We start from the raw sequence: 57,671 nt of genomic DNA, 5'->3' as shown, positions 1-57,671 counted from the left end.
TGCCTGACGTCCCTGCGCGTGAAGGTCCGTGCGCGTGAAGGTCCGTGCGCGTGAAGGTCCGTGTGCGGCAGAGTCAGGTGTGCGCGGAGTCAGTGACGGGCAGGATGACGGCTCGGACATCCCGCCGACGATAGTGTGAGCGCCAGTGGCTCGGTGGCTCCGCGACCTGGGTGGCGTTGATCGGATGTTCCGGTCGGTGGTAGCCGTCGAAGCGCAGTTCCCCGCCGCGTAGCTCGCGGATCGTGAGGAAGTCGCCCTTGTAGCCGAAGGTGGAATAGCCGTACCCGCGTAGTAGATCCCGCTGATGCCGTCCTCGCGCATCGACTCTGGCCACCCGGGCCCGCGAGCTGGCGCTCGACATCGCCGCCGCTCCCTCGGACCGGACGCAGGCCCTCGCGCGACTCGTGTGGACCGCACGGGAGCTGGGGCACTCCGGACGCTGGCGCTGCTCGACGCGCCCTGGCCGAACCCGCCCGTCCAAAGGGCTGAACCGGCCCGACCAGAGACACCATCGAGACCACCGGCCACGTCGTGGCGGGGATCCGGGGCGACCGGGGCGGTGGCAGACGCCTGGGGCCGGCCGGCTACTGTAGGCCCCGGCCGGCACCATGACCACCATCGCGGAACGCGACCCATGAGACTGTCGCGTTCCGCGACCCACGACCCACGACCCACGACCACTGTCCGTGGAACGCGACCGGCTAGCTCTTCAGGAACGAGCCGCAGGAGAGCGGGACGGTGATGTCGTACTTGCTCCCGTTCAGCTGGACGAGCGAGAAGCACGGGTTCGACACCAGGTGGTTGAGCGGCCAACGGGTCTCGGCCAGCGCACCGTCCACGGAATAGCTGTAGTTGTTGTTCATCAGCTTCAGCAGAGAAGTGAGGGTCAGGTCTCGACCGGCCTTCTTCGCCGCGGCGAGGAACATGTCCGCGGACCAGTACCCGGCCATCGTCGGCAGGCTGAGCACGGTACCGGGGGTGTACTTCCGGATGTCGCTGACCATCTGCTTGATCCCCGGCACAGCGGTGTCGCTGCCCGGAGCCCACTGCAACGAGGTGTAGGAGCCCTCCAGGCCGGGCAGCTTCGCCGCCGCCAGCCGCGGGTCATAACCCACGGCGTTGAGGTTCTTCCCCTTGAAGCCCGCGGCCTTCAGTGCCTCGGTGAGCTTGAGGGTCGCGTTGAAGTCGGTTCCGTAGATCAGTACGTCCGGCGGTGCGCCGCCGTCCGCCGTCATGATCCCATTGACGATCGGGGCGGCGTCGCTCAGCCCGGCGTCGGGCACCGGCGTCTTGCTGTAGACCACCTTGATTCCGACGGCCTTGAGCTGCCGGCCGATGGCGTCGACCCCGGCGCGGGCGGTGTCGTCGTCATTGCCGACGAGCGCCACCGTCTTACCCGACCCATTCCCACCGAACAGCGCGTTGATCAACAAGCCGTAGTTGGTCGAGGATTTGACATCCTTGCCGGCGATCAGGCAGCCGGTGATACCGAACCCGAGCGAGGAGTTGCAGAAGCCCGAGTTGATGCCCCAGCCGAAGTACGGAACCGTCTCGTTGCAGAACGTGTCCAGATAGCTGGCGTTGGTGGTCAGCAGCGGCACGGAGGCGAAGATCTTCTTCTGCTCGACGAGCACCTTTGCCTGCGAGCTGGTGCGGGCCGGGTCGTTGCCGTCATCCAGGGTGCCGACGTAGTTGATCTTTCGGCCGTTCACCCCGCCCTCGGCGTTGGCCCGGGCGAAGCGGGCCTTGGCGCCCGCCTCCGCACCGGACATCGAGGCACCCGACGCGCTCGTCAGGTAGGCCAGGCCGCCCACCGTGATCTGCGTGTCCGTGATTCCGCGGGTGGGGTCGGACGCCGTCTGGGAACACTTCAGCTTGGCCGGATCCACCTTCTGCCCGCCATCGTCCCACCCGGTTGCCGGACCAGCTTTGATGCTGGCGACGTCCACGCTGGAAGCGGCGCTGCCGGTGGAGCCGGAACTGTCACTCGAGCAGGCAGCCATTCCGGCTACAACCATGCAGGAGGCGGCCAGCACCGTGACAGACCGAGTTAAGCGGGTAGTTCTTCTCACTGAGATCCCTAACTGTGACCGGGGTACCGCGGCACGCCGCGACGGGTTCACGCAAAGCCGCGCCAACAGGGGTGCATACCTGGACGCGACGATGGTCATGCTGTACTGCGAAACGATCCCCATAAGGAAAAACAGCGCCAGATCACGGCTGGTGACCCGGTGCGAGGGAGCGGCGAGGACCCGGCCGACACCCGATGTCCGTTGGCACGGGAACTTGGAACATGTCGTGCCAACGGCTCCACATTGCCGTCAGGACTCTCGCGTTGTCAGGATTTCGACATTCCAGACACCACGCCGTCCACTCCGGACGCGGTGAGGCTCTCCACCTCATCGGCGGCCTCGTCCGCTCCCGATGTCTCGACGGCCCCGGACGCTGTTTCAGTCCCGGACGCTGTTTCAGTCCCGGATGTTGATTCCGTCCCGGACGTTGATTCCGCGCCGGAGGCCGTTTCTGCTACGGCTGGTTCCTCCGGCCCAGAGGAGTCGCCCGGTTCCGCGGCGTCGGACGGCTCAGGCACAGCGGACGCTTCCCCGGCCTCGGCGGTCGCGGTCACTTCGGCAGCGGCACCGGCCTCAGCGGCGGCACTGGCCCCGGCGGTGGCGCCGGCCTCCCCGGCCGCGTCCTGAGGCGTGGGCGACTGTGGTTCGGTGGAGACGCCCAGGTAGGCGGACGCGAGACGATCGGAGTCGACCTCGCCGACCGGCCCGGCCCAGGTGATGTGGCCGACGGTGAGGAACGCGACCTGATCGGCCAGAGCCAGGGCGTCGCGGGTCTTCTCCTCGGCGACGAGCAGCGCGGTGCCCCGGCCCTGCAGCTCACGCAGCGCGGTGTAGATCTGGTCGATGATCAGCGGAGCGAGTCCCAGCGAGGGCTCGTCGGCGATGAGCAGCCGCGGTGGGCGCACCAGCGCGGGCGCGAGGGTAAGCATCTGCTGCTCACCGCCGGACATGGCGCCAGCGAGCTGCGTCCGGCGCTGCCCGAGCACGGGGAAGGCGTCGTAGGCGGCGGTGCGCTCATCGGCATCCCGAAGCCAGAGAGTGAGATTCTCCTCGACGGTGAGTTCCGGGAAGATGCCACGGCCCTCGGGGGCAAGGTAGATGCTGTCCCGCTGACGGCGTTGCGCGGCGATCCGGGTGACGTCGACGCCGGCCACCTCGATGCTTCCCGCGGTCGGGGTGAGCAGGCCGCCGATGACGGCGCACAGGCTGGACTTACCAGCACCGTTGCCGCCCAGCAGCGCCACCGCCTCCCCCGCGGCCACGGTGAGGTCAACGCCGTGCAGCACCTCGACCTCGCCGTATCCCGCGCGCACCCCGCGGACCCTGAGCACAGTCGTGTCCGGCTCGGCGGGTGTGTCCGACGCGGTGGCAGCCTCCACCACGACGGCGGTTGCGGGCGCCGCGGCCGAGCTGGCCGGCGCGACCGAGCTGGCCGGCGCGACCGAGCTGGCCGGCGCGACCGAGACGGCCGGGGCAGCCGACGCCGACGCGCTGTCCGAGGCCGCCGCTCGCTTGCGTCGAAGCATCTCGGCCGTACGGCCGATGCCGGCCAGCGCCCCGTCGGGCTCCCGGGCGAGGCCGATCGCGCCGAGGCCGAACAGCAGCTGCATGAAGTAGGTCGACGCCGGGACTGACTCGAACGCCTGCGGCGCCAGGACGGTCACCAGCCCGGCGATGACGGCTCCGGCGGGACGACGAACACTGAACGTGACCGTGGTGGCCAGCCAGATCATGCCGAGCAGCGCGTCGTAGTCGGTGTGGGTGACCCGGCCGCGGGTGGCCGCGAGCAGGACTCCGCCGAACCCGGCCATCGCCGCGGAGATGACGAATACCAGCAGCTTCATCCGACCCACGGCGATGCCACTGGTGCGGGCGCCGACCTCGGTGGAACGCACCGCGAGCATGGCCCGTCCAGTGCTCGACGTCCGCAGTGCGTGCACCAGCCACAGCACCAGAGCGACCAGCACGAGCAGGAACACCACCAGCCACCGCGGGTTCGTCGTGTCGACGATGCCGAGGTCGGGGGCGCGCACCGCCCAGCCGGACGAGCCGTTCGAGATGCTGTCGATCTGGAACAGCAGGTTCTGCCCGATATAGGCCAGGGCCAGGGTGGACAGGGCGAGCGGCAGCCCGCCGAGCCGGCGGGTCGGCAGGGCCACGATCAGACCGGTCAGCGCGGCCACGACCGTGCCGATGAGCAGCGCTGGCACGAACGGGACGCCATGCGAGAGCAGGTTTCCCGCGGTGAAGGCACCGGCGAGCACGAAGGCCGCCTGGGCGAGGCTGATCATCCCGCCGATCCCGGTGACCACCGTGAACGACATCAGCACGATCGCGGTCGCCAGACCCTGCGCGAGCAGTCCCGCCCAGAAGTTGGTCGCTCCGAACGCGGTATAGGCCAGAAGGCCGATGACCGCGGCCGCCCAGAGCCCGCGCCGAGTCCAGGGCGAGGCCGCGGTCGGGTCGTTCGCCGGCGGGCGCTCCTCCAGGGTCGCCCCGGCGGAGCGGCCACGCTCGGCGCCGAAGTAGATCAGCAGTCCGAACAGGATGATGAACGGCACCGCGGTCGGGAAGCCCGTGATGTCCAGGTCGACGTACCCGGCGATCAGGTTCTGCGCGACGCCCAGCAGCAGGCCGCCCGCCATCGCGATCGGAATCGAGGCGAACCGCGCCAGCACCACCGCCGGGATCGAGATGAACAGCATGGTGTTGAACGTGAAGTTGCCGAGCCCGAACATCGGCGACATCAGCACACCGACGAGGCCGGCGAGCCCGCAGGACAGGATCCAGGAGACCGCCGAGGCCCGGTCCGGGTCGACGCCGCGCAGCGCGGCGATCTTCGGCCGGCTCACCGAGGCGCGCATCTCCAGGCCGATCCGGGTGTGCCGCACCAGCCACCACAGCAGCACCGCGGCGAACACCGCCGCGCCCAGCATCGACAGCTGGTCGGTGTCGAGGACGAGCCCGTCACCCAGCTTGTAGATCTTCTTGGGGCTCGGTCCCAGACCCGGGATCCGGAACACGTCCTCGATCGCCGGCAACTTCCAGTGCGCCTTCTCCCGCAGCAGCGCGGTGATCCACAGGCATAACGCGGGCAGCGCGATCAGGAGGCCGAGCGTTCCCACCATCCGGGCGGCGATCGGCGCCTCCCGCAGCGGGTTGAACAGCACCCGGTGCAGCACCCAGCCGAGCAGCGGGGCGAACACGCCGACGCAGAGGATCGCCGCCGGCACCACTGGGATGTCCTGGCCGGTGTTCAGCTGGAAGAACAGGTAGGCGGTCGCGAACGCGACGCCGCCCTGCCCGAAGTTGAACACGCCCGACGTCTGGTAGGTCAGCGTCAGTCCGGACGCCAGGATGGCATACAGAGCACCGGAGACGAGCCCCGCGACCACCAGGTTGAAGAATTCGGTCACGTACTCCTCCTGAGAACGCCCGCGGTACGCGAAAGCGGGCCCACGCCCGGCTGTGTTGATCGGCCGAGGGCCGGTGATGTCTGGTCAGCCGAGGTAGGCATCGCGCACCCGGTCGTCGGCCTGGATCTGCTGCGGCGTTCCCTCGGCGAGTACCGAGCCGAGATTGAGCACCGTGATCCGGTCACAGATCCGCATCACGAACCCGGCGTCGTGCTCCACCAGCAGCACGGCGCAGCCCTCGCCACGCAGGGACGTGACGAGCTCACCGAAACGCGTCGACTCGGCGGCGTCCAGACCCGAGGTCGGCTCGTCCAGCAGCAGCAGCGTCGGACGGTCGACGATCGCCCGCGCGAGCTCCACGAGGCGCTGCTGCCCCAGTGGCAGCGAACCGGAGGTGACCGTGCCCAGCTTGGTCAGCCCGCACCACTCGAGGACCTCCGCGACCCGTTCCCGGCGGGCCTGCTCGTGGCGGCGCCGCGCCGGCCAGCCGCACAGATCGCCCACGACGCCGCCGCCGCCACCATGCCACTCCAGCGCCGCGAGCACGCTGTCCTCCACCGACAGCCAGCTGAAAACCTGGGCTCGCTGGAACGTCCGGCGCATTCCCAGGCGGGCGCGGGCGGTCGCGGACCGGCGGGTGACGTCCACGCCGTCGAACCGGACCGAGCCGCCGCTGGCCGAGGTGATCCCGGAGATGATGTCGAACAACGTGGTCTTGCCCGCACCGTTCGGCCCGATCAGGCCGCGAACCATGCCCGGCGCGACGGCCAGCTCCACGTCGGTGAGCGCATGCACGCCCCCGAACCGCTTGCTGACGCCCTCGAGAACCAGCAACGGCTCGGTCCCGGTCTCGGTCGCGGCGGGGGAAGCCGCAGTGATGGCCGCGGTGGTCGACATGCTGCCTCCTGTGAGACGTATGACGTGGTCCGGAATCGCGGCGGGCGGGCTGCGTCGTCCCCCCACCTCCCACTCGCACCATGTGATGAAGACCACAGCTGATGCACACAGAACACTAATGGAGGGATACGTCGGTTACTAGACCCAATATCGACGTCAATGTCAACGTCCGCCAAGACCAGCCGATTGCCACTCGATGTCAGTCAGATCATCACGCATGGTGCATAACACCCACCGGTCGCCCAGCAACCTACCCGGCATCCAGACCTCGACCGCCGGCGCCACCGGTACCCGCGACGGGCCAGGAGGAAGGCATGAGACGAGCGTCACCACCGGGACGGCATCAACCCACATCCATCACCAGCACAGCGCTCTCAGTGAGGAAGCTCGGCCCCACCATCACCGCAGGCTCGTAAGATCTACATGTTTAACGACGGAATCATGCCCAAGGGAAGGTCGCAAGGCCAGCCCGCGGCGTCTCGTCAGGTCCAGGCCGAGGCCGTCGGCCCGGACCCGGACCCCGTGCAGGCCGGACCGGACCCCGTGCAGGGCAGCGGAACCAGCTCCGGCGCTCCAGCCCGCCGCGCCGTTCCGCTCCGGCGCCGCCGGACCACCCGGCTCGACCCCCGATTCCGACACCCTGTTGCATGCGGGTTTACCTCTAGATATTTTGCGTATCCAGAGGCAGGTTTCAGTGCCTGCGGACACGCGGGACACGTCTGGCGGCTTCCTCCGCAACGGCCCGCGGCGGGAGCGGGAGGGCGACATGCGCCGAGTGATCCAGTGGGGCACGGGTTCGGTGGGCCGGCACGCGATCGCCGCCGTCCATGGGCATCCCGACTTACGGGTGGTCGGCGGATTCGTCTACAGCGAGGCGAAGGCGGGTCGGGACGTGGGCGAGATCTGCGGCATCGGGGACCTCGGCGTGCGGGCCACCCGGGACCGCGACGAGATCCTCGCGCTCGACGCCGACTGTGTCCTCTACATGGCCCAGGGCGAGATGAACCCGGCCGGGGCGCTGGACGACATCTGCCGTCTGCTCGCCTCCGGCAAGAACGTCATCTCGACCGCGGTGACCTCGTTCATCTACCCGCGCAGCGCCGGCAAGGAGGTCGTCGACCAGTTGGAGGCCGCCTGCGCCGCGGGCGGTACCTCGTTCCACGGCACCGGCATCGAACCCGGCTGGGCCGCCGAGGTGCTCCCGCTCACGATGTCCCCGCTGTTCCGGCGGATCGACTCGCTGCTCGTCCAGGAGATCCTGGACTACTCCACCTATGACAGTGCCGCGATGCTGTTCGACATCATGGGCTTCGGCCGCGCGCCGGACGCTCCCGTGCCCATGGCCGACCCGGCGATCGCCGGCAGCGTCTTCCACGCCCCGATCATGATGGTCGCCGACGGGCTCGGGGCCACCATCGACGAGCTGCGCCACGACCGCTCGGTAACCGTGGCCGGCGCGGGCTTCGACATCACGGCTGGCCGGGTCGAGGCCGGCACGGTGTCCGCACAGCGGTTCTCCTGCACGGCCGTCATCAACGGCCGCGCCGCGCTCACCGTCGAGCACATCACCCGGGTCGGGGACGGGCAGGCACCCGACTGGCCCACCGGCCGCGGCTGGCGGGTCACCGTCGAGGGCGAGCCCTCGATGACACTGGAGTCCCGGATCGCCGTCCACGACGAGGACGAGAACGACCAGGGCTGCCTGGGCACCGCCATGCACGCCGTGCACACCATCGCGCCCCTGTGCCAGGCCGAGCCGGGGATCCGCACCTTCCTCGACCTCCCCCTGCTCACCGGTCGGCACGTCTTCGCGGGCGGCGGCGCCCCCCGTTGAGGCCATCAGCCCACCGATGCCACCCGGGGCGGATCCAGCTGGCCACGACGTGACGGCTACGACGTGATGGCTACGACGTGATGGCGACGGCCCGACGGAGGAGGTCGTCCCGGGTGAGCTGGGCGAGCATGAAGTCGGCGACGTCGGCGTAGGTGATCCTGGACGCGGGCGTCAGGCGCAGGTCCGCGCCTGTGCGGTAGTGCCCGGTGCGCGGGCCGCCCACGAGGATGGCCGGGCGCACGACCGTCCACGCGGTGTCACTGGCTCGGATGAGCTCCTCCATGCCCTCCTTGTCGCGCAACAGCGAGCCGATCGCGATGCGGGCGAGCAGGAAGTAAAGGTCGCGGTGCCGGCTGTCGGCGACGCCGTATCCGCTGACGGCGATCAGGCGTCGGACATCGTGCGCGCCCATCGCCGGCAGGATGTTGCGCATCCCCAGCGTGCACACCGCGGTGCCCCACCGGCGCTGGCCCAGCGCGCTGAGCACGGCGTCGCTCCCGGCGACGGTCTTCGCCACGGCATCGGCGTCACGGACGTCGCCGGCCACCGCCTGGACCCGCTCGTCCACGGTGAGACGGCCGGGGTCCCGGGCAAGCGCGGTGACAGTGTGGCCCTGCCGCAGCGCCTGTTCGAGCAAAGGACGCCCGGTGTGACCGGTGCCACCGAAGATCGCCAGATGCATGCCGAGATTCCCTTCGAGACTCCAATAATTTGATGCTCAAAGTATTGGACAGATACCTGGAGTCGTCAAGCATGGGAGTCACCAAGCATGGGAGTCGTCAAGCATGGGAGGCTCCACATACCATCAGGCCGTGGACGCCGAGGACGGCACGGACGGCTCGCTCGTCCACGCGGTCATCAAGCAGGTGGTCACCCTCGCGGCGGCGACCAACGCCCTCACCGTCGACCTGCTGCGCGAGGTCGATCTCACCGAGCCGCTCGCGAACGTCCTGTGGCGCCTCGACCCCGAGGGCCCCGCACCGTCGATGCGCTCGTTGGCCGCGACGCTCGGCTGCGATCCCTCCACGCTCACGTTCCTCACCGACCGTCTGGAGCAGCGCGGCCTCGTCGAACGGCGACCGTCGCCGGCCGACCGCCGGCAGAAGGTGATCGGCCTGACCCCGCGCGGCACCCAGGTGCGCACACGACTCATCCAGACCCTGACGGCGAACTCCCCGCTCGCCCGGCTCTCCCCCGACGACCAACGGCACCTGCGTACGCTGCTCGCCCGGGCGGGCGCCGACCCCGACCAGTTCACCTGCCCGTCGCCCACCCCGCCCGCGATCGCCGGGTAACCCGCCCGCCGGCGGCCTCACGCCCCGCCCCACGCCGACGGCTTTACCGGCGGGCCGACGGCGGTTCGACGTGGCCGCGCCTCGGCATCGCACCCACCAGCCGGGCCCGCCGACCCATTGCTGCCGCCTCGCGGTCATTCCGAACAACACGAAAGCCGACATAGGCGAACGATTTCCACAGACACCGCGAATACCCAGATCCATTCACTGAACGGCATCAGGATCCCGGATTTTGATGGGATTGGCCGGTAATCGCTCGCCGGCACCGGCCGGCGCGGCCTATGGTGACCGCGACCGCACGAATGCGGGCATTGAAACGTGCGGGCATTGAAACGGCACCGTCCAGCCCGAAGCGGCCCATTGGTCCGGATATCCGCTTCGCCGCCAGGCCCCTCTCCGTGGGCATCCTCCGAGGGCACTGGCGTGTCCGTCGGGCGGAGGCTGACGGCCACGCCCGTCAGTGATGAGCGTGGCCGTCGAAGCGGGCCATGCGGAGCGGTCGCGCGGATCGGGCGCCGCGGAGTCGTGGTGGAAGGGGGCGGCTCCATGGCCGAGGACAACGGGGGACGGGCCGAGAACGAGGCTCCACTGGCCGATGACGAACCATCGGCGAGGGCGGGAGCGGCGGGGAAGACGGACCCGGGGCATCCAGGTCGTCGACCGAGTCGGCGGGCGGCTGTCGGCGCGGCGGCGGTGGGCGTCTTCGCGGCGCCGGGTGTCGCGCGGGCCGCGACCGGCGCGAGTGGCGCGGCAACCGGGCGGATTGACGTGCACCACCACGCGATGACGCCGCAGGTGCGGGCCTGGCTGGTCGCGCACGGGCAGTTGCCCCCCGTCGGGGGGCCGTTGTTCGCGACCTGGTCGCTGGAGGCGACGCTCGACACGATGGATCGCGCCGGAATCGCCCTGGCACTGCTGTCCGCGGCAATTCCCGCCGAGTTCACCGCCACACCGGCGCTCGCCGCCGAACTCGCCCGGCTCGCCAATGACGGGCACGCCGATCTGGTCCGTTCCCATCCGAACCGGTTCGGACTCCTGGCCTACATTCCGCATTCCACGGCGGACATCGCGGTCGCGGAGATCCGCCGCGTCTACGACACGCTGCACCCGGACGGCGTGCTTCTCATGGCGCACGACGGGCTGACCTATCTCGGCGATCCGACGCTCGCGCCGATGATGGCCGAGTTGAACGCACGCGACGCCGTGGTGCTCGTTCATCCCTACAACCTGCCGGCCTCCGTGCCGTCGGCCGTGCCCCCGTTCGTCGCCGACTTCCTCGCCGACACCACCCGCGCGGCGGTTCAGCTCATCGTCCGCGGCGAGCTGGACCGTTACCCGCGGATCCGGTGGATTCTGGCCCACGGCGGCGGCTATCTGCCCTATCAGGCCGCGCGGCTCAGCCTCGGCCGTGCACTCGGCTACGGGGTCGACGCGGGGGCGGTGCGGGCGGCGCTGCGCCGCTTCTACGTCGACACCGCCGGCCCCATGTCGCCCTACAGCACCCCGACCCTGCTGGCCACGGTCGGCACCGAACACATCCTGTACGGCTCGGACTACAACGCCGTGCCGGCGGACTCGGTGCTCGCCGGCCGCGACGCCCTGCTCGCCGATCCCGCCCTCGACGCGTCCGCCCGGCGCCGCGTCGCCCGGGACAACGCCCTCGCCCTGTTCCCCGCCCTCGCCCCGCGCCTGGCCGCCCGCTCCTGATCTCCGCTGCCGCGCTGCCGCGCTGGCCTGTCCGGGCGGCCCGCGGCGGGGGCATCCGCCGGTTCCGCGTCGGCGTCGCGAATACTGGACGGGCAGGGCATCGCAGCGAGGGTCGGCGAAGGTCAAGGAGGACCTGATGCAGCCAGTGGCGCCGTCCGGACGGCAGGTGACGCTCGAGTACGGGAGCGCCCGGGTCGTCGTCACCGAGGTGGGGGCGGGGCTGCGGGAGTACCGGGTGGGCGATCGGGACGTCCTGGACGGCTACCCGGTCGACGCGATGGCGAGCCGTGGTCGCGGGCAGCTGCTGGCGCCCTGGCCCAACCGGATCGCCGACGGGCGCTACGAGTTCGGCGGCTCGACCCACCAGCTCGCGCTCAACGAGGTGCCGCTGCGCAACGCCAGCCACGGTCTGGTCCGCTGGTCGGCCTGGCAGCTCGACCAGCCGGCGCCCGACGTGGCGCGGGCGTCGTTCGTCCTGCGGGCGCAGAGCGGCTACCCGTTCACGATCGCGTTCACCGCCGACTACCGGCTCGCGGCCGAGGGCCTGACGGTGAGCATCACCGCGACGAACGTGGGCGCCGAGCCCGCGCCCGTGGGCCTCGGCATGCACCCCTATGTCGCCGTCGCGGGCCTTGGCGGCGGCGCACAGCGGGCGGACGAGGTGACGCTCACCATCCCCGCGTCCACCCGGTTGGTCACTGACGAGCGCATGATCCCCACCAGCGCGGTCCCCGTCGACGACGGAGCGGACGACCCGGGCCGCGGATTCGACTTCCGCGCCGCGCGTCCGATCGGCGAGCTCGTGCTGGACACCTGCTACACCGATCTTGTCCGGGACGCCGACGGTCGGTCGCGGACGGTGCTGGCCGGGCCGGGCGGAGATTCGGTCACGGTGTGGATGGACGAGGCCTGGGACTACCTGCAGGTCTTCACCGGGGACACGCTGGGGGCCGCCGAGCGGCGCCGGAGCATCGCGGTGGAGCCGTTGACCTGCCCGGCGAACGCGTTCAACAGCGGGGCGGGGCTGCGCGTCCTCGCACCCGCGGAATCCCTGCGCGGCTCCTGGGGCATTTCTCCGGCCTTCGGCTGACCGCGCCGGCATCCTCGGCGCGGTCATGTCCTGTCCCGCGTGGGCGGGACAGGGATCACAGCAGGCAGGCGAATCCGGCGAGAAAAGTTTCGTCCTGCGTTCCCCCCGGGAACCTCGTCGTTACATGACATGAATCCGTGACCCGAAGGACTTCAGTGTCCTGCGTCACATATTTGCCACGGAACGCGAGAGCCTTCGGCCGGCCCGGCGATGGGCCGAATATCCTCCAGGCGATTCGCGGAACACCAGAAATTTTTTGCACACCCGCAGCGAACTCTCGGCGAACCGTCAAGCCAGACGCGCGGAACGACGCGGAGAACACCCGGCTTCACACATCGGGTCGCCGCCAGATCTGCATCCGCAGATCAGGGCCAATGTCTACGTGACAGACGCAGATGCGGGGTCTATGGTGCATCCCAGCCGCGTTCGCGGAGTTCGGATGCGCCGAAGCATCGCCCGCTGGCCCGCGGCCGCCAGTAGATAGGCACACCGTATGTGCCGACCTCGTTACTTTTTACTTTTTCGGGCATTCACCCATTCGGGGGACGAAGACGTGGTAACAAGCTCCATCCCATCCCGCGGGACCCGGCTGATGCGCACGCGCCTGCTGGCCCTGGGTGCGGCGGCAGGCATTGCGGCGCTGGCCGCCGGCTGCGGCTCCTCCGGGTCGTCCACGGCGGCACCAGCGGCACCGGCAACGCCCACGACGCAGGTTGTCACCGGAATGAGCGGTGAGAAGGCGACCGTCCCGCTGAAGGTCGACCGGATCGCGGAGCAGTTCCCCGCCCACACCGTCACCGACATCATGCTCGGCGCCGGCGACAGGCTGGTGGCCATCCCGCAGAACGTCAAGACCCTCCCGTTCCTGCGCACGGTCTTCCCCAGGATCAACGACCTGCCCGAGCTGTTCCGTAACGGCGGCAAGGTGAACATGGAGGAGCTGCTCAAGCTGAAGCCGGACCTCGTGTCCACCAGCAGCGGCGGCGACACCCTCACACCCTTCAGGCAGGCCGGCATTCCCGCGGTCAACACGGCCTACAACACCTTCGCGGAACTGGTCCCGTCCATCGAGCTGTCCGGCAAGATGTACGGCGGCACCGCCCCGGCCAAGGCCAAGGCCTACGCCGACTACGTCAACGCGAAGCTGAAGCTGGTGCGGTCGCGGCTGGCGAACCTGCCGGCCGACCAGGCGCCCAGCGTCGTGCACATCGCCAGCTATCCGCCGCTGGTCGTCGACGGTGGAACGTCGCTGATCGACGCCTGGATCAAGCTCGGTGGGGGCACCGACTCGGCGAGCGGCGTCAAGGGCACCCACGTCACCGTCACCCTCGAGCAGCTGCTGCGGTGGAATCCCGACGTCCTGGTGGTCGAGACCCCCGGCGGTGACCAGGGCCTCGCGGCGAACACCGCCCAGTCGGTCATCAGCGCGTTCGAGAAGGCCCCCGGATGGAAGAGCCTCAAGGCCGTGCAGACGAACCGGGTGTACCTCAACCCGCAGGGCCTCTACCCCTGGGACCGGTTCGGTCCCGAGGAGGCACTGCAGATCCAGTGGATCGCCAAGACGCTGCATCCCGACCTGTTCAAGGACCTCGACATCCGTGCCGAGACGCGCTCCTTCTACCAGAAGTTCTTCGACTACCAGGTGACCGACGCCGACCTCGACCAGATCCTTCAGGTCGGCACCAAGTAACCAACGTCGTGGCAACCAACGTCGTGGTAAGCAGCTTCGGACGGGAAGGGCCGCGCCTCCGGCGCAGTGACACAACCATGCTCATGCGATTCGGCCTGCCCGGCGGGCGCGGCGATCTCGGGGGTGACGGGTCCACCTCGACGGTGGAACTCGCCCGGGTCGCCGAGACCCTCGGATACGACAGTCTCTGGTTCACCGACGGACATCTCGGTACGGTCGGTTCCCGGTCGGTGACATCACGCCCGTCGCCTCTCCCGCTGGCCGCGGCGGTCGCGACCGCCACCGGGCGGATCGGTCTCGGCTTCACCGCCCTGCACCTGCCACTTCACGACCCGATCCGGCTCGCCGCCGACCTCGCCACCCTCGACCACCTCAGCGGTGGGCGGGTCATCGTCGGTGTCGGCTGGCCCGTCGCCAGCTACGCGGCGGCCTATCAGGGTGACGGCCCGGCACCAAGCGAACTGCCCGACGCCCTCGACACCCTGATCGGCTACTGGCGCGGCCGGACCCGCCCGGCGGGCGGCGCGCAGTACCGCGTCGGCCCCAGCCCGTTGCAGCAGCCGCACCCGCCGATCGAGGTCGCCCCCCGTTCGCAGGAGTCCATCGTCTGGGCGGCCAGTCATGGTCACCGACTGCTGCTGCCCGCGGTGACGACCACGGAGTCGGTCGCCGCCTGCGTCGCGCTCTACACCGCGAACGGCGGGCAGGCCGCCGATGTCCGGGTCGAGCGGTTCTGCCTGGTCGCCGAGAACGACGAAGCGGCTCGGGAACGCGCCACCCCGATCGTCGTGCGCCTGACCCGGCGCCTGGCCGCCCTCGGCGGGGACGAGCACGGCCACCAGATCGCCGGGGACAGCGACTTCGATCCGGCCCGCTTCCAGGACGACACCGCCGTCGTGGGCGGCCCGACCAGCGTCGCCCGTCGCATGGCGGCCCTGCGCGACGACCTCGGCGTGGTGCGGGTGAACCTGCGCCCGTCGTTCAGCGGTACCGCGTCCCTGGCCATGCAGCAGAGCACCGTGCGCATGTTCGCCGGCAAGGTCGTGCCGCTGCTCGCCCAGCCGTCCGTCCACCGGGTGATCCGGTGAGCCGCCCCGCACCGCCCTCGGACGCCGACCACGACGCGGCCCCGGTACCCGCCACCAGGCCCGGTGAGGGCGGATCCGGCGATGGTGGCCAGGCCACCATCGCCTCCGCTGCCACCCCGTCGACCGGCGCGCCGAAGGGACGAGGCGGCCGGGCCACCGCCAGGCTCCGCCTGACCCTTGGCGACCACCTGCGCGTCGTCACCCTCGGGGTGGTTCTCCTCGTGTTGGTGGTGATCTCGTTCGGGCTCGGACGGTTCGCCCTGAGCCCGTGGACCGTCCTGCGGGTGCTCGGCCACGAGCTGTTCGGCATCGGCGACGCGGTCGGCGGGCAGGACCGGGCGGTCGTCATGGACATCCGGATGCCGCGCATCCTCGCCGCGCTGCTCGTCGGCGCGGCGCTGGCGTCCTCCGGGGCCGCATACCAGACCATGTTCCGCAACCCGCTGGTCTCCCCGGAGATCCTGGGCGTGGCCGCCGGCGCCGGGTTCGGTGCCTCCGTGTCCATCCTCATCGGCCTCGACACGACTTTGCTGCAGATCGTCTCGTTCGGCTGTGGGCTCTCCGCCGCGGCGCTCTCGATGGCCATCGCCCGGTTCGTGGGGCGCGGCTCACTGATCATCCTGGTGCTCGGCGGCATCATCATCGGCGCGATGTTCAACGCGCTGATCTCCAGCGTGCAGTACTTCGCCAATCCGGAGACCACCCTGCCGGAGATCACTTTCTGGCTGTTCGGCAGCCTGGCCCGGGCCAGCATGCACGGGCTGATCGTGCCCGCGATCATAGTCGGGGTCTGCCTGTGCATCCTGTACGCGGTGCGCTGGCAGCTCACCGTGCTCGCCACCGGGGACGACGAGGCCCGCTCCCTCGGCGTCAACCGGGCGCGGATCTGGGCGCTGACGATCGGCGCGTCCACGCTGATGACCGCGACCGCGGTCAGCGTCGCCGGCATCATCGGCTGGGTCGGGCTCGTCGTCCCGCATCTGGCCCGCTTCATCGTCGGCCCGTCGTTCAACCGTCTCCTGCCGGTGGCGGCCCTCATCGGGGCGGCCTACCTGCTCGCCGTCGACGACGTCGCACGCACCGCCACCTCGCTCGACCTGCCGTTGGGCATCCTCACCGCGCTCATCGGCGCGCCGTTCTTCGTCGGTCTACTCGCGAAGGCGGGACGCCAATGGCTCTGACTGGCAGGACCCGGACCAGCGAGAACGGAAACGGCGAGACCCACCCGGACCAGTCTGCCCCGGGGCTCCCGGCCGCCTCGTCCACCGACACACCACAGGTCGAGGTCAGCGGCCTGTCGTTCGGGTACGGCCGCAACGGCCACCGGATCGTCGACGTCTCCCTGACGGTGCACGCCGCGGAGGTCTGCTGTCTGCTCGGACCGAACGGCGCCGGCAAGACGACACTGCTGCGCTGTCTGCTCGGACTGCTACGCCCGCATGGCGGCACCGTGCGGCTCGCCGGACGGGATCTCACCGATCTCACCCCGCGAGAACTTGCCCGCCGGGTCGCCTACGTGCCGCAGTCGACCTCGTCGCCGTTCCCGTTCACCGCGCTCGACATCGCCGTCATGGGCCGCACTCCCCACCTCGGTCTGCTCGAGGCGCCGAATGCCACCGACCGGCGCGGTGCACTCGAGCAGCTCGATCGGCTCGGCATCGCGCACCTGGCCGAGCGGTCCTTCGCCGCGCTCTCCGGCGGCGAACGCCAGCTCGTGCTGCTTGCCCGGGCGCTGGTGCAGCAGGCGGGGATCCTGATCCTCGACGAACCCACCGCCGCCCTGGACTACGGCAACGAGGTCCGCACCCTGCTGGTCGTCGCGGAACTGGCCCGGGAGGGGCACTGCATCATCATGACCACCCACCAGCCCTCGCACGCCCTGACCTACTCGAACCGGGCGGTGCTGATGCGCGCCGGCGCGGTGATCGCCGACGGGCATCCCGACGACGTCGTCACCGGCGAACGGCTCAGTGACCTGTACGGCGTGCCGGTGCACGTCACGGGCGTCAGCCTGCCGCCCGGACACGGCCGGGCGGAGATCCGTACCTGCGTGCCCATCCCCGGCCCGTCCGGCATCGCCCCGTCCGGCACTGCCCCGTCCGGCATCGCCCAGGCCGGCCCGGCGCCCACCGCCCCGCCCCCCCGGAGCGGACGCTGAGATCGAGCGGCGCCCTGGTCGACTGGCGCCCTGCTCGACTGGCGCGCTGGTCGACGCGGGCCTGTGGTCGACACAGGGCCCAGGCCACGGACCGCTCCCGACCGCCTCCCGGCGGGAGCGGGGAGAAAGCGGCGGCCCTGCCCCCGCCGTCGCGGTCATCCACCGTTCGTGGGCACAGCCACGAGCATCCGCCCGCTCCTCGAATGTCGCCGTCCGCCGGTGGTCCTGGTCCCACGTCCCACGTCCCTGGTGCCTGGTGCCTGGTGCCTGGTGCCTGGTGCGCCAATGTCCGTCACCGGATAATGCCGCCGCGACCGGGACACCGGCCTTGGGCCGGCATTGACCTTGGTCTGGCAATGACCCTGACGGGGCAATGACCCCGGTCCCGCATTGGTCTCCGGCCTGCCTTGGCCCCCGGCCTGGCTTTGCCCCCCGGCCTGACCGCATTGCGATCGGCGCACCAATGCACCGTCCGACCAATCGCCGCAACCAACAGTTCACCCCGGTCATCGCAAAGTAACCTCCCGCGAACTCGCGAAAAACCTTCCACCATCGCCCCGCCCCGGTTATAGTTTCGTTTTACAAGGTCCGTCCCGGTTCACGGATCAATGCGACTGCCGAGCGCCCGTACCCTAGGGGCTCCTCACAGCGACAGCTCGGGGTGTCCGCCGCCGACGGAGTTTCCGGTCGGCCTCCCCGCGATCCCACCCGCACGGATCCGAAAGCGCACCTGGTCCACTCGGTTCGTCGTGAAGCGCACTCCCGCGTGTGGCCTGGCGCGCTCGGCCACGCCCGCCGTCAGCTGTGGCTGTCCGATGTCCGCCGGCCCGGCCTGGGCGAGTGAGAAGGAGGAGAAGAGATGACCTCGTCCGAGATCGTCGTCGATCCGTCCCGGATACGCCAGTTCGGCGATCCGACGGGCACGGCCTTCTGTCTCGTGACCAATGCCAGCCTGATGGACAGTATTCGCCTGGTCCGGGATTCTGCGTACGACGACTACCGCATCATCGATTTCCGCGGTGGCGAGGACGAGTTCGCCCGGCTCATGCGTGAGGACGTCCCCGAGCAGGCACATGTGCTGGTCATGTCGCCCGACGCGTTCTTCCAGTCACCGCCAGTCGACGTGCTCGGCCCGCGACGCAAGCTGCTCGGGATGGCCTGCAACTCCACGCCGACCGACCTCGAGACCCTGCGCCACTTCCTGACCTGCGTCGAGGCGACGGATCCGCAGGCCCAGGAGGACTTCTCCGACCGGTTCTTCGAGCTCGCCGAGCGCGGCGAGTGCCTGGAGTACCGGGACGACCGGTACGGCACGGTCGCCACGTTGCGCCTGTTCGATGTCGAGCTGGTCTGGAACCAGCAGGCGGGCCTGGTCGGCTGGGGTGAGCAGCAGATTGTTCCAGCCGGCGAGATCAGTGTGCTGCCGATCGAGATCCGCTCTTTCGAGGATTACCTGCACCTGCCGCTCGACGGTGATATCGTCTTCCAGGGATACCCCATTCTTCACTCGGGCACCCCGTCGTTCTCCCGGCGCGACCAGGAGCGTATTCACGGCAAGTTCTGGCCGATGAACGAGTACGCCGTCGTCGCCCACGTGGAAAACGGATTCATCACCGCGACGTCTTCCCCCGACCCGGGCGGGAATGCTATTATAGAGATGTTCGAGGCGCTCTTCGCGGTAGACTCCCGCTACCGGCTGGTCTGGGAGATCGGCCACGCGCTGAACACCACTCTCAACATTCTTCCCGGAAACCACGCGATGAACGAGGTCTACGGCGGAAATCAGGGCTGCCTCCACTGGGGCATCGGGCTCACGCCGTTCACGCAGTACCACCTCGACATCATTTCTCCGGGGACCGTCGTCCGGAACGACAAGGGCGACGTCATGCTGGGCACGCCGACCGACCCGACGTCGGCAGTGCCCCCCAGAAGTCCGGTTGGTCTGGCCACCTGACCGGGTTGGGGCGGGGCTTTCCTCGTCTCTCACCGCACTACCGTGGATTGACGGAAGGAGGTGATCACTGTGGAGAAGGTCGCGCAGAAGAAGATCCAGGTGAAGAAGAACGACCGCTACCTGGGCACCCTCCTCGGCTGATGCCGCGGAGAAGGGGTGGGTCAGCTGGACCGGGCTGGCCCACCCCGACTCTGGACGTGTCATGAGCTCTCACGCTGAGTTCCCGCGCAGGGCTTCGCACTGAGCTCCGCCTGAGTTCCACCCGGTCGTCACGCCATGCGCACAGCCGCCCGTCACCTCATGATCCCGTTTCCGTCGCGTCGCGCATCCTGGTGGTTCCCATGGCACAGTTCGTCGTGCGTCCCGACTCCCATCGGGAGTTTCCCGGCCCCCACAGCACCTTCTGCCTGCTCACCCAGGCCGACCGGGCCACCGACTTCAGCCTGGCCGCAAGCGAGCGCTACCGCGAGGTCGTGCACCGCACGGTCGAGGCCGTGCAGAGCCTCGCCGACGCCCTGCGCGGCGCCGGGGTGCCGACCGACGCCGATGTGTTCGTCGTCTGCCCCGACCGGTTCCTGGTCTCCCCGGAGCCCGACGAGATCGGGTCCAGGCGGCTCGCGGTGATGCCCTGCGGCTCGACGCCGGTGACCGACGCGCACGTCGCGTACTTCCTCGACGTCGTCCAGCGCACCGACAGCGTCGCGCTCGAGGCCCGCGCCGACCGGCTGTTCGAAGCCCTGGGCGACGCGGACGAGGTGCTCCTGGCCGACCACGCCGGCCACGCCTCGGCCCGCCTGCGCGTCTCCGGCGACTACGAGTGGAACCAGCAGGCCGGGCTGCTCGGCCCGGGTGAGCAGCAGATCGCGCCGTCCGGCGAGGCCAGCGCCGCCCCCACCGGGCTCTACCGGTTCGACACGTCCAGCCGGCTCGCGCTCGAGGGCAGCATCGCCCTGCGCGGCGCGCCCATCGTGCACCGCGGCGACGACCCGGCCGTGCTCGACGAGCAGGCGGAGCTGTTCACCGACCTCGACGTCCTGCGCGACGCGACAATCGTGCTCGACCTCGCCGACGGCATGGTCACCGGCGTGCGCGCCATCGACCCCGCCGGTCAGCGTGCCGTCGACACCCTCGGCAAGCTCTACGCCGCCGACGAGTCCTACCGGGTCGTGTGGGAGTTCGGTATCGGTCTGAACCCCGAGCTCGTCCAGCAGGCCGGCAACTGCGGGCTCAACGAGATGTTCGGCGGCTCCGACGGCATCGTCCACCTCGGGTTCGGACTGACCCCGACGACCCGATACGCCCTCACCTTCACCTGTGCCGACACGGTCATCACCAATCCGGCCACCGACGCGCGGATCGCCGGTCCGGACGCCCCCGTCTGCGCGGTCACCCCCGAGCCGGGACCCGCCCGTCGGCTCAACCGGCGCCGCACCCCGAGTTGCGGCTGCTGAATCCGCTTCCCCTGCTGAGGCCCGCAGCACCCGCCCCGCTGCACCTGTGATCGCTCACCCGTCACCGCCACCGCGGAAGGAGCCCTCGATGACCGACGACCCACGTAGCTGGTACGGAGACCCGCGCAAGGCCGCCGCCGCCCGCACGGCCGATCTAGGCGCGCTGCGCAAGCAGGTCAACGACCTGCTTGACGCCATGATCGCCAAGTTCTACGCCGAGATCCCGTACGCGGACCACCAGGCCCGCGGCGAGGAACTCAACCTGGAGTACTACAAGCGCCACAACATCGAGACGATCCTGCGGCTGCGCCGCAAGCGCACCATCGACGCGCTGGCCATCGGCTACTTCACCAAGCGGGACCCGGTTCGCGGCGCCGCCTGGGCCCACTACGTCGAGGACGAGATGCTCCACGACGAGTGGTTCGCCGGCGACCTGGGCCGGGTCGGTGTCACCAAGGAGGAGATCTATGCCACCGAGCCGTTCCAGGCCACAAAGCTGCTCACCGGCTACCTGCAGTACGGCATGGAGTTCGAGGGCACCCCGCTGGCCCTGCTGTGCAGCGTCTATTTCGTCGAGTACACGACCACCGAGACGCAGCCCTCCTGGGTGAAGAACCTCGAGGAGAAGCTCGGCCGGGAGAAGGTCGCCGGCGCCCGGCGGCACGTCGGCACCGACATCGACGACGAGCACGCCGACTTCGTCTGGGGTGTGCTGACCTCGTTGGTGTCCTCCCCAGAGGACGAGGCGAAGGTGCTCGATCACATCAAGATCGTGGCGAACCTGTGGGTGGCCTACTTCCTCGAGCTCTACCAGGCCGTGGTCGCCCCGGCGAAGAGCACGTTCGAGTCGGCCGGCACCCTCACCGGCCGGTTCGCCTGACCGCCGCGCCCGGTCGGCATCTCGTGTCCGGATTACCGACGTCCCCGCCCGTCCCGCCCCGTACGGACGGGCCTGCCGGGGGCGCACCACCCAGCAACGGCGACGGTCCGGCCGCTGGAGGTGGCGCGCGAAGCGCGAGTGACGTACGCGGCCCGGGTGGATCCGCGGATCCGGAGCTGGCGGCGGCGGCGCACACCATCGTCCGCTTCGCCCGCGACGAGTGCCCGCTGAGTCCCGCCGAGGACCGCTGGCTGCGCACCGGGCTCGCCTCCGCCCTACCCGACCTGCGGATGAACGCCCTGTTCGACATCCGGCCCGGCCTGCTGCGCGAGTCGCAGCACCTCGTCGTCGGCGTCGAACGGGCCAGCGGGACCCCCGTGTCGGCGCTCGGCGCGAGCTGGGCCACGACCGCCTCCGGCCGGCCGTTTCTGCACATCGGCATCCAGTTCGTGGCCGCCGAGCTGCGCGGCGGCCAGGCGTTCGCGACCAGCTGGCTGGCGCTGCTTGAAGAAGTCGCCGCCACCGGCGGATTTCCCTACCTGGCGGCGCTGCGCACCTACAACCCGGTCGCCTACTGCGCGATGCGTGCCTATGGCCGGCTACCCGGCGCGGCCATGTACCCGGCGATCGGCACCGCCTCGGGTGATCCCGACGCGCAGGTCGTGGCGCTGGCTGGTGAGATCGCGGCCGCGCTGGCGCCGGGGGCACCCTTCGACCCGGCAAGCGGCGGCATCGCCGGCATCGGCGTGCCCCGCGACCTTTACCGCGTCCGTCCACAGGGGGATGACGCTGAGGTCAACGCGCATTTCGAGCGGCACGCCGAGCCGGGTGACCGCATCCTGTGCATGGTGCGCATCCCCGAGGAAACCGTCGACGCGATCATGGCGAACTTCACCCGCCGTACCCGGAAGCCAGCCCGGTCCTCCGCCGCCCGCGGGTAGACCACTGTCTCCTCGTTCTTGTTTCCCACGACATTCCTGTTTCCCACCACCGTCCATTCTTCATTTTTTTCACCCGCCTTTTGCTACTTGCTTCTCATCCACCTCGTATGAACCACCTGATCCGCGCCGTCGCCCAAGCCGGCGGGGGCCCGAAGACACAGGAGCACAGGTGCCGGACCCAACAGGCCCAAGTCTGACCAGCCGAGTCGCGGCCGTCGTCGGCGCCGCATCCGGTATCGGCCGCGCGATCGCGATCGCCCTGGCCGCCCAGGGCGCCGCCGTCGAGTGCGGCGACATCGACACCGCCGGGGTCGAGGAGACTGTCGCGTCGATCGTCGCCGCCGGCGGCACCGCGAAGGCCACCACCCTGGACGTGCGGCTCTCCGCCGACGTCGACGGGCTGCTCACCAGGGTCGCGCAGGAGCGCGGCCAGCTCGACATCGCCGTCGGCACTCCCGGCATCAACATCCGCAAGCCGCTGATCGACTACACCGACGACGAGTACACCGCCGTCACCGACGTCAACCTGCGCGGCAGCTTCAACGTCCTGCGCGGCGCCGGACGCATCATGGCGGCACAGGGCAGCGGCAGCATCATCGTCATCTCGTCGATCTCCAGCCGCGCCGTCGAACCCGGACAGGTCATCTACGCCGGCACCAAAGCGGCGCTCGCGCAGATGGTGCGGGTGCTCGGCGCCGAACTCGGCCCGCTCGGCGTGCGGGTCAACGCGATCGCCCCCGGGCCGGTCGAGACGGCGCTGACCGTGCCGATCCGCTCCTCGTCCGCGTGGGCGGACGCGTACTCGGAAAAGGTCGCGCTGCGCCGCTGGGCGAAGCCCGCCGAGATCGCCGGCCCCGCGGTGTTCCTCGCTTCGGACGCGGCCAGCTACGTCAACGGCGAGGTCCTCTACGTCGACGGCGGCTGGGTCGACCTCGACGCCACCTTCGCCGACGAGAAGTCGGTGCGGACCGACACCGCCGCCACCGCCTGACCCGGGGCGCAGCACCCGCGAGACGGTTCCGCGCAACCGCCGGCAACACGCCAGGCCGGTTCCGCGCAACCGCCCGCCCCATCAACACCAGAGTCCATCAACATCAGGGGGAATCGCACGTGGACATCGCCGTCGTCGGCGCTACGGGGGTGGTCGGCCGGGAGTGCCTGACCCTGCTGGAGTCGGGCCTGGTGCCCGGCATCGATCGGGTCGTGCCCGTCGCGTCCGCCGGCTCCGCCGGGCGGGATCTGCGCGAGGAACTCGGCCTGACGCTGAAGGTCGAGCCGGTGGTCGCGCTCGAGGAGTTCGACCCGGCCACGGTGGACGTCGCCGTGTTCAGCGCCGGAGCGCCGATCAGCACCGAGTACGGCCCCCGGTTGGCGGCGGCCGGCGCGCTCGTCGTCGACAACAGCTCGGCGTTCCGGATGGACGACGACGTACCGCTCGTCGTCCCCGAGGTCAACCCGCAGGCCCTGACCACCCGGCCCGCCCGCGGCATCGTCGCGAACCCGAACTGCTCGACGATCCAGATGGTGCGGGCGCTGCATCCGCTGCGCGCGCTGGGCGAGATCGAACGGGTCATCGTCTCCAGTTACCAGTCGGCGTCCGGCGGCGGGCTGCACGGTCTTCAGGAGCTCGCCGACACCACCCGCGGCATCCTCGACGGCGCCGACCCGGCGGACGCCACCCGCGGCAGGTTCGGCCCGCCGCTCGCCTTCAACCTGATCCCCGAGATCGGCCTGCGCGACGACGAAGGCCACTCCCACGAGGAACGCAAGCTGCGCCGTGAGCCGCGCAAGATCATGGACATGCCGGGGCTGAAGGTCGCCGCGACCGCGGTGCGGGTGGCCGTGGTCAACGGCCATTCCGAGGCCGTGCATGTCACGTTCGGCGCGCCGGTCTCCCCTGCCGACGCCCTCGACGCCCTGCGCTCCGCCCCGGGCCTGCGCGCCTACGGCGACGCCGACGGCTACCCGATGCCGCGCCTGGTCTGCGCGGACCCGGCCGAGCGCCGGCTCGTCCACGTCGGCCGGATCCGCAACGACCCGGATGACCCGTGCGCCCTGTGGATGTGGGTCGTCGCCGACAACCTGACCATCGGCGCCGCGCTCAACGCGCTCGAGATCGTCCAGCTCGTCAGTGGGCTGCCGTGGTGGCGCTGACCAGCGGGCCGGCGAGCGGGCCCGGCCGCACCGACGTGATCGTGCTGAAGTTCGGCGGAGCGGCCTTCGCCGCGCCGGGCGCGCACCGCCACATCGCCGCCTACGTCGCCGACCGGCTGCGCGCGGGGGGCCCGGCCGGCATTGGCGCCGTCATCGTCGTGAGCGCCGTCGCCGGAGAGACGGATCGGCTGTCCGCCGCGGTGCGGGCCGTCAGTCCCGACCCGCCGCGCGAACTGCTCGCCGCGGCGCTCATGACCGGGGAGACTGTCAACGTCGCGGTCATGACGGCGGCCCTGCGCGATGCGGGGCTGCGCACGGTGCCGCTCGGACCCGCCGACACGGGCCTGCTCGGCGCGGGCGAACCGCACAGCGCCGAGCTGCGGGCGATCGATGCCTCGGTACTCACCGGGCATCTCGCCGGCCTGCCCGCCGGGACGGTGCTCGTCATCCCCGGCGGGCAGGCCCTGGCCGCCGGCGGCAACCCGGTGATGCTGGGCCGCAACAGCTCCGACCTGTCCGCGATCGCCGCCGCGATCGCGCTGGGCGCCCCCGCCTGCGAGATCTTCTCCGACTCCCCGGGCATCTGCACCGCCGACCCGCGCCTGGTCCCGGACGCCCGCACCCTGGCGAGCGTCGGATACGACACGATGATGACGATGTCCCGCCACGGCGCGAAGGTCCTGCACCACAGCGCGGTCGACTGGGCCCGGCGCCACCGCGTCGAGATCCACTGCCGGTCGCTGCTGCCCGAGGGCCGCGTCCACTCGGTGGTCGGCGCCGTCGCCACCAGCGACGCCGCCGTCCTCGTCCACGCCACCGGCACGGTCTGGACCGGTGACGCGCCGCTCGTGCACGGCCAGTTCGACGAACTCACCGCCCTCGGGGCGGACGTCGTGCTCGTCTCCCCGGCTGCCCGCGGTGGCCGCTCGGCGGCGACCGGCGGACATGGGACGTACCTCGTCCTGGCCGATGCCGTTCAGGACCTGCGCGACCGCGGCCTACGCCACCTGCCCGAGCTACGGCTCGTGACGACGCTTTTCCCGAACGGACGCCTCGAACACCAGCTCGTCGCCGCCGACAACGCCCCCGCCGTCGCCCGCGCCCAGCACGACCTCGTCAGGTCTGTCCCGGCCTGACCGGTCCACGCCTGGCGATGGGTCGTCAGATCACGGCATCGCCGTCGAGGGAATCAACGCCGAGGGGGATGCGCACGCTGGTGGCGGCCCGGGTGATGGTGGCGAGGCCGCCATCGAGGATGTTGGTGCGCCATCCTTCGTCGTCCGGGTTGAAGGCGTCACCCACGAGCCCGGCGATGCGGGCGCGCACAGTGTCGTCGACGGGTGCGCGCTGTTGCCAGAGCCAGTTGTCGGCCTGCAGGGCGCGCAGCACCGTCAGACCGTCCTGGGTGCCGAACTCGCAGGTGATGGCGGTGATCTGCGGGCTGCCGGGCTGCCCGTCGCCGAGTTCCTGGGCGAGGGCGCGGGCGGAGTTGCCGCCGATCGGCGTCGAGCTGGAGGTGCCCTCGTCGGAGTCGGTGAGGGCCTCGCCGTACCAGGCACGGGCGCGGCGGGGGGCGTCCGGGTCGGGGCCGCCACGGAAGATCGGTTCGGCGGCGCCACGCGCGCCGAGGCCGGTGTGCAGATCGATGTACGCCACCCGCGCATAGCCGGTCAGGTACCGGCGGATGATCCGGCGCCAGGTGCGGTTCGACCAGCAGGGCGCCGCGCCACCGTAGAACAACCCGCCCGGATGGGTGTACTGGCCGCCGGTGATGCGCTGCTGCACCGCCCGCAGGCCGAGCCGGTCGGCGTGGGCGAACAGGGCCGCGTCGGCCTCGGCGTGCGCGGGCCCCTCCCAGTCGCCGGGCAGGAGCGAGTCGTGCAGCTCGCCGTAGCCACGGTCGGGTGGCAGCTGGTCGTGGTCGAGGAAGTTGCGGTTGATGTCGATGTTGTCCTCGTTGACCCGGCGGTGGTGCGCGAAGCCGAAGGGGTTCAGCGCGTGCACGAACACGATCGGCAGGTCGGGCCAGGACGTCTCCCGCAGGACGCGCAGCTGGCAGGCGGACCCGGCGAACCCCTCGGTGCCGTGCGTGCCGCTGACCAGCACCAGCACGGCCGGACCGCGCTCGGCCCCGATCCTGGCGACGTCGGTGCCCAGTTCCTCGCCGGCCGGGCCGGTCAGGCCGTCCAGGACGAACGACTCGACCTGCGCACCGCGCTCGCGGGCAGCCTCGAGAAATCGTTGCCGTGCCTCGGCGTAGTCCGCGCAGAAGTACACCCGTCTGTCCTGCCTCTCATCCCAGCCGGGGCCCAGCAGGCTCGGCGGCCGCGATGTCAGCCGCCGCCGGGCTGCCGGTCGTCTGCGCCCGCCCGCTGGCGGCCGGCGTCTCATGCGCCGGTGTCCCATGCGCCGGTGTCCCATGCGGCTGGGCCCCGCCCCGGATCTGACCGAGCGCCGTCACCACGCCGGTGATGCAGATGAGCAGCACGAACAGGCCCCGGTAGCCGTGGGCGTCGACGACCGCGCCGGCGGCGATCGGGAAAGCGAGAATCGCGACCTCGAACAGCAGCCCGGCCATCGGCAGCATCCGAACCCGCTCCGCCGGGCCGGCCAGGTTCACCGCGCGGGCCTGGAATGCCGGCAGGCCCAGGCCGTACGTGCAGCCCAGCAACAGCGACGCGAGGCAGTAGAGCACCGTGCTCGATCCGACGAACACGAACGCCACCGACGCGGCCGTCATGCCGACGGTCGTCACCGCGACCACCCGGTCGGAGGCGCTGTCCGACAGCATTCGGGCCAGGCCCAGGCGGACCGCGATGACGGCAATCGTGTACGTCACATAGAAGATGTCGAAGTCGAGGTGCCGGCTGTCGGCGAAGGTGGTCTGGAAGCTGTTCATCGTGGTGAACACGCAGGCGCTGAGCAGCACCATCGTCAACGGCACGACGCTCGGCGAGCGCAGCATCCGCCGCAGGCTGCTCTCCTCGGCGGCCGCGGGCCGCGCCGGTCTCGGGGCCGGCACGGCGGCCGGCGTGGCGGGCTCGTCGGCGCGCCCCCCGTACGCGCCGGGCGAGGGCAGGCGACGCAGCTGCACCGTCAACGGCACCACCAGCAGCGCCGCACCGAACGCCAGACCCGCGCCGACCAGGAAGACCTGCTGGTAGGACATCCCGGCGTCGCGCAGCGCGTTGCCGAGCACCGGCCCGATGCCGAAGCCGGCCTGGATGGTGCCGGTCGCATAACCGATCAGCGTGGCACGGTTGCGGTCGTCGGACAGGTCGGAGGCAATCATCGGCGCGGCCGTGTACGTCACCGCCCACGCCGTACCGAGCACGATCGCCGAGACCACCAGCACCGCTCCCTGGGAGTGCACGTCGGCCGTGAGCACCGCCGCGGCCGTGTACACCAGGCAGGACCCGGCGAGCAGCAGATTCGGCGGCACCGTCCGGGGAAAACGCAGGAGCAGTGCCAGGGCGATCGCCGTCGGGATCGCCGCGGCCGCGCACAGGGCGCCATAGGTCTGTTCGGTGCCGCCGACCGTCTTCACGAACGGCCCCAGCAGCAGCAGCACCCCGTACGCCGAGGACGACAGCAGAACGACGCCCAGCAGGAGCCACAGCACGACGCGGTGGTTGCCCCCGGATGCGGCGCCACTGCGCCGCCTTCTCTCACCGACCTGCTCGGTGTCTCCGTACTCGATGTCCCTCGTCCCGCCGCCCCGGCCTGTTCCACCAATCAGCATCTGCGGAGAGCAGGCCGATATATCGTCCGCAGATGCGGATAGAAAGTAGCACAGCCTCCGAATGATCGGATCACAAACGCGCATTCCTCCGCCGGGTTGACCGAACCATCCGGCGAGCGGGCCGCAGCACCTCGACGACGGAAGGGGGCTGAGGAGGGAGCGACGGCGCGGCACCAGCGCAGGGTCGCCCTCGCGGGGCGGGGCGGGGCGGCGCACGGGTCGCAGCCTGCCAGTTTCGCCCGGCACCGGCGGGATTCGATCCGTACCGGCTACTCTGCTCGTCGTGACGCCGGTCTTGACGCACGCGGTGAGCCTCGTCGAGGCGCCCGCCCAGACCAGGCTGGGCAGTGCCCAGCCTCCGCGGGTACCGACGGCCGCGACCGTCCGCTGCCCGCGGACCGGCCGGCGAGCCTGGTGCCGATTCTGATGGGGCGATCCTTCGGGCGGCCGTTTCGCCAGGTGGACGTGTTCACCGCAACGCCGCTGATGGGAAATCCGGTCGCCGTGGTCCTCGACGCCGCGGGCCTGGACACCACCACGATGCAGGCCTTCGCCCGCTGGACCAACCTCTCGGAAACCACGTTCGTCCTGCCACCGCGGTCACCGGAGGCGGACTATCGCATCCGGATCTTCACACCGTCGACGGAGCTGCCCTTCGCCGGGCATCCCACGCTCGGGAGCTGCCATGCCTGGCTCGAACACCAGCCGGACGCGGCCACTCGGACAGAGATCCTCCAGGAATGCGACGCCGGCCTCATCTCCCTGAGGCGCACCCCGGACGGACTCGCCTTCGCGGCGCCGCCGCTACGCCGGGAGGGCCCGGTGGACCCCGCGCTGCTGCCCGCCATCGCGACGATGCTGGGAATCTCGACGGACGACATCGTCGCCGCTGCCTGGGCCGACAACGGCCCAGGCTGGATCGCGATCCTGCTGGACAGCGCCGAGGCGGTGCTCGCCCTGCGGCCACGCGACGTGACCCGAAGCCTCGGCGTCGTCGGGCCCTGGCCTACGGATTCGGCCACCGCCTTCGAGATCCGCGCTTTCTTCCCCCAAGGCGGCGCCACCGTGGAGGACCCGGTGACCGGCAGCCTGAACGCCGCCGTCGCCCAGTGGCTGCTGCGCAGCGGACGCGCCGAGGCGCCCTATGTGGCGAGCCAGGGCACCGCACTGCAGCGCGCGGGCCGCGTCCACATCTCCGTTGATGCCGAGGGCACCATCTGGGTGGGCGGTGGGACGGTCACCTGTCTACACGGCACCGCGCAGATCTGAACTCTTCCGATGCGCAGACCTAGTTCTCGACCCAGCCGTAGCGCTCCGCGATCCGAATGAGCTCGCTACGGATCCTGACGATCTGTGTACTCGTCAGGGCCGGATCGATCCTCAGCAAGGTCTCGGTCACCTCCTGGGTGAGCTCCGCAACCGGCAGGACGTCACACAGCCCGTCAGCGTCGTCGGCGTGCGCACTCACCCGTACCGAGGTCACCGACGGGGCCGGGGTCGGGGCCGGGGAGCCCACAATGCGCGCGGCACTGGCCTTCAGCCCGCGCTCCCCCTCCTCCACCTTGAACTCCATGAGGGTACCCGGCAGCACGAGATGCTTCTCAACAAGAAGATCGTTTGCATGCAGAAAAATATCGTCGCCGCCATCGTTGGGCGCAATGAATCCATAACCACGTATCTGGTCGAACCGAAGAACCTTACCTGTACTCACGACTCACCTCAACAGCACCAGAAAGACTTCTATCCCCGCCATAATCCCCGGCCCGCTTCGCCACCCACACGGCGAAGCCGACCTGAGGACCCTCAGCATACCCGTCCCAGCAACCTCCCGTGCGCCGGCATCGAACTGTCATCGCCCGCACCCGCCGGAGGGCGCTGGCACCGATCTCAGCCGGGCAGAGTTCCCGACCACCCACCTACTCACCGTTTCCCATTGACGACCACTTCCGCGAGGACACCCGACGCAACACCCGGGATCGAACCCACGTTCGACATCGGTATTCATGCGGACTATTCTGCAGACGTCGCCGCATCGCTTGCCCACCACCGTGATGACACCAGCCATCCGACCGGCATTCGCGGCGTCCCGGCCGCCTGGCCCGCCACGATCCGTACCCTTACCCCGGCATTGACGGAGGCCGCTCGGCACACCGACGATCCCCTGGCCATGAAACCGGCGCCCCCCTTTCCGGACCAGCCTGTCTTCCTTGGGCCGGCTGGCCCATCCCGGGTCGATGTCCTGTTCCTCGAACCGGCCCGTCTCCCTCCGGGCCGGCCTCCCGCTCCCTGGCCCGGCACAGCCGTGTTCAGCGGCACAGTCGTGTTCGCGCGGCACAGCCGTGTTCGCGCGGCGTTCAGCCGGCCGCCCCTGACCAACGGCACACCCGGACTGCATCTGCGCCGTCACCCGGTGCTGATCGGACCTGGTTCTCGCCGCCGCGGGTCTCGTGATCCCAGGGTTGCGTCAAGCGAGGCGCATCCCGCCATGCCGATCATCAGCTCGGCGTCTCCAGCGGGTCGGTTCCCACGCTCACGCACGGCTCCGGTCCCGCCACCCACGAGCCCACTCGCGCCGGTAACAGTCCGGGTCGGCTGGTCGGCCGGCCGATGCCCGGCATGGTTCGCGGCCACCGGACCTTCGCCTCGCGACATGGTCACGGCCGCGGCGCACAGGCTCACGTCGGCGCTGCTCGACACTCACGGGCAGATAAACCTGCGATAGGCACATGGTCAGAAAGCCGGGCGGTTGGCGTCTCGTGCGCCCGGCCTGGCTCCGCCGGCCAACACCCCACCCGACCATGGATGGACACCACGCATCGAAAAGACGCAGGTCAGAGCCCCAGAAAACCAACCGAGTCCAAACCCGCAGATCAAGAGAGGATCTTTCTACACCGGCGAACCCGGGCAGTAGAGGGCCGCGTCACCTCTCACCATGGGTACCGGCGGAACGGTCACGCCGTACCCGAGGACGCTCGCACGGGTTCCGAAAATACTGGACGAAATTGACGAGAAGGTGCGCTCCACCAGCTGTGGCGTGACGCAGAACCCCACCGGGGGGACGGACGCCGTTGTCCGACCTCCCCGCCGCTCAGGCCGCGGCAGGCGATGCTGGTGCGGCCATCCAGCTCAGATCCGCCACCGTCACCACGAGGCGGCGAGCGATGTCCCCCGCATCGAGCCCGGAATCAAGCGCCTCTCGCAGAGCGATGCCGCGTACTGTGCGTAGCTCAAGTCGTCGCGGATGGTCCGCCCACATCAGCTGGTCCGCGAGCCTGGCCCGCTCGACTGGATCTGACACCTGCAGGACATCGTCATAGGTCATCACGGGCCAACATGGTTACGGGTTGGCGGACGTTTCGCAACATTCCAGTAGCGACATTTTGCCGCACCCCCACCCACCTGCCGGACCAGGCCGCCCCTGTCCCGACACTGTCCGATCTTGACATTGTCCGCGGGCCCGGGTGAGACAAGGCCGCTGCCCGGTTCGGTGCCCGCGCGGCCCCCCACCCCCACCACGCCGATTCACGCGTCGCACCGAGTTGGTCGCTCCACGTGATGTCCCGCGCTGGTGGGGCCGCTGGTGATGGCACCATAAGCCGCCACCGCCGCGGATCATTGCAGTGCGGGTGCTCCGGCCTCGGCGCCAAGCCACTGACCCGCGATCTGCAGAAGCTGACCGGACCGACGGAGCCGCGTGAGCGTGTCATTCACACTCTGCGCCAGCGGGTTTCCCTTCTCGAACACCATGCCGAGCTGATCCTGCGGTTCCGCTCCCGGGAACTGGCCGAGGATGAAAGCATTCGGAACAGTGTGGGCCAGCTGGAACGCCGTCACGAAGTCGACGACGATGCCATCGATCGGCCCGTTTTCCATCGCTTCGGCCGCATCGTTCGCATCGGTGAAGACAGCAGGCTCCTGCACGGGTGCGATGCGTTGGGCGATCGTCTCCTGGCCGGTGGCACCGGCCGGAACACCCAGCTTGGCGTCCTTGAGCCCGGCCAGGGTTGTCACCTGCGCGATGCGGGAGGTCCGCAACGCCACCACGGTCATCGGGACCGTGTAGTAGCCGGCACTGAGGTCGACGGTCCGCAGGAGCCGCGAAGTGATCGCCATATGGTCGATGTCGAAGTCGAAGGGTTTCTTTCCGGCCGCGACCGCGTCGGCGTGCGGCACGGTTATCCAGTGCACCTTGTCAGCCGAAAAGCCAAGTTCTGCGGCGATGGCGTAGGCGAGGGCGCTCTCGAATCCGCGGCCGTTCGTGGGCTGGCCGTCGGCGAACCAGGGGGTATCTGGCGGCGAACTCGTCGCGATGGTCAGCTGTCCCTGGTGGACGAGGTTCAGGTCACCATCACCTCCGTCGCCCGACGATCCTGAGCAACCGGACAGCAGAAGAATCACAGAGATGATCATGGCGAGCACACCGAGCTGCCGCGACCGTACGGGCATGAGAGGCCTCCGTGATACCCACCGTCTCGCGGTGGCACGCCGGACCAAGGGCCCGCGGGGGCGCCCAGGGTGGGGAAACGGCACACAGTATGGCCGAACGGCCCCGCGCTCCTCGCGGGTGCCCCGTTCCGGGGGACGGCCGGTCCGCCCCATCGAGGTGCTGGTCATCGACCTGTCAGTGCGGTGGCACCGCCGGCGGTGGCCCGATGTACAGCCCGCGCGGGCGCAGGCGCAGGGGGCGCTCCTGGTACTCCTCCAACGCGTGGGCCAGCCATCCGGTCGTCCGCGCCACCGCGAAGATCACTTCACCGGCCTCGGCGGGCATGCCCGCGGCCAGGGTGAGCACGGCGAGAGCCAGGTCGACATTCGGCGCAAGCGCACGGTCCCGTCCGGCGGCCTGGACCAGTTCGTGAGCGGCGGCAAGCGCGCCTTCTGCCGCCGAAACCCCGCTCAGCGCCTGAAGCAGGGCGGTCGCCCGTGGGTCTCCGTCGGGATAGGCCGGGTGTCCGAAGCCCGGCACCGGCTGTCCCGCGCGTAGCCGTTCGGAGAGCACGCTGACGGCGTCGTTTCCCTGCAGTACCTCCGAGACGAGGCGGTGGGCCAGCCGGCTCGCACCACCGTGCAGTGGGCCGTCGAGCGCGGCAAGCCCTGCGGCGACCACCGCGTACGGGTCCGCTCGCGCCGAGGCCGCGACGCGAGCGGCGAACGTGGACACCGCAAGGTCATGATCGGCGAGAAGACCCAACGCCTGGTCGAGACAGGCGAGTGCCGCCGGGTCGCTCGGCATTCCCGCAAGCCGACTCCAGAGCCGTTCGGCCAGCGGGGGAGTCCGGTCACCGCTGTCAAGCGTGCTGGCAGAGGCCTCGTGCGCGGCTTCCTCGGCGTCGTTGCGCGGCGGGAGCGCCTCCACGAGGGCCGCGACCAGAGTCCGGGCGGTGAGCAGAACACTGTTCTCCCGCAGGTCGAAGCGCAACGGGTCACTCGCCGCCGCCATGGAGACCGCTATCCGCAGTCGGTCCGTCAGCCTCGCGCGCGCCGGCACGACATCATCGACCCGACGCAGCGTCGCGGCCAGCGCGGCGGGCACGGTAAAGGGTGCCACGCGCTCAAGCTGACCGTGCCAGAGCCAGCCGGCAATCCGCTCGAACGAGTGGCGCGCCACCAGGTCGACCGCTTCGGCGCCCCGGTAGTAGAGCCGACCGTCCTGGATAACCGTCAGCCGGGTGCGCACGGCGGGCAGGCCTGACTCAGCACCCCCCGACCGGTCCGCCTCCTGGGGTGCGGTGGCTCCGGCAGCGCGCGCCCCGGTCGCATCCGTCCACGCTCCGGCGCGACCTCCGACGATGTCACCGTCCAGATCGGGAACGATTTCGATGGGCGCGTACGCCCCGGCACGCGACACGATCTCGCCGCGCGGACTCCCACGCCCGCCGCCGCGGAGCCTCTCCACTTCGGCGGAATCGAAGGTGCTGCCCCTGCGGCCCGGCTCACGCCGGCTGCGCAGCAGCCCGCGACTTGCGTAGGCGTAGACCGTCTCGATCTTGACGTCGAGCCGCTCAGCGACCTCCCGCGAGGTCAGCCGCGTCCGCTCGTCGTCCACAACCTCTCCTTCCGCGTCCTCAGTTACCGCATCCGCTGCGCCACCGCCCCGCCATCAGGTGGCGGCCGATCTACCCAACCCCACTCCCATGCCGTACGACGGGCGAACCTTGACGGGGGGAGCCTCACCGAGCTCCGCCCGACCGAGCGTACTGGTTCACGTTGACTGAAATCAATGTTGACTTCCGACATGACTGGATCAATTATTGACCACGAGGAGGCGAGTCAACATGGTGATCACAACGAACGCCGCGGGCGGCGACCCGCGCGACGACGTCGCCGGGGTTCCCGCCACAGCCGCATCGGCCGATGCGTCCGCGCCGGCCGGCGCACCGCGCCCAGCCAGGGGCGCGTCCACGGAGGAGGCACCGCCCGGGCTGAAGGGACTGGTCGTCACCAGGACGTCGCTCGGCGACGTCCGCGGCCGTGAGGGCTTCTACCACTACCGCCAGTACTCGGCGATCGAGCTGGCAGAGCACCGCAGCTTCGAGGACGTATGGCATCTCATGCTGCTCGGCGAGCTGCCCGACGAGGCCACCCGCGCCGGTTTCGCCGCCCGGGTGACGCCGCTGCGGCACATCCCGTCCGAGGTCGCCGAGGTCCTGCCCGCGCTGGTGCGGGCGGGCCGGGGCGGCGGCGCGCTCGACGGGCTGCGCACGGCGCTGTCGCTCATCGGCGCCGCGCGCGGCGTGGCGCCGCTCTACGACATCGACGCGGCCACCCGCGTCGAGGACGCGTTGCTGGTCGGCGCGGTCACCCCCACCGTCGTGGCGGCATTGCATCGGATCGAGCGCGGCCTGGCGCTCGTGGCGCCCCGCGACGACCTTTCGTTCGCCGCCAACTACCTGTGGATGCTGCTTGGCACGGAGCCAACCTCAGCCCAGGTGAGGGCCATCGAGCGGTACCTGATCTGCACGATCGACCATGGCTTCAACGCCTCCACGTTCACTGCCCGGGTGATCGCCTCAACCGGCGCGGACCTGGTGGCCTGCGTCGTCGGCGCGATCGGAGCGCTGTCCGGCCCGCTGCACGGCGGAGCGCCAAGTCGGGCGCTCGACACTCTGGATGCGATCGGTACTCCCGAGCGCATCGATCCCTGGATCCGTGAGCATGTTCTGGCCGGCGATCGGATCATGGGCTTTGGCCATCCGGTGTATCGCACCGAGGATCCACGCTCCCGGATGTTGCGCGGGATCGCCGAGGAGTTCGGCGGGAAGCTGGTCGCCTTTGCCGAACAGGTCGAGCGGCGGGTGGTCGAGCTGCTTGCCGAGCTCAAACCAGGGCGGGAGCTGCACACCAACGTCGAGTTCTACGCCGGGGTCGTGATGCAGCGGTGCGGCCTGGCTCGGGAGATGTTCACGCCGACGTTCGCCGTCGCCCGGACGATCGGGTGGACGGCGAACATCCTCGAGCAGGCCGCCGACCCCCGCATCATCCGGCCGTCCGCCCGTTACACAGGACCCCCTGCGCCGCAGCCGGTACCGGTTCCAGCGCCGGTTCCGGTGCCCTGACCAAACACGCTCATCCGACTCCGTGGGTAGCCGGGTCGACAGGTCCGGTCGGTACATCGCGGGCCGCGTCGATGACCTCGCAGGTAATCGACGACCTCCAGACCATGCGGCACTGTGGGCGCATGGAAACAGCTCAGGAGGTATTGCCGGTGCCGACGCACGAGAAGTCCATTGACCGTTATTTCGCCGCCTGGAACGCCTCGGGCGACGCTTTGGAGAAGGCGGTGGCCGCAGCGTTCACGGAGGACGCGGCCTACACCGATCCGCTGGTCGACGTCACCGGCCATGAGGGAATCGCCGCGGCGATCCGGGGCGCCCAGGCGCAGTTCCCCGCATTCGAGTTCAGGCCCGCCAACAGGCCGGATTCCCATCATGATCTCGCCAGGTTCGGCTGGGAGCTCGTCTCTCGGGCCGACGGATCGGCGCCCGTGGCGGGGTTCGACGTCGTAAGCCTCGCCGAAGACGGGCGGATCCGCTCGGTCAGCGGTTTCCTGGACCGCGTTCCGGGAGCATAGGGCCGCATCAGGATCGCCTGCCGCCGACCTGGCCTCGCACCGAGTGGCCCAGTCGGCGGCAGACGACACAGCAGGCGCCGCGGCACCAAGCTGTGGGGCGAGATCTACCGGACCAACGGCACCTCGTGGCCGATGATCGTGCCATGAATCGAGACGAGACAGACGAGGCAGAGGAGAGGATCTACATCGGTGTGGTGGGACCGGGCAATGCGGACCCCAGCCAGCTGCACGCGGCCGAATCCATCGGTCGCGCACTGGCCGGCGCAGGCTGGGCGCTGGTCTGCGGTGGGCTTGGCGGGGTGATGGCCGCCGCGTGCCGCGGGGCCGTACAGGCCGGCGGGATGACAATTGGCCTGCTGCCCGGAACCTCTCGTCGCGAAGGGAACGCGGACCTGACGGTCAGCATCCCCACCGGCCTTGGCGAACTGCGCAATGGCCTGATCGTCCGCGCCAGCGATGCCGTGGTGGCCATCGGCGGCAGCTGGGGGACACTCAGCGAGATCAGCCTGGCCCTGCGCACCGGTCGTCCAGTGCTCGGGCTGGGCACCTGGCCGATCGACACGGGCGACGGGTCACTGCCGACGGTGCGGCCGGTCGACCAGCCCGAAGACGTCGTCCCCGCGCTACGCGCCCTCCTGACCGCCGCGTCATCCGGGACATCCAGATCACACGGGAAGCGCCGTTCGTGACCGTCCGACGCGGATCCCCGATCGGCCCGACGCCGCCGCGCGGCCGGTCCGACGCCCGAGGCATACCGTCGCAACGACACCCGACATCGCCCACGCCGTGGGATATAGCGTCGTTTCCTGGGCGACGGCGCGAAGTCCCGCTGACGGGAGCCAGGGGCCCGCCGAGCGGCTCCGAGCGTCGCGGAAACGCACGCAGGAGAGGACCACCGACACGATGTTCCCCGTGGGCATGGTCGCCGGTCTGGTCGCAGCCCTCGCGGCAGCGACCGTCGCGGCGCTGCTGTGGAGCGCGGGCTGGTGGATCGCGGTCGGTGTGCTCGCCGCCGGACTGGTCCTCGCCGTGCACGATGTGACGCAACGACGGCACGCGATTCTGCGCAACTATCCGGTCGCCGGGCACCTCCGGTTCGCACTGGAGCACATCCGGCCCGAGATCCAGCAGTACTTCATCGAACGCAACTACGACGGCACGCCCTTCGGCCGGGACGTGCGCACCAGCGTGTACGAGCGATCCAAGGGCATCCACAGTGACCAGGCGTTCGGCACGGAACGTGACGTCAACGCCGTCGGGTACGAGTTCCTGCCCCATTCCACGGCGCCGCTGGCGGTCGCGCCGGACGCGCCGCCGCCGAGGGTAAGGGTCGGCGGACCCGACTGCACGCAGCCCTACGACATCGCATTGCTCAACGTCTCCGCGATGAGCTTCGGATCGCTGTCGGCGAACGCGGTACTGGCCATGAACCGGGGTGCCGCCGCAGGTGGTTTCGCCCACGACACCGGCGAGGGAGGCCTGACCGACCATCACCTGCGCTATGGCGCCGATCTGGTGTGGGAGATAGGCAGCGGCTACTTCGGGGCACGCACCCCGGACGGCGACTTCGACCCCGCGCGGTTCAAGGACAAGGCGTCGCTGCCGACGGTACGAATGGTCGAGCTCAAACTCAGTCAGGGCGCCAAACCGGGTCTTGGCGGCATCCTGCCGGCGGCGAAGGTCAGTGCCGAGATCGCGGCCGCCCGCGGGGTGCCCGCCGGGGTGACCTGTGTGAGCCCGCCCGGCCACCGGGTGTTCTCGACCCCGCGGGAACTGGTGCTGTTCGTCGCGCGGATGCGGGAGCTCGCCGGCGGCAAACCCACCGGATTCAAACTCTGCGTCGGCTCCCGGCGTGAGCTCCTGGCGATCTGCAAGGCGATGGTAGCCGAAGGCGTCACCCCGGACTTCATCGTCGTCGACGGCGCCGAAGGCGGTACCGGCGCCGCCCCACTCGAGTACGAGGACCACGTCGGCACCCCGCTCACCGAAGGCCTGATCACACTGCACAACGCACTCGTCGGCGTGGGCCTGCGCGACCGGGTCCGGATCGGGGCCAGCGGCAAGGTCGCGACCGGCGTGGACATCGTCAAACGGCTCACCCAGGGCGCCGACTACCTCAACTCGGCGCGGGCGATGATGATGGCCGTCGGCTGCATCCAGGCGCAGCGCTGCCACACCAACACCTGCCCCACCGGCGTCGCCACCCAGGATCCGCGGCGCGCCCGCGCGCTCGACGTCGCCGACAAGGGTGAGCGGGTCCGCCGCTACCAGCAGGCCGCCGTCGCCAGCGCCGTCCAGGTGATGGCGTCGCTGGGCTGTGCCACGCCTGGCGACCTGCACCCCGGCATGCTGATGCGCCGCCTCACCCACACCGACACCTTCAGCTACGCCGAGCTCTATGACTGGCTCGGACCCGGCGAGCTGCTCGCCACGGCGCCGGCAGGCTGGCTCGCGGACTGGGCCGCCGCCGACCCCGACCGCTTCCGCCCCTGACCGCTTCCGCCGGCGTCGTTCCACGGCGTCCGATGGACAGGGCGACAGCCCGCGATCTGGGATGCCGGACGCTATGAACTCCGGCGGCCGATCAACCGGACGACCGGTGACCCCCGCGACGGCGGGAGCCGTGAGGACGGCAGAACTGTCGGAGCGGCACGCTACCGGTCTGCCCATCGGATGCAAGTAGGTCCGAGCTGCCCAGGACAGTGACGACGGAAAGGTTCCTCTGATGCCGCCCATCACCCCCTGTCTGTGGTTCGACGATCAGGGCGAGCCGGCCGCGCAGCTGTACACGTCGTTGTTCCCGAACTCGCGGATCACGAACGTCAGCCGCTACGGGCCCGGCGGCATGCGGCCCGAGGGCACGGCGATGACCGTCCAGTTCGAGCTGGAGGGGAGGGAGTACGTCGCGCTCAACGGCGGCCCGCAGTTTCCGCAGACCGAGGCGTTCTCCCTGCAGGTGTTCTGCTCGTCGCAGGCCGAGATCGATCTCTACTGGGAGGCGCTCACGGCTGATGGTGGCAGCGAGAGTCAGTGCGGCTGGCTCAAGGACCGCTTCGGCGTGTCCTGGCAGATCGTGCCGACAGCTCTCGGAGAGCTACTCGGCGATCCGGATCCAGGTCGAGCTCGGCGAGCGACGGAGGCCATGCTCAAGATGTCCAAGCTGGACATCGGCGAGCTCCGCCGCGCGGCAGACGCCTGAGTCCGCGGCCGCGGCCGGCCGCGCCTGACGCGCACTCAGCTCGGGGGCTGGAGCAGGATCAGCGCGGTGCGGACGGCGACCGCGACGACCGCGCCGTGCTGGTTGCGGGCGGTGTGCTCGAAGGTGACGATGCCCTCTCCAGGGCGGCTGCGGGAAGCCCGTTTGTCGAGGACGACCGTCTCGGCGTAAAGGGTGTCGCCGTGGAACACCGGTGCGGGAAAGCGGATCTCGCCGAAGCCGAGATTGGCCACGGTGGTTCCCTGAGTAAGCTGGCTGACCGACAGGCCGACCAGCGCCGACAGGGTGAACATGCTGTTCACCAGACGAGTGCCGAACGGTTGGGTCGCGCTCCACGCCTCATCGAGATGCAGGGCCTGAGCGTTCATCGTCAGGGTACTGAACAGCGTGTTGTCGGCCTCGCCGACGGTGCGTCCCGGGCGGTGCGCGTAGACGACATCGGTTTCGAGTTCGTCGAAGAAGAGTCCCCGCTGTTCGACACGTCGCCGCGTGCTGTTGGGCGTTTCTCCGTCGTGGGTCATCCGGCGATCATAGGCCCAGGTGGCGGGCGATGAGCAATTTCTGGATCTCGCTGGTGCCCTCGCCGATCTCGAGGATCTTGCTGTCCCGCCAGTGCCGGGCGACCGGATATTCGTTCATGAAGCCGTTGCCGCCGTGGATCTGGGTGGCAGCACGGGCGTTGTCGACGGCTGCGGCGCTGCTGACCAGTTTCGCGATCGCCGCCTCCTTGGCGAACGGACGGCCGGCGAGCGCCCGGGCGGCGGCGTCGTAGTAGGCGGTGCGGGCGACATGAGTACGCGCCTCCATCTCGGCGATCGTGAAGGCGATGGCCTGGTGGGACGCGATCGGCTGGCCGAACGCCCGGCGGGCACGGGCGTAGGCGATGGACTCGTCGACACAGCCCTGCGCGAGCCCGACCGCCAGCGCCGAGATCGCGATGCGCCCCTCGGCCAGAATCGCGAGGAAGTTCGCGTAGCCTCGGCCGCGTTCGCCGAGCAGATGGTCGGCGGGGACGCGCACGTCCGTCAACGTCAGCGGATGGGTGTCGCTGGCATGCCAGCCGACCTTCGAATACGCCGGTCCCACCTCGAGCCCGTCACTCGGCACCGGTATCACGATCGCGCTGATCTCACCGCCGTGGGTCACGTCGCCACCGGCGGGGCTGGTCCGAGCGGTGACGGTGACCAGTGAGGTGATCCTGGTTCCCGAGTTCGTGATGAACGCCTTCGACCCGTTGACGACCCAGCTGCCGTCCACCAGCTGGGCGGACGTGCGGGTACCGCCCGCGTCGCTGCCCGCCTCCGGTTCGGTGAGGCCGAACGCGCCGAGTGCCTCCCCCGCGCACAGCGCCGGCAGCCAGCGTCGGCGCTGTGCCTCGGTGCCGAAGCGGTAGATCGGCATGGCGCCGAGCCCGCAGCCGGCCTCCAGGGTGATCGCGACCGAGGAGTCGACCCGGGCCAGCTCCTCGATCGCCAGACACAGGGAGAACAGGTCGCCGCCCATCCCGCCGTACTCCTCGGGGAACGGCAGCCCGAACAGCCCCATCGTCGCCATGCCCGCGACGACCTCGTACGGGAACGACCGCTCCTCGTCATGCCGTGCGGCCACCGGCGCGACCACCTCACGGGCGAACTCGGCGACCGTGCGCCGCAGCGCCTCCTGCTCGTCGCTCAGCCCCGTGTCCGGCACAGCCCACCTCCCCGTCCACGGCCCCGGCAGGTCCACGAGTGCCGTTCGACCATCACGCGGCACGCCGCCGGTGGGGCCCGCGATCGGCCGCCCAGGCGGACGAGATGATGGTTCTGTCACCTACGGCAACGGGCCGGACGCTAGCACGAACCGTCCGGCATCGCCCGGGCCACGCAGGACCGTGCCGTAACAGCGACACCCGACACCCGAATACCCGCATCCGCGGCGAGAGCGCCCGTCGGGCCAGCACGAGACCAGCGCGGGACCAGCAAGGGACCCGCATCCTTGAGGAGCGCAGGCCATGACCGAACCGTCGCCCCGTCCGCCGACGCTGCGGGTGATGCGGGCCAGCACCGCCGGCGAGCGGGAGGTGCTCGAGTCGTTTCTCGACTTCTACCGGGACGTCTTCGTGCACAAGGTGCGCGGCGTCAGCGACGAGGACGCCGCCCGCCGCGTGCTGCCCTCGCGGACCACGCTGACCGGCCTGGTCCGCCACCTCATCGAGGTCGAGCGCAACTGGTTCCACCGCCTCACCAACCCCGCCATCGACGAGGAGGAGCGGGCCAACGAGGCCGGCGGGGCCGAGGCCGGCGGGGCCGAGGCCGGCGGGGCTGATCCGACTGATCGGGCCGACGCCGAGCCACCGTCGAGCTGGGATCTGGACCCCGCCGACACCCTCGAGGCGGCGCTGGCCGACTACGACCGTGCCTGCGCCCACTCGCGCACGTCGGCGGCCGGCTTCACCCTGGACGATGTCGTCCCCCAACCGGAACTCGGCCAGGTCTCGGTCCGCTGGATCTACGTCCACATGGTCGAGGAGATCGCCCGCCACACCGGCCACGCCGACATCCTGCGCGAGCTCACCGACGGCTCCACCGGCGAACTCGGATAGTGGCTCACGTGCGGTGCGCGGGCGATGACGACTTCGGTGGCGGCTTCGCCAGCCCGGCGTTCTCCCCCGACGGCGCCACCCTCGCCACGGCCAGCAGCGACGGTGCGGCCCAGCCGTGGACGACGTCAGGAACGCGGACGGCGACTCTGCTAAGGCCGGCCGACAGGGCGGCCGGTTCCGGGCGGCTCTGAGCTGAGGGGACGAAGCGTCGCGATGAGAAATCACCATTCTTCGGCCCGGAGCCGACGAGCCATGGTGTCGGCACGGACGCGCGCCAGAGCTGCCTCGGCGGGTTCGGGGGCGAGACGGTGGCCGTCACGGCGGCGCAGGGCGACCTGGCCGGTGACGATCTCCGCGGGGCCGAGGATGGCCTGGTAGGGGATATTGCGGGCGGCGCGGATGCGGGCGCCCAACGAGCCGCGGTCGGGGGCTGCGATCTCGGTGCGCAGGTCGAGGTCGGCTTCGAGGCAGCGGCGGGCCAGCGCTTCGGCGGCGGGGAGCTCGGCGTCGGTGACGGGGAGGATCATCAGCTGGACGGGAGCGAGCCAGGTCGGAAGCGCGGCGCCGTGATGTTCGAGCAGACAGGCGACGGCCCGCTCGATCGAGCCGATGATGCTGCGGTGGATCATCACGGGACGGTGCGCACCGCCGTCGGCTCCGGTGTAGCGCAGGTCGAAGCGTTCCGGCTGATGAAAGTCGATCTGGACGGTGGACAGGGTCGACTCCCGGCCGACGGGGTCGGCGACCTGCACGTCGATCTTGGGGCCGTAGAAGGCGGCCTCGCCCTCCACCGCTTCATAGGGGACACCGGCGTGCTCAAGGACCTCCCGCAGCAGCGCGGTCGACCGCTCCCACAGCTCGGGCGCGGCCACGTACTTGCCGCCGGGGCCGGGCAGCGACAGCCGGTAACGAGCTGCGGTCAGGCCCATGGCCGCATACGCCTCGCGGATCATGACAAGGGCCGCGGCGGCTTCGCCGGCGACCTGGTCGACGGTGGCGAAGATGTGCGCGTCGTTGAGCTGGATGGCGCGGACCCGGGTCAGCCCGCCGAGCACGCCGGAGCGCTCCGCCCGGAACATGCCGCCGACCTCGGCGAGTCGCAGCGGCAGCTCCCGGTAGCTGCGCCCGCGCGACCGGTAGATCAGCGCGTGGTGCGGGCACAGGCTCGGGCGCAGGACGAGCTGCTCACCGCCGACGTCCATCGGCGGGAACATGTCGTCGCGGTAGTGCGACCAGTGGCCGGACAGTTCGTAGAGTTCCCGCTTGCCGAGCACCGGCGAGTACACATGCCGGTAGCCGGCCCGCCGCTCCGCGGTACGGATGTAGTCCTCGAGCACCTGACGGATGACGGCACCGTCCGGCTGCCAGTACGGCAGGCCCGCGCCGATCAGCGGATCGGTGTCGAACAGCCCCAGCTCCCGCCCCAGCCGCCGATGGTCGTGCACCAACGGGTCGAAGGCGGACTGGTCGGGGGCCGACTGGTCGGGCATGGTGGGCTCCTCGCGGACGTGGCGAGGCGGGTGCCCTCATGGCGAAGCCCCGGGGCACTCGCCCCGGGGCTTCGACTGGACGTCAACGTGTCAGCGCGCCGGGACGGACTCCGGCGTCGTCGTCACAGAAACGGCGCGCTTCACAGCGGCGATGATAGCAGCGGTCACGCGAACTGGGACTCCTCGGTGGAGCCACGCAGAGCGACCGTGTCGGAGGTGGGGTTGACGGCCGTGCTGACCAGGTCGAACCAGCCGGTGCCGACCTCGCGCTGGTGGCGGGTGGCGGTGTAGCCGTCGACCTCGCTGGCGAACTCGCGTTCCTGCAGGTCGACGTAGGCGGTCATGCCGTCGCGGGCGTAGCCGTGGGCGAGGGTGAACATCGAGTGGTTCAGTGCGTGGAATCCGGCCAGGGTGATGAACTGGAACGCATATCCCATATGCCCGAGCTCACGCTGGAACTTGGCGATGGTGGCGTCGTCCAGGTGCGCGCGCCAGTTGAACGACGGCGAGCAGTTGTAGGCGAGCAGCTGGTCGGGATAGCGCGCCTTGATGCCCTCGGCGAAGCGGCGGGCGACCTCGAGATCGGGGGTGGACGTCTCCATCCAGAGCAGGTCGGCGTACGGCGCGTAGGCCAGGCCCCGGGCGATGCACGGGGCCAGACCCGTCTGCACCCGGTGGAACCCCTCGGCGGTGCGCTCGCCGGTGACGAACGGCCGGTCCCGCTCGTCGACGTCGCTGGTGATGAGCGTCGCGGCCTGGGCGTCGGTGCGGGCGATGATGATGCTCGGCACGTCGGCGACATCGGCGGCGAGCCGCGCGGCGTTGAGCGTGCGGATGTGCTGGCCGGTCGGGATGAGCACCTTCCCGCCCAGATGGCCGCACTTCTTCTCCGCGGCGAGCTGGTCCTCCCAGTGCACCCCGGCGGCACCGGCGGCGATCATGGCGTTCATCAGCTCGTAGGCGTTGAGAACACCGCCGAATCCGGCCTCGGCGTCGGCGACGATCGGCGCCAGCCAGTCCGTCGCCCCGGCCGCGGACCCCGCTGCCTGCGCCGGCCCGGAGGCCGCCCGCGGCCTCGCCGGGCCGGGCACCACGGCGGCACCGCGCACCACCCCGGCGCCAGGTGCCGCGGCGGCACGGGACGCCTCGGGGGCGGCGTCAAAGGCTTCCGCCCGCGCGATCTGGTCGGCGCGTAGCAGCGCGTTGTTGATCCGGCGGACGACCGCCGGCACCGAGTTCGCCGGGTAGAGGCTTTGGTCGGGATAGGTCTGTCCGGCCAGGTTCGCGTCGGCCGCGACCTGCCAGCCCGAGAGATAGATCGCCTTCAGGCCGGCCCGCACCTGCTGGACCGCCTGGTTACCGGTAAGCGCTCCGAGCGCGTGGATGTAGTCGTTCTCCTGCAGCAACCGCCAGAGCTTCTCCGCACCGAGACGGGCCAGGGTGTGTTCCTCGACGACGCTGGCGCGCAGGCGCAGGACATCCCGGGCGGAGTAGGTACGCGCGACATCGGCCCACCGCGGATCAGTCGCCCAGCGGCGGGCCAGCTCACGCTCCGTCGTACCGCCCCGTTCAGCCCGGACGGCCTGTCCCCCGACCGTTCCGCTCGCCGTGGAACTCCCATTCCCTCCCGCTGCTTCCGCCCCGGTGGTCGCCAGTCCGGTGGTCGCCAGTCCGGTGTTCGCCATGTCGGTCCCGGCCATCTCGGCCTCCCTGCCCCGTATCCATCCGTGTCCGCGTCTTCGCACGGCACCCTAGGCACCGAAACTGACAGAGTCATTCCCTCGAGTCGACCCGACCAACGAGCCAAGTTCTGCGAATCCCGAGGCCCACTCTGGCAAATTTTGCGAATGGCAGATTGGCAGCGGATGCTCTATCCTTCCATCAGGAGGATGCCGATGCAGAAGACGTTTGTCGGGAGCCGGCTGCGGGAACTGCGCGAAGAGCGGGCGATGAGCCAGATCGAACTGGCCCGCCTCCTTGGCATCTCACCGAGCTACCTGAACCAGATCGAGCGCAACTCCCGGCCGCTCACCGTCCCGGTCCTGCTACGCATCACCGAGGCGTTCGGTGTCGATGCCGGCTTCTTCGCCGCGCCGGACGTGACCCGTCTGATCGCCGAGGTCCGGGAGGTGCTCTCCGATGCCACGATCGGCCTGGGCGCGGCCGGCCTGCGTGTGTCCGACACCGAGGTCACCCAGCTCGCCGAGCAGCTGCCCCAGGCCGCCCATGCCCTGATCATGCTGCATCGCCGCTACCGCCAGGCCGGCGAGCGCCTGGCCGCTCTCACCGGCGAGCGCGATCCGCACCCGTCCGGATCCGCCCCGAGCGCCCGATCCGCGGCGGTGCCGATGCCGGACGAGGAGGTCCGCGACTTTTTCTACCAACGGCAGAACTACGTCGATGACCTGGACGTGGCCGCCGAGCAGCTCGCCGGCGAGCTGGGCCTGGCCCAGGGCCATCTGCACGCAGTCCTCACCGAGCGCCTCGCCATGCACGGCGTGCGCGTGCACGTCCGCGAGCCGCAGGCGGCACCCACCGGCGCCGCCGGTGGGGACGCCGGGCGCGATCTCGGCCGCGACGAGCTGTACCGGTTCGACCCGCAGACCGGCGTGCTGACCCTGTCCCGGCATCTGCATCCCGGGCAACGGGCCTTCCGGATGGCGCTGCAGCTCGGCCTCACCGAGTTCGACGATCTGATCACCCGCCTCACCGACGAGGGCATGCCGAGCGGCCCGCCGGCCCGCGCCCTGACCCGCATCGGCCTGGCAAACTACTTCGCCGCCGCCCTGTTGTTGCCCTACCAGCAGTTCCGGGCCACCGCGGAGCAGTTCCGCTACGACGTCGAACGCCTTTCCGGGCATTTCGGCATGGGATTCGAGACGATCTGCCACCGGCTGAGCACGCTGCAACGCCCGCATGCCCGCGGCGTGCCGTTCTCGTTCATCCGGGTTGATCGGGCCGGGAACATGTCGAAACGGCAGTCCGCCACCGGATTCCATTTCTCCAGAGCCGGTGGCACCTGTCCGCTGTGGAACGTCTACGAGGCGCTCGCCTCTCCCGGCCGTATTCACACGCAGATTGCCCGCATGCCGGACGGACGTAGCTACTTCTGGATCGCCCGCACGGTCAGCAGCGGCTACGGCCGCTTCGGCCGTCCCGGCAAGACGTTCGCGATCGGCCTGGGCTGCGAACTGCGCCACGCCAGCCGGCTGGTCTACTCGACCGGGCTCGACCTCGACGACCCGGCGGCGGCGGTCCCGATCGGCATCGGCTGCAAGGTCTGCGAGCGCGCCGACTGCGCGCAACGCGCCTTCCCACCCATCGGCCGCGCCCTCGCCCTCGACGAACGCCGCGGCACCTTCGCCCCCTACCCCGTCGCCCCCACCTCGTGATCATCTTCTCGGTTCCGGCTGTTCGGGCGGTCCCACCCGGTGCCAGCGCGGATGCCCACCAGGAGCACCGGCGCCGACGATCTCACTGGTCGCGATCACGGTGCGGCTGGTTGCGGCGAACCATGTGGACGATGCGGGACACTGGGCCGACGACAAGCAGCTCGTCACCGGGGCACAGTCGGGTATGCCGCCCAGGCCGGTAGTTCGGCGCGCCCTGCGCATCCAGATCCGCATCCAGATCCGCATCCAGATCCGCATCCAGATCCGCATCCGCGTCACACTGCCCGCCGCCCACGCGGTCCGCCGCCGGGTGCACGGCGAGCACGCGGGTGCCGGTGGCCAGCTCACGCAGTGTGGGACCAACCAGCTGGCCGCCGTCGCTCACGGTCATGCGGGCCACCAGGAACGGAGTGCGGTCCACGTAGAAGGTGCTCAGCACGTCGTAGCCGAGCGCGACCCCGACGAAGTACGGCGTGGCCAGGTCGGAGGCGCTGCGCGCGGTGTGGATGCCGAACCGGCGCTCGACCTCGTCGGCCATCGTCGTCTCCACGATCCGCAGCACCACCCGCAGATCGCCCCGATTCCGCCCGCCTGCCACCGCCTCGCCACCGCCCGCGACAGGTGTACGCCCATAGGAGCGTCCGCCGGCACGACGGGAGTTCTCCCGGGCCGCGCGCGCACCGCGCACCTCCTTGTATGCCTCCCGGGCGGACAGGACCGCCTCCAGATTCGCCAGGCCGTCGCTGGTGAGCGCGGCGAGCGTGGTCGCGTGGGCCAGGCCCGCCTCGAGCAGGGTGGAGCGCACGGTCGCGTCCCCGATGATCACCGGCACGCCGCGTTCCCGGGCGACGGGCAGGTAGCGGTTGTTCTCATCCCGTTCGATGACGACGACCTGGCGCCCGGCGCGCAACAGGCCGTCCATCGTCGCGACCCCGACCGAGCCCAGGCCGCACAGCACCACATGCCCGCGCACGGCTCGGGCGCGTCCCCGCCCCAGGGCCCGTTCCAGGCGCCGACTGATGATCACATTGGTGATGAACGCGTACACCACCGCGATCGACAGCGCCCCGAACAGCATCAGCGCGATGCCGAAGACCTGCAGCCAATGGTCGGCGGCACCGAAGTTGAAATCGCCATAACCGACCGTGACCATCGTCTCGACCGTCAGGTAGAGCGCCTCCAGCGGCCCGAAGCCCGGCGGTGCCGCGCTGTTGTTGTCGGTGTAGGTCAGCGACAGCACCACCGTGCTGGTGATCATGATGGACAGGACGGCGGCGATCGCCAGCTGGAACGGCCGGTCGAGCTCCCCCCGGATGGACAGGCGTATCTCCCGCAGCCGGGCCAGCGCCCCGCGCCGGGCCGGCAGCCCGGCCCGGGAGCGTGGTCCCGCCGACGGCCGCGCGGCCGAGCGGGGCGAGGCGCGGGCGAGCGATCCGGGCGCCGCCGAACCGGCATCGTCGGCGTGCCCGAGGGCGGCGAACAGCCGCGCGTCATGCAGGCCGGAGACGTCCATCCCGCGCTCGTCGAACTCGGCGAGCCGGCCGATCACCGTGAGCCGGTCCCCGGGGCGCAGCGGAGTGTCCCGTGGCGGGCAGACCTCGGCCTCGCGCGCTCCTGATCGGCGCAGCGAGATGGGAGTGAGATCACCGTAGCGGGTCCGGAACGCGCCCCGGCCGGTGATCTCCTCCTCGATCACGGCGAAGACCTCGGCGTCGAGCCGGGCGTCCATCGTGAAGGCATGGGTGACGTCGGAGCGCACGCACGCCTCGACGAAGCTCGGTCCGGCGAGCTCCGCCAGGTTCAGCACCCGGGCCTGACCGAGAGCGTCGGCGAGCTGGTCACCGAGCTGGGCGTTGTTGACGTTCACGACCAGCCGGACGTCCGGCGCCGTGTCCACGACGACGAGAGCCGTCTGCAACGTCTCCAGGTCGGTCTCATGGCAGACGACCACCGCCAGCGCCGCGGTGATCCCGGCCTCGCGCAGCACCTCCGGCGCGTGCGGGCGTTCGAGCACCAGCCGCACCCCGAGCCGCTCCATCCGCCGGCGTGCGACGGAGGGCAGCCGGTCGTCCAGGCCCACCACCGCGACCCCGGAGTCCCGCAGCTGCTCGGCCAGCCGCAGCCCCAGCCCGCCAAGACCGCCCAGCCCCGCCACGATCACGTGCCCCGCCGTCACATCTCCGGCGCCCTCGTCCTGTGCCGCGACCCCGAGGGACGTCGCTGCGCCGACGGACGTCTCGCGGGAACCGCGTGCGGAATCACCCGAAACCGTCAGCATGCTCCTCCTCAGCTGGGGCTCAGTTTCGCATGGCCGCCGTTGTGATCGGCTGTGGCCGCGAACGCGGTGCCCTCGAGACGACCCAGCCTCACAACCTGTCCTATCTGATCGGAATGTCGGATTTATGGCTGGGCTTTTGGGGGATGGTCCGCCACTATGCCCACCTCGGGCAGGGGGTGGCGCCTGACCGGATGCGCCCAAAAACCTGGTCAGAGAAAACGGCCGGTGTCCGGTTCGATGGCCACCGGACCAGGTTGTGGCTGTCCGATTCGGGACCCCTCTATCCATTCCCGACCGGCCACGGCAAGATTGGGCCACGTAAGCGCCTAATGACCCGCTTCTCCAGGCTGAGGTATGTACGCGTGTCTGACGAGATCGACCTGGACGCCGTCACGAACTGCACCGATTTCGGCCTCGCGCTGACCAGCGTGCGGCTGCGCGCCGGGCTCAGCATCCGCGCGGTCGCGCATGGGGTACGCATCCCGGCCAGCACCGCCGGCGGGTACTTCAGCGGCGCTCATCTTCCCGGCCTACAGCCCGCGGACCTGCTCTCCGACATGCTGCGGGTCTGCGGGGTGTCCGACCAGGCGGAGCTTGACAGCTGGACGGCCACCTGGCTGCGGCTGCGACGCGGCCGGCGAGGCGGCGCCGACGAGGTCGAGGGTTCCGGCCAGGGCTTGCCCGCCGAGGTCACCGACGGTCCGAGGACCACCGGTCCGATGCTGCGTGCACGTCCGTCGGACCGGTGGCGTGGGCCGGCGCGGCGCGCACCCGCGGCGCACCTCGACAGCACCGCCGCGAGGCGAACCGACCCCGCGGCGCCGGCCGGCCCGATCGGCGGCGAGGGAAACGGGACCGGGCCCGGCGAGCTCGCGCCGACGATCACCATCGCGGCGCCAGTCGCCCGGCTGGACCGGATCGGGATGCTGCACGGCCGCGCCGACCTGCTCGCCCACCTGTCCGCGCACCTGCCCGCCCCGGGAGCGGACGGCGGTGCCCGTCAGGGCGAGATGGTCCGTCAGGACGGGGCGGCCGGTCAGGACGCGCTGCACGTGTTGCACGGGATGGGCGGGGTCGGCAAGAGCTCGGTCGCGCTCGCCCTCGCCGAGCGGGCCCTCGACCTGGGCATCCGAACCTGGTGGATCAGTGCGACCGGGATCGGCGCGGTGCCGGCGGCGATGACGGCACTCGCCGTCGAGCTCGGCGCGACCCGCCACGAACTGCGCAACGGTAGCCTGCCCGACCTGCTGTGGCGCTACCTGCGCGCACTCGACGAACCGTGGCTGCTGGTGGTCGACAACGTCGACAACCCCGCCTCCCAGCTCGCGCTGCCCGGCGGCGAGCTGCTCGACGGCACCGGCTGGCTGCGCCGGCTCACCGGGACCCGCGGCATGGTGGTCATCACCACCCGGGACAGCTCGGCCTGGGCCCACGGCCGGGGACGCCCGAGCGCCTGGGTCCGGCTGCACCCGCTGCGGACGCTCAGCGACGACGACGCCGCGGCGGCCCTGCTCGACCTGACCGGTCCCGGCGCGGGCTCGCCGGCCGACGCCCGCGCCCTGGGCCGGCGCCTTGGCGGTCTGCCCCTGGCGCTGGCCTTCGCCGGGCACTTCCTGGCCCGCACGGCACGGATGCCCGCGTCCTTCGGCGGGCCGCAGGTGCCGCGCACCTTTGCCGCCTACGCGCAGCACCTGCGGGCCGGCGGGGCCGGGCCGGTCCTGCCGGAGTTCGGCGAGACGACGTCGCCTGACCCCCCCGGTTCCGCCCGGGCACCGGGACGGGAGCGGGAACGGTCGCTGGTCGGGCCCACGTGGGAGCTCTCCCTGCAGGTTCTGGCCGATCAGGGACGGCCCGCGGCCAGGCCGCTGCTGGCCCTGCTCGCCTGCTTCGGGGGCGATCCCGTCCCGGTGGAGCTGCTCGACCCCGCGACGCTGGCCAGCGGACCGCTGTTCGACGGCCTGGCGCCAACCGGTCTGTGGGACGCCTTCGATGCCCTCGCCGGTCAGGGGCTCGTCGAACTCGTCCCGGCAGCAGCGGATCCGGTGCCAGCTCCGGTGCCAGCCGCGGTGCCAGCCGCGGTGCCGGGTGCGCAGCCCCAGCAGGTCCCCGGCCAGACAGACTCCTCGCCTGCGCCGTTGATGATCTGGCTGCATCCGCTGGTCCGCGACAGCTTCCGGCGGGTCGTGCTGCGCGGGGGTCAGGCCGAGGACTATCTGGAGACGGTCACGGCGCTGTTGGCACGGGCCACCGGACGGGCCGACCCGCGTGATCCGCAGAACTGGGCGGCCTGGGCTCGGCTGCGGGGCCACGCCGACGCGGCTCTCGTGCTGCTGCGGGCCCTGTCGGCGCGGAACGCGGGGGAGGTGCCCCGCGCCCTGCGGCTGCCACCGAAGGTGTTCGCCCCCGCCACGCGCGCGGGCCGGTTCCTGCGTGCCACCGGCCATCTGCCCCAGGCCGTCGTGGCGTACGAGGCGGTCCTGGCCATGGGTCGGCCGCTGCTCGGCGACGACCACGCCGATGTGCTGTCCGCCGAGCACGACCTGTACCGGGTGACGGCGGCGCTGGGGCGGCAGGCCGAGGCGGAGCCGGGATTCCGGGTCGTCCTGGACGCGCGGATCCGGCTGCTTGGCCCCGACCATCCCGACACCCTGACCACGCAGCACTACCTGGCCCGGACACTACGGGAGCTGGGTCACGTCGAGGAGGCCCTGGAGCTGCTGACGCGCACGTTCCAGCGACGCGTGGCGACCCTCGGCCCCTGGCACCGCGACACCCTGACGACCCGGAACAACATCGGCGACGTGCTCGCGGAGCTGGGTCGTCTCGGCCAGGCGGAGGAGACGCTGCGCGCGGTGTGGACGGCCCGGGTCGAGACGCTCGGCCCGACCCATCCGGCGACGCTGGTCACCCTGGCGCACCTGACCCGGCTCGCCCATCGGGGCGCGGTGCCGGACCGGGCCGCGGCGTACGCCACCGACCTGGTCACGTACTGCCGAGAGGTACTCGGAGCGGACCATCCGAGGGCGCTGGCGGCGCTGGGCATCCAGGGCGAGATCGAGCTGGGCCGGGGACCGCTCGCGGGCAGCGCACGCGCCGACCTCGTCGACGCGCACGAGCGCAGCGTCCGGATCCTCGGCCCCGGGCACCCGACCTCGGCCGTTCTCGCCCGGCTGACCGCCCACTCCGCCCGCTGACCGATCAGCGCGGACGGGCCCACACCAGCGCGGCCAGGACCCAGCCGGCCATGACCGGCGCGGACGTCCACCACGGACGATCGCCCGGACTGGTCAGCAGCCAGGCCACGGCGGCCAGGTGACAGGCGAGCAGATTCACCACGGCGAAGCCCCCGCCGTGCGGGGACGGCGAGCGGATCGGGTCGAGCCCGGGCGCCCCCGATCGCAGCAGATGGACGAGGCCGATCGCGGCGACCAGGGCGGCCGTGAGCGCGGCGCAGGCGGCCACGCCATGCCCCACCGGGGGCAGGCCCGGATCATCGACCAGGCCGAGCACGACGACGAGGGACACCGCCAGCAGCAGACCGGCCTGGGCCGCGCAGACAACCGCCACGTACCGCGACGGAAAGTCGAAGCCACGGGGACGGCGCAGGCGTACCCCGGTGGCCAGCGCCGCGCTGAGCCGGCCCGTGACCCGGTCGATCGGCAGGTCACGCAGTCCGCCGACCGTCGCATCGGTGACGGCCGCGCCGAGGGCGAACCCGGCGGCCAGGGCGAACGCGCCCACACCCGGTCGGCCGCCGGCGGCGAGCACGCCCAGCGGCACACCAGCCGCCGGCACCAGCAGGGACACCACCGCGCCGGCCAGCCAGTGCGCCACGGCGGGCGCCCCGGCGACCCGGCGTAACCCGGCCCATCCGGTCCGGACGGCAACCAGTAGGGCGAAACCCAGTCCACCGCCAATGCTCGGGGCCGCGAGCAGAGCTGCGAAGGCCACCGCGAACCCGGCCAGCCCCGCCGCCACCGACACCGTCACCGGACGTACCCGGCCGCGCACCAGCGGGCTTGCCCGCCGGACCGGGTTGATCCGATCGGCCGCCAGGCCGCCCAGCGCGTCGAGCAGGCGGCCATGCACCGACAGCAGCGCTCCCCCAAGGGCGAGCAGCAGTACCGTCGCGGCCTGTGGTCGGGCGACGGCCAGCCCGCCCGCGGCGAACGGGACCGAGTCGGCGAGTGCCATGCCCGGCCGCGTCAGCGCCACGGCGTCCGCAAGACAACATCGGGTGGCACGGATGCGCGATCCGGCTCGACGTTGCCGCGGTGCGCCGATGTCGCGGGTTCCCCCCATCCAACCTCACGATCATTTATCGCACCCGGTGAAGCACTGCGCTCACAGACGATCGCAGCGTGTTGAGATAAACCCATTCCGGGCGCCGAAAAAAGGTTCTTGGTCATCGCCGTACAACGTCGTACGTGCACCGCTCGGTGCACACACAACGACGAGGTGTCGCGGTCGGCGGTCGCGCGTCGGGACGCCGAAGCGGGCCTCCCCCCGAGGAAAGGCCCGCTTCGGCCGCAGTCCGGACTGCTCGCCGCCGCCACCGCCCAGCGACACGGGCGCGGGGGGCAGATCGATCGGTGGCGGGTGACCACGCCTGTCCGGCGCGACCAAGACAACCGTGTCACGCACCTTTCGCAAAGCCCATGGCGGCACATCCGGACAACGTCGGACAGGGGTCGTGTACGGGCTCGGACAAAGCTTCCACCGCCGTCCGGTACTACCGGTGGAAGTCGTGCGGAGCATCTCCTGGGATGCTCCGGAATCGGCGTCGTCGAGCGGTATTCTCGCTGCACCGTCGTGTTCGCGAGAGGTCGTGGCCCGCGGACGCGGGCACCGCGCCGGTCATCCCACGGCCGGCTGCCCGGAAATCCGCGCCCGGGTCGACCGCCGACCCCGGAAAGCTTTCCGAAAATCCCATATGTCCGTTCTCAGGAGATCTGGTATGCCCCCCTGCCTGGACGAGCGGCTGCGCGCAGGGCTCAATCCGACGGCCGCGGCCGAGCTGGAGAACTGGTGCGTCCAGACCGGGGTCAGCTATCGGCTGGTCCGCTGGTTGACCAATGGCCGGTCGAGCGCCGTCGTCGCCGCCGTCGTCGAGCAGCACCGTCACCACGGTGCCCGCCAGCTGGTGATGAAGCTGGACCGGGCCGCCGGTGAGCCGGGCGAGCCGCGGCCCGGCGAGTACGCCCAGCACGAGAACGCCATGCACGACGCCGAGCAGTTCGCCCGAGCGCATCTGAGCCGGCCCGTGCGCGAACCCGTCTTCGGCGGCGAGGGATGGTGGTATGTGTTCCAGAGCGTCGCGGGCGGCAGCCTGTCGGACCCCGTCACCCTGCAGACACTGCTGAACGCGGTGCTGCACCCCCCGCGGCCCCACCGTGGGGGAGATCCGGCCCACGCCGGCGGGCGCCGGCCGCTGTTTCCCTCGCCGCGCGCCGACGCCGCCACGTTCGCCGCGGCCGGCGCCGACGTCGTCCGCTCGACCCTCGCCGAGTGGTCCGGCCCGCTGCGGCTGCCCGAGCTGGACGTGCCGACCATCCTGCGCCGCCAGCTCGGCCACCGCGCGGAACCGGGCGGCGCCGTACACCGCCTGGCGCAGGCTCATCCCGGTGCCACCCTCACGGTCGAGGGCGAGGACCGCCCGCTACCCAACCCGTTCTCCCTGCTCTTCGACGAGGACCGCTGCGCCGGCACGCAGCTGATGACGTTCCTCGGGCGCGCCCACGGCGACCTGCACGTGGAGAACGTCCTCGTCCCCGCGTCGCTGCGCGAGATCGCCGCCAGCTACCAGCTCATCGACCTCGCCCGCTACTCCCCCGACGCCGTGCTCACCCGCGACCCGACCCATCTCGTCCTGCACGTGCTGGCGCGGACCCTCAGCGAGCTCGGTCCCCAAGGGCGCACCGCCGCCATCGACATGCTGCTAGACCCGGAACACGACGGGGCGCTGCTTCCCACCTGGATGGCCAGCTTCATCGTCGCGGTGCGCGCCGCCGCGGAGGACTGGGCCCGCGCCTCCAGCCTGGTCGAGTTCTGGCGCGAGCAGGTACCGCTGTCCCTGCTGGCCGGCGCCCTGACCTGCCTGGTACGCCCGTCGACCCGGCCCGAGGACCACGCCTGGTTCCTGCGCCTCGCCGCGAACGCCGCGGCCACCATCCTCGATCGCCACGCCCCACCAGGCACCGAGCCGTCTGCGGCTGTCCCCTCCCAGACGACACCAGCCCAGGCGACGCCAGCACGGACAGCCCCCGGCATGGACGGGCAACCACGGCCGTCCACCGAGACCGCGGGGGGCGCCGGGACGCCTCGCTCCGAGCCAGCTACGCCGGACCGGGCCGATCGGCGCGCGCCACAGCCGGCGACCGACCCAGACGTCCTGATCTCCCACGCATCCACCGACGAGGCCTGGGCCACGTGGATCGGATGGCATCTGGAGGAGGCCGGCTGGCGGACGCGGCAGGTCACCGTCAGCGAGTCAGGGCAGGGCTGGGTGCCCGCGGCCACCCCCGGGCCACTCACCCTCATCCTGCTCTCACCGGCCTACCCCGCACCCGGGCCGGCGGCGACCAGCGGCCCCGGCACCGATCGGCGGACGTCGGACGGCGCACCACACAGGCACTTCGAGGAGCCGGCACAGGCGCGAGCGCGAGACCGGGCCGCCTCGAACGGACGCCCGGCCCGTCAGGCGGCGGACCGCGGCGCCGCGGCTCGTCGGCCGGGGACGAGACCGAGCCTGCTGGCGGTTCGGGTGGAGCCCTGCGACCTACCGGCATCCCGCGGCGACATCGAGATCGTGGATCTTGTAGGACTCGGACAGAGCGATGCGCACGCCGTCCTGCTCCGCCGGCTCACGGCGCTCCTGGCCACCGAGCCGGAAGCCTGACCCGGCTGCCCCGACAGCCGGGGCCCGGACCCGCCAGTGACCACGCAAGGCCGCCACCGCGACCTCGTCACCGCGACCTCGTCACCACAACGCCGTCATCCGCCGCTCCCGCTCCCGGTCGCGATCCCGTCCCGGAGCTGGTCTGGGAGCCGTCCGGCGGCGGTGCGATGACCACGAGAATCTGGTCAAGGCTGACCTGGTCGCCACGGCGCGCGTGCACCTCGGTGACCACCCCCGCGGCCGGCGCGGCGATCGGATGCTCCATCTTCATCGCCTCGACGACGGCCAGTGGCTGCCCGGCAACGACCGTCGCACCCGGTTCCACCAGCAGCGCGCTCACCGTGCCCGGCATCGGACTTCGGGCCGCACCGCCCTGCACCGCGGCGGCCCGCCGAGTCGACGGCGCGACCGCCTCCGACAACGCCCAGGCCTGGCCGTCGCGCCCCAGCCACAGCAGCGCGTCGGTGCCGGACGGGAGGGCGGCGGCGCGCCCGCCCGGCACCGAGTGTCCCGACCGTCTCGAGGGGGCGGCCCACGCATACGACCAGCGGGTGGTGACGGATCCAAGGGTGACCAGCAGGTCGCCGCCCACGACTCGCACGGATGCGGGCAGCGGCGCCGCCTCGCCCAGGCGGACCCTGGCCGCCGCGGGAGTCCCCCGGGCCGAGACCCGCACGCCGCGCGGCGCTGCGCCGGCGGCGCCGCCCGCCGCTGGGTCCCCGGCACCGCCCCTCCCGCCGGCACCGCCCCTCCCGCCGGCACCGTCGATCTCGGCGCCGTCGGCGCAGGACGAACCCGCGGCCGCGGACGTCTCACCGCCGTGCGGCCCGGCGACGCCCGCCTCGGGGGACGCCGGCTGGTCAGCCGGGTTCGGATGCGCCTGGTCGCCGCCCGTCGACGCGCCGGGCAGCACGACATCCCAGCTCAGCCATGCGGGCTCACCGGGACGCCAGCCTGAGGGCACGTCCCACGGGTCGACCAGTGCCCCGGTCGGCTGCAGCGCGAGCAGCCGGGCCAGCGCGTAGGCGTAGACCGCGTCGGCCGGCGGCTCGGCGTGGACGAGCCGGACGAGATCCCGCTCGACCAGCCCGGTGTCGAGACGACCGGCGCGGACATCGGGATGCCCGAGCAGCGCGCGCAGAAACCCGATGTTGCTGGTGACACCGAGCAGGACGGTGCCCGCGAGCGCGGCATCCAGCCGGGTCAGCGCCGCCGCCCGGTCCGCCCCCCAGGTGACGATCTTGGCGAGCATCGGATCGTAGGCGGTGCCGACGGTGTCCCCGGTGGGGGGGGGGGGGGGGGCGGGGGGCGGGCGCGCCCCCCCCCCCCCGCCCGCCCCCTCACTGTCCCCGCTCTCCACACACTCCCTCATAAA

At 71.0% G+C, this 57,671-nt stretch carries 45 protein-coding genes (1 of these 45 running past the window's edge); 27 read left to right on the top strand and 18 right to left on the bottom strand.

The annotated features are described in order from the left end of the window. Positions 1-7, top strand: the final stretch of a protein-coding gene (locus MXD95_RS14715; protein ID WP_250641183.1) for a TetR/AcrR family transcriptional regulator. Its footprint begins 767 nt before the window's first position; 7 of the gene's 774 nt are visible here — the last part of the coding sequence; its start codon lies beyond the left edge, outside the window; it ends in the stop codon at positions 5-7. A 66-nt stretch (positions 8-73) separates the two neighbouring features. Here MXD95_RS14715 and MXD95_RS14710 read toward each other — a convergent pair whose 3' ends face one another. The 4 genes from MXD95_RS14710 to MXD95_RS14695 form a co-directional block, all read right to left on the bottom strand. Beyond that, positions 74-361, bottom strand: coding sequence for a hypothetical protein (locus MXD95_RS14710; RefSeq protein ID WP_250641182.1), 288 nt, complete (start codon positions 359-361; stop codon positions 74-76). A gap of 340 nt (positions 362-701) precedes the next feature. Continuing rightward, positions 702-1,949, bottom strand: coding sequence for an ABC transporter substrate-binding protein (locus tag MXD95_RS14705; RefSeq protein ID WP_250641181.1), 1,248 nt, complete (start codon positions 1,947-1,949; stop codon positions 702-704). A 389-nt stretch (positions 1,950-2,338) separates the two neighbouring features. Continuing rightward, a complete protein-coding gene (locus tag MXD95_RS14700; protein ID WP_250641180.1) occupies positions 2,339-5,488 on the bottom strand; it encodes an ABC transporter permease subunit in 3,150 nt (1,049 codons plus the stop codon). A gap of 84 nt (positions 5,489-5,572) precedes the next feature. Continuing rightward, positions 5,573-6,385 (bottom strand): ABC transporter ATP-binding protein, encoded by an 813-nt coding sequence (locus MXD95_RS14695; protein ID WP_250641179.1) that lies wholly within the window; start codon positions 6,383-6,385, stop codon positions 5,573-5,575. Positions 6,386-7,079: 694 nt separating this feature from the next. Here MXD95_RS14695 and MXD95_RS14690 point away from each other — a divergent pair. After that, on the top strand, positions 7,080-8,219 hold the full coding sequence (locus MXD95_RS14690) for an NAD(P)H-dependent amine dehydrogenase family protein (protein ID WP_250641178.1): 1,140 nt from the start codon (positions 7,080-7,082) through the stop codon (positions 8,217-8,219). Between the two features lie 70 nt (positions 8,220-8,289). On the opposite strand, the gene MXD95_RS14685 is transcribed toward MXD95_RS14690, so the two are convergent. Then, complete coding sequence (locus MXD95_RS14685; RefSeq protein WP_250641177.1) at positions 8,290-8,901, bottom strand: NAD(P)-dependent oxidoreductase; 612 nt, start codon at positions 8,899-8,901, stop codon at positions 8,290-8,292. A 103-nt stretch (positions 8,902-9,004) separates the two neighbouring features. Here MXD95_RS14685 and MXD95_RS14680 point away from each other — a divergent pair, with 103 nt between their 5' ends. The 14 genes from MXD95_RS14680 (at position 9,005) to MXD95_RS14615 (ending at position 25,763) form a co-directional block, all read left to right on the top strand. Continuing rightward, positions 9,005-9,514: a MarR family winged helix-turn-helix transcriptional regulator gene (locus tag MXD95_RS14680; RefSeq protein WP_250641176.1), complete on the top strand. Its 510-nt coding sequence runs from the start codon at positions 9,005-9,007 to the stop codon at positions 9,512-9,514. Positions 9,515-10,060: 546 nt separating this feature from the next. Further along, positions 10,061-11,221 carry an amidohydrolase family protein gene (locus MXD95_RS14675; protein ID WP_250641175.1) on the top strand — a complete coding sequence of 387 codons (1,161 nt, stop codon included), beginning with the start codon at positions 10,061-10,063 and terminating at the stop codon, positions 11,219-11,221. A gap of 136 nt (positions 11,222-11,357) precedes the next feature. Then, positions 11,358-12,311 carry an aldose 1-epimerase family protein gene (locus MXD95_RS14670; protein ID WP_250641174.1) on the top strand — a complete coding sequence of 318 codons (954 nt, stop codon included), beginning with the start codon at positions 11,358-11,360 and terminating at the stop codon, positions 12,309-12,311. Between the two features lie 592 nt (positions 12,312-12,903). Then, on the top strand, positions 12,904-14,001 hold the full coding sequence (locus MXD95_RS14665) for an ABC transporter substrate-binding protein (protein WP_250641173.1): 1,098 nt from the start codon (positions 12,904-12,906) through the stop codon (positions 13,999-14,001). A 77-nt stretch (positions 14,002-14,078) separates the two neighbouring features. Beyond that, positions 14,079-15,089 (top strand): LLM class flavin-dependent oxidoreductase, encoded by a 1,011-nt coding sequence (locus MXD95_RS14660; RefSeq protein ID WP_250641172.1) that lies wholly within the window; start codon positions 14,079-14,081, stop codon positions 15,087-15,089. Beyond that, a complete protein-coding gene (locus MXD95_RS14655) occupies positions 15,086-16,270 on the top strand; it encodes a FecCD family ABC transporter permease (protein ID WP_250641171.1) in 1,185 nt (394 codons plus the stop codon). Before MXD95_RS14660 ends, MXD95_RS14655 begins: the two co-directional genes overlap by 4 nt. Beyond that, positions 16,261-17,247, top strand: a complete 987-nt coding sequence (locus MXD95_RS14650) for an ABC transporter ATP-binding protein (protein WP_250641170.1) — start codon at positions 16,261-16,263, stop codon at positions 17,245-17,247. The genes MXD95_RS14655 and MXD95_RS14650 overlap by 10 nt, the downstream gene beginning before the upstream one ends. Positions 17,248-18,106: 859 nt before the next feature. Then, on the top strand, positions 18,107-19,201 hold the full coding sequence (locus MXD95_RS14645) for a hypothetical protein (RefSeq protein WP_250641169.1): 1,095 nt from the start codon (positions 18,107-18,109) through the stop codon (positions 19,199-19,201). 341 nt (positions 19,202-19,542) lie between these two features. Further along, complete coding sequence (locus MXD95_RS14640) at positions 19,543-20,652, top strand: hypothetical protein (protein WP_250641168.1); 1,110 nt, start codon at positions 19,543-19,545, stop codon at positions 20,650-20,652. Between the two features lie 88 nt (positions 20,653-20,740). Beyond that, entirely contained in the window at positions 20,741-21,532 is a 792-nt protein-coding gene (locus MXD95_RS14635; RefSeq protein ID WP_250641167.1) for an iron-containing redox enzyme family protein, read from the top strand. A 23-nt stretch (positions 21,533-21,555) separates the two neighbouring features. Next, entirely contained in the window at positions 21,556-22,473 is a 918-nt protein-coding gene (locus MXD95_RS14630; RefSeq protein WP_250641166.1) for a hypothetical protein, read from the top strand. Positions 22,474-22,642: 169 nt separating this feature from the next. Further along, positions 22,643-23,464 (top strand): SDR family NAD(P)-dependent oxidoreductase, encoded by an 822-nt coding sequence (locus MXD95_RS14625; protein WP_250641165.1) that lies wholly within the window; start codon positions 22,643-22,645, stop codon positions 23,462-23,464. 119 nt (positions 23,465-23,583) lie between these two features. Then, entirely contained in the window at positions 23,584-24,627 is a 1,044-nt protein-coding gene (locus MXD95_RS14620; RefSeq protein WP_250641164.1) for an aspartate-semialdehyde dehydrogenase, read from the top strand. Further along, on the top strand, positions 24,618-25,763 hold the full coding sequence (locus MXD95_RS14615) for an amino acid kinase family protein (protein ID WP_250641163.1): 1,146 nt from the start codon (positions 24,618-24,620) through the stop codon (positions 25,761-25,763). The genes MXD95_RS14620 and MXD95_RS14615 overlap by 10 nt, the downstream gene beginning before the upstream one ends. A 25-nt stretch (positions 25,764-25,788) precedes the next feature. Here MXD95_RS14615 and MXD95_RS14610 read toward each other — a convergent pair whose 3' ends face one another. Then, positions 25,789-26,904 (bottom strand): M14 family metallopeptidase, encoded by a 1,116-nt coding sequence (locus MXD95_RS14610; RefSeq protein ID WP_250641162.1) that lies wholly within the window; start codon positions 26,902-26,904, stop codon positions 25,789-25,791. Between the two features lie 16 nt (positions 26,905-26,920). After that, a complete protein-coding gene (locus MXD95_RS14605; protein ID WP_250641161.1) occupies positions 26,921-28,369 on the bottom strand; it encodes an MFS transporter in 1,449 nt (482 codons plus the stop codon). 426 nt (positions 28,370-28,795) lie between these two features. Between MXD95_RS14605 and MXD95_RS14600 the strand changes: the two genes are divergently transcribed. Next, entirely contained in the window at positions 28,796-29,638 is an 843-nt protein-coding gene (locus tag MXD95_RS14600) for a PhzF family protein (protein WP_250641160.1), read from the top strand. Between the two features lie 19 nt (positions 29,639-29,657). Here MXD95_RS14600 and MXD95_RS14595 read toward each other — a convergent pair whose 3' ends face one another. The 4 genes from MXD95_RS14595 to MXD95_RS14580 all read right to left on the bottom strand — a co-directional run bounded on the left by MXD95_RS14595 (position 29,658) and on the right by MXD95_RS14580 (position 34,415). After that, positions 29,658-30,080, bottom strand: a complete 423-nt coding sequence (locus MXD95_RS14595) for a cold-shock protein (RefSeq protein WP_250641159.1) — start codon at positions 30,078-30,080, stop codon at positions 29,658-29,660. A gap of 1,377 nt (positions 30,081-31,457) precedes the next feature. After that, positions 31,458-31,691: a hypothetical protein gene (locus MXD95_RS14590; RefSeq protein WP_250641158.1), complete on the bottom strand. Its 234-nt coding sequence runs from the start codon at positions 31,689-31,691 to the stop codon at positions 31,458-31,460. Between the two features lie 290 nt (positions 31,692-31,981). Beyond that, positions 31,982-32,767: an ABC transporter substrate-binding protein gene (locus MXD95_RS14585; RefSeq protein WP_250641157.1), complete on the bottom strand. Its 786-nt coding sequence runs from the start codon at positions 32,765-32,767 to the stop codon at positions 31,982-31,984. A gap of 223 nt (positions 32,768-32,990) precedes the next feature. Further along, positions 32,991-34,415, bottom strand: a complete 1,425-nt coding sequence (locus tag MXD95_RS14580; protein ID WP_250641156.1) for a citrate synthase — start codon at positions 34,413-34,415, stop codon at positions 32,991-32,993. Positions 34,416-34,644: 229 nt separating this feature from the next. Here MXD95_RS14580 and MXD95_RS14575 point away from each other — a divergent pair, with 229 nt between their 5' ends. From MXD95_RS14575 to MXD95_RS14555, 5 genes are all read left to right on the top strand, one after another. Continuing rightward, positions 34,645-35,925: a citrate/2-methylcitrate synthase gene (locus MXD95_RS14575; protein WP_250641155.1), complete on the top strand. Its 1,281-nt coding sequence runs from the start codon at positions 34,645-34,647 to the stop codon at positions 35,923-35,925. A gap of 149 nt (positions 35,926-36,074) precedes the next feature. After that, the gene (locus MXD95_RS14570; RefSeq protein WP_250641154.1) at positions 36,075-36,440 is read left to right on the top strand and encodes a nuclear transport factor 2 family protein; all 366 of its coding nucleotides are present in this window, start codon (positions 36,075-36,077) and stop codon (positions 36,438-36,440) included. A gap of 143 nt (positions 36,441-36,583) precedes the next feature. Next, on the top strand, positions 36,584-37,129 hold the full coding sequence (locus tag MXD95_RS14565) for a TIGR00725 family protein (protein ID WP_250641153.1): 546 nt from the start codon (positions 36,584-36,586) through the stop codon (positions 37,127-37,129). A gap of 214 nt (positions 37,130-37,343) precedes the next feature. Then, the gene (locus MXD95_RS14560) at positions 37,344-38,933 is read left to right on the top strand and encodes an FMN-binding glutamate synthase family protein (RefSeq protein ID WP_250641152.1); all 1,590 of its coding nucleotides are present in this window, start codon (positions 37,344-37,346) and stop codon (positions 38,931-38,933) included. Positions 38,934-39,165: 232 nt separating this feature from the next. Beyond that, positions 39,166-39,639 carry a VOC family protein gene (locus MXD95_RS14555; RefSeq protein WP_250641151.1) on the top strand — a complete coding sequence of 158 codons (474 nt, stop codon included), beginning with the start codon at positions 39,166-39,168 and terminating at the stop codon, positions 39,637-39,639. Positions 39,640-39,674: 35 nt separating this feature from the next. On the opposite strand, the gene MXD95_RS14550 is transcribed toward MXD95_RS14555, so the two are convergent. Both MXD95_RS14550 and MXD95_RS14545 read right to left on the bottom strand, forming a co-directional pair. Beyond that, on the bottom strand, positions 39,675-40,178 hold the full coding sequence (locus MXD95_RS14550; RefSeq protein ID WP_250641150.1) for a MaoC family dehydratase: 504 nt from the start codon (positions 40,176-40,178) through the stop codon (positions 39,675-39,677). 7 nt (positions 40,179-40,185) lie between these two features. Next, positions 40,186-41,346, bottom strand: coding sequence for an acyl-CoA dehydrogenase family protein (locus MXD95_RS14545; protein ID WP_250641149.1), 1,161 nt, complete (start codon positions 41,344-41,346; stop codon positions 40,186-40,188). Positions 41,347-41,647: 301 nt separating this feature from the next. Between MXD95_RS14545 and MXD95_RS14540 the strand changes: the two genes are divergently transcribed. After that, complete coding sequence (locus tag MXD95_RS14540) at positions 41,648-42,238, top strand: DinB family protein (RefSeq protein WP_250641148.1); 591 nt, start codon at positions 41,648-41,650, stop codon at positions 42,236-42,238. Positions 42,239-42,246: 8 nt separating this feature from the next. Further along, a complete protein-coding gene (locus MXD95_RS14535; protein WP_250641147.1) occupies positions 42,247-42,429 on the top strand; it encodes a hypothetical protein in 183 nt (60 codons plus the stop codon). Between the two features lie 30 nt (positions 42,430-42,459). Here the strand turns inward: MXD95_RS14535 and thrS are convergent, their stop codons facing one another. Continuing rightward, entirely contained in the window at positions 42,460-43,728 is a 1,269-nt protein-coding gene (thrS, locus tag MXD95_RS14530) for a threonine--tRNA ligase (protein ID WP_250641146.1), read from the bottom strand. Between the two features lie 164 nt (positions 43,729-43,892). Next, positions 43,893-45,428, bottom strand: a complete 1,536-nt coding sequence (locus MXD95_RS14525; RefSeq protein WP_250641145.1) for an isocitrate lyase — start codon at positions 45,426-45,428, stop codon at positions 43,893-43,895. Positions 45,429-45,623: 195 nt separating this feature from the next. Here MXD95_RS14525 and relB point away from each other — a divergent pair, with 195 nt between their 5' ends. After that, positions 45,624-47,120 (top strand): type II toxin-antitoxin system RelB family anti-toxin, encoded by a 1,497-nt coding sequence (gene relB, locus MXD95_RS14520; RefSeq protein ID WP_250641144.1) that lies wholly within the window; start codon positions 45,624-45,626, stop codon positions 47,118-47,120. Between the two features lie 82 nt (positions 47,121-47,202). On the opposite strand, the gene MXD95_RS14515 is transcribed toward relB, so the two are convergent. Continuing rightward, positions 47,203-49,398, bottom strand: a complete 2,196-nt coding sequence (locus tag MXD95_RS14515) for an NAD-binding protein (RefSeq protein ID WP_250641143.1) — start codon at positions 49,396-49,398, stop codon at positions 47,203-47,205. Positions 49,399-49,760: 362 nt separating this feature from the next. Here MXD95_RS14515 and MXD95_RS14510 point away from each other — a divergent pair, with 362 nt between their 5' ends. Further along, entirely contained in the window at positions 49,761-52,592 is a 2,832-nt protein-coding gene (locus tag MXD95_RS14510; protein WP_250641142.1) for a tetratricopeptide repeat protein, read from the top strand. A gap of 4 nt (positions 52,593-52,596) precedes the next feature. On the opposite strand, the gene MXD95_RS14505 is transcribed toward MXD95_RS14510, so the two are convergent. Continuing rightward, on the bottom strand, positions 52,597-53,592 hold the full coding sequence (locus MXD95_RS14505) for a 4-hydroxybenzoate polyprenyltransferase (protein ID WP_250641141.1): 996 nt from the start codon (positions 53,590-53,592) through the stop codon (positions 52,597-52,599). A gap of 763 nt (positions 53,593-54,355) precedes the next feature. Between MXD95_RS14505 and MXD95_RS14500 the strand changes: the two genes are divergently transcribed. After that, positions 54,356-56,296, top strand: coding sequence for a TIR domain-containing protein (locus MXD95_RS14500; RefSeq protein ID WP_250641140.1), 1,941 nt, complete (start codon positions 54,356-54,358; stop codon positions 56,294-56,296). A 67-nt stretch (positions 56,297-56,363) separates the two neighbouring features. Here the strand turns inward: MXD95_RS14500 and MXD95_RS14495 are convergent. Then, the coding region (locus MXD95_RS14495; RefSeq protein ID WP_285223638.1) for a biotin/lipoyl-containing protein at positions 56,364-57,671 on the bottom strand (1,308 nt) is incomplete at its 5' end.

It is taken from the genome of Frankia sp. AiPa1 (genome assembly GCF_023243075.1).
Classification (GTDB): Bacteria; Actinomycetota; Actinomycetes; order Frankiales; family Frankiaceae; genus Frankia.
Note: the sequence above shows the minus strand (reverse complement) of the source record. Positions and strands in the feature narration are given on the sequence as shown.

What these genes read in the sequence shown, in the direction of transcription:
- MXD95_RS14710 (WP_250641182.1), bottom strand. Translation starts at nt 361, where the DNA reads ATGTCGAGCGCCAGCTCGCGGGCCCGGGTGGCCAGAGTCGATGCGCGA.
- MXD95_RS14565 (WP_250641153.1), top strand. Translation starts at nt 36,584, where the DNA reads ATGAATCGAGACGAGACAGACGAGGCAGAGGAGAGGATCTACATCGGT.
- MXD95_RS14675 (WP_250641175.1), top strand. Translation starts at nt 10,061, where the DNA reads ATGGCCGAGGACAACGGGGGACGGGCCGAGAACGAGGCTCCACTGGCC.
- MXD95_RS14665 (WP_250641173.1), top strand. Translation starts at nt 12,904, where the DNA reads ATGCGCACGCGCCTGCTGGCCCTGGGTGCGGCGGCAGGCATTGCGGCG.
- MXD95_RS14670 (WP_250641174.1), top strand. Translation starts at nt 11,358, where the DNA reads ATGCAGCCAGTGGCGCCGTCCGGACGGCAGGTGACGCTCGAGTACGGG.
- MXD95_RS14500 (WP_250641140.1), top strand. Translation starts at nt 54,356, where the DNA reads ATGCCCCCCTGCCTGGACGAGCGGCTGCGCGCAGGGCTCAATCCGACG.
- MXD95_RS14590 (WP_250641158.1), bottom strand. Translation starts at nt 31,691, where the DNA reads ATGACCTATGACGATGTCCTGCAGGTGTCAGATCCAGTCGAGCGGGCC.
- MXD95_RS14680 (WP_250641176.1), top strand. Translation starts at nt 9,005, where the DNA reads ATGGGAGGCTCCACATACCATCAGGCCGTGGACGCCGAGGACGGCACG.
- MXD95_RS14555 (WP_250641151.1), top strand. Translation starts at nt 39,166, where the DNA reads ATGCCGCCCATCACCCCCTGTCTGTGGTTCGACGATCAGGGCGAGCCG.
- MXD95_RS14685 (WP_250641177.1), bottom strand. Translation starts at nt 8,901, where the DNA reads ATGCATCTGGCGATCTTCGGTGGCACCGGTCACACCGGGCGTCCTTTG.
- MXD95_RS14640 (WP_250641168.1), top strand. Translation starts at nt 19,543, where the DNA reads ATGGCACAGTTCGTCGTGCGTCCCGACTCCCATCGGGAGTTTCCCGGC.
- MXD95_RS14505 (WP_250641141.1), bottom strand. Translation starts at nt 53,592, where the DNA reads ATGGCACTCGCCGACTCGGTCCCGTTCGCCGCGGGCGGGCTGGCCGTC.
- MXD95_RS14605 (WP_250641161.1), bottom strand. Translation starts at nt 28,369, where the DNA reads ATGCTGATTGGTGGAACAGGCCGGGGCGGCGGGACGAGGGACATCGAG.
- relB (WP_250641144.1), top strand. Translation starts at nt 45,624, where the DNA reads ATGCAGAAGACGTTTGTCGGGAGCCGGCTGCGGGAACTGCGCGAAGAG.
- MXD95_RS14645 (WP_250641169.1), top strand. Translation starts at nt 18,107, where the DNA reads ATGACCTCGTCCGAGATCGTCGTCGATCCGTCCCGGATACGCCAGTTC.
- MXD95_RS14540 (WP_250641148.1), top strand. Translation starts at nt 41,648, where the DNA reads ATGACCGAACCGTCGCCCCGTCCGCCGACGCTGCGGGTGATGCGGGCC.
- MXD95_RS14650 (WP_250641170.1), top strand. Translation starts at nt 16,261, where the DNA reads ATGGCTCTGACTGGCAGGACCCGGACCAGCGAGAACGGAAACGGCGAG.
- MXD95_RS14600 (WP_250641160.1), top strand. Translation starts at nt 28,796, where the DNA reads ATGGGGCGATCCTTCGGGCGGCCGTTTCGCCAGGTGGACGTGTTCACC.
- MXD95_RS14635 (WP_250641167.1), top strand. Translation starts at nt 20,741, where the DNA reads ATGACCGACGACCCACGTAGCTGGTACGGAGACCCGCGCAAGGCCGCC.
- MXD95_RS14560 (WP_250641152.1), top strand. Translation starts at nt 37,344, where the DNA reads ATGTTCCCCGTGGGCATGGTCGCCGGTCTGGTCGCAGCCCTCGCGGCA.
- MXD95_RS14525 (WP_250641145.1), bottom strand. Translation starts at nt 45,428, where the DNA reads ATGGCCGGGACCGACATGGCGAACACCGGACTGGCGACCACCGGACTG.
- MXD95_RS14515 (WP_250641143.1), bottom strand. Translation starts at nt 49,398, where the DNA reads ATGCTGACGGTTTCGGGTGATTCCGCACGCGGTTCCCGCGAGACGTCC.
- MXD95_RS14660 (WP_250641172.1), top strand. Translation starts at nt 14,079, where the DNA reads ATGCTCATGCGATTCGGCCTGCCCGGCGGGCGCGGCGATCTCGGGGGT.
- MXD95_RS14575 (WP_250641155.1), top strand. Translation starts at nt 34,645, where the DNA reads ATGGTGATCACAACGAACGCCGCGGGCGGCGACCCGCGCGACGACGTC.
- thrS (WP_250641146.1), bottom strand. Translation starts at nt 43,728, where the DNA reads ATGCCCGACCAGTCGGCCCCCGACCAGTCCGCCTTCGACCCGTTGGTG.
- MXD95_RS14550 (WP_250641150.1), bottom strand. Translation starts at nt 40,178, where the DNA reads ATGACCCACGACGGAGAAACGCCCAACAGCACGCGGCGACGTGTCGAA.
- MXD95_RS14695 (WP_250641179.1), bottom strand. Translation starts at nt 6,385, where the DNA reads ATGTCGACCACCGCGGCCATCACTGCGGCTTCCCCCGCCGCGACCGAG.